This is a genomic window from Candidatus Omnitrophota bacterium (assembly GCA_041650805.1).
Classification (GTDB): domain Bacteria; phylum Omnitrophota; class Gorgyraeia; order 2-01-FULL-45-10; family 2-01-FULL-45-10; genus JBAZKM01.
The window spans coordinates 1-57671 of record JBAZKM010000003.1; the positions used below are offsets into that span (position 1 = coordinate 1).

66 protein-coding genes and 4 tRNA genes (1 of these 70 running past the window's edge) are annotated in these 57671 nt (G+C 52.3%); 66 read left to right on the forward strand and 4 right to left on the reverse strand.

Annotation, left to right across the window (positions count from 1 at the left end; all coding sequences use genetic code 11):
- Positions 1–196: 196 nt before the first annotated feature.
- From tatA to WC515_02610, 9 genes are all read left to right on the forward strand, one after another.
- On the forward strand, positions 197–373 hold the full coding sequence (tatA, locus tag WC515_02570) for a twin-arginine translocase TatA/TatE family subunit (GenBank protein MFA5146250.1): 177 nt from the start codon (positions 197–199) through the stop codon (positions 371–373).
- A gap of 8 nt (positions 374–381) precedes the next feature.
- Entirely contained in the window at positions 382–1104 is a 723-nt protein-coding gene (gene tatC, locus WC515_02575) for a twin-arginine translocase subunit TatC (protein MFA5146251.1), read from the forward strand.
- A complete protein-coding gene (locus WC515_02580; protein MFA5146252.1) occupies positions 1091–1303 on the forward strand; it encodes a hypothetical protein in 213 nt (70 codons plus the stop codon). The genes tatC and WC515_02580 overlap by 14 nt, the downstream gene beginning before the upstream one ends.
- 66 nt (positions 1304–1369) lie before the next feature.
- Entirely contained in the window at positions 1370–1645 is a 276-nt protein-coding gene (locus WC515_02585; protein ID MFA5146253.1) for a PqqD family protein, read from the forward strand.
- Entirely contained in the window at positions 1642–2862 is a 1221-nt protein-coding gene (locus WC515_02590) for a PqqD family peptide modification chaperone (GenBank protein MFA5146254.1), read from the forward strand. The genes WC515_02585 and WC515_02590 overlap by 4 nt, the downstream gene beginning before the upstream one ends.
- 13 nt (positions 2863–2875) lie before the next feature.
- Positions 2876–3010, forward strand: a complete 135-nt coding sequence (locus WC515_02595; GenBank protein MFA5146255.1) for a hypothetical protein — start codon at positions 2876–2878, stop codon at positions 3008–3010.
- Between the two features lie 19 nt (positions 3011–3029).
- Entirely contained in the window at positions 3030–4052 is a 1023-nt protein-coding gene (locus WC515_02600; protein ID MFA5146256.1) for a radical SAM protein, read from the forward strand.
- 41 nt (positions 4053–4093) lie between these two features.
- Positions 4094–4855, forward strand: coding sequence for an ABC transporter ATP-binding protein (locus WC515_02605; protein MFA5146257.1), 762 nt, complete (start codon positions 4094–4096; stop codon positions 4853–4855).
- Positions 4852–5661 (forward strand): ABC transporter permease, encoded by an 810-nt coding sequence (locus WC515_02610; GenBank protein ID MFA5146258.1) that lies wholly within the window; start codon positions 4852–4854, stop codon positions 5659–5661. Before WC515_02605 ends, WC515_02610 begins: the two co-directional genes overlap by 4 nt.
- On the opposite strand, the gene WC515_02615 is transcribed toward WC515_02610, so the two are convergent.
- Positions 5658–6860: a nucleotidyltransferase family protein gene (locus WC515_02615; protein MFA5146259.1), complete on the reverse strand. Its 1203-nt coding sequence runs from the start codon at positions 6858–6860 to the stop codon at positions 5658–5660. The two genes, WC515_02610 and WC515_02615, sit on opposite strands and share 4 nt — an antisense overlap.
- Before the next feature lie 153 nt (positions 6861–7013).
- Between WC515_02615 and WC515_02620 the strand changes: the two genes are divergently transcribed.
- Both WC515_02620 and WC515_02625 read left to right on the forward strand, forming a co-directional pair.
- Positions 7014–8078, forward strand: coding sequence for a glycosyltransferase (locus tag WC515_02620; protein MFA5146260.1), 1065 nt, complete (start codon positions 7014–7016; stop codon positions 8076–8078).
- An 18-nt stretch (positions 8079–8096) separates the two neighbouring features.
- Positions 8097–9059 carry a hypothetical protein gene (locus tag WC515_02625; protein ID MFA5146261.1) on the forward strand — a complete coding sequence of 321 codons (963 nt, stop codon included), beginning with the start codon at positions 8097–8099 and terminating at the stop codon, positions 9057–9059.
- A gap of 11 nt (positions 9060–9070) precedes the next feature.
- Here the strand turns inward: WC515_02625 and WC515_02630 are convergent, their stop codons facing one another.
- Positions 9071–9430 (reverse strand): S24/S26 family peptidase, encoded by a 360-nt coding sequence (locus tag WC515_02630; GenBank protein MFA5146262.1) that lies wholly within the window; start codon positions 9428–9430, stop codon positions 9071–9073.
- Positions 9431–9669: 239 nt separating this feature from the next.
- Here WC515_02630 and WC515_02635 point away from each other — a divergent pair.
- The 13 genes from WC515_02635 (at position 9670) to WC515_02695 (ending at position 20445) form a co-directional block, all read left to right on the forward strand.
- Positions 9670–9746: transfer RNA gene (locus WC515_02635), tRNA-Arg, on the forward strand.
- A 151-nt stretch (positions 9747–9897) separates the two neighbouring features.
- Positions 9898–9982: transfer RNA gene (locus WC515_02640), tRNA-Leu, on the forward strand.
- Positions 9983–10410: 428 nt separating this feature from the next.
- Positions 10411–10486: transfer RNA gene (locus tag WC515_02645), tRNA-Lys, on the forward strand.
- Between the two features lie 233 nt (positions 10487–10719).
- Positions 10720–10794, forward strand: a tRNA-Gly gene (locus WC515_02650).
- Positions 10795–10967: 173 nt separating this feature from the next.
- A complete protein-coding gene (locus WC515_02655) occupies positions 10968–11432 on the forward strand; it encodes a PTS sugar transporter subunit IIA (GenBank protein MFA5146263.1) in 465 nt (154 codons plus the stop codon).
- Between the two features lie 66 nt (positions 11433–11498).
- On the forward strand, positions 11499–12740 hold the full coding sequence (locus WC515_02660; protein ID MFA5146264.1) for a YvcK family protein: 1242 nt from the start codon (positions 11499–11501) through the stop codon (positions 12738–12740).
- An 8-nt stretch (positions 12741–12748) separates the two neighbouring features.
- Entirely contained in the window at positions 12749–13024 is a 276-nt protein-coding gene (locus WC515_02665) for an HPr family phosphocarrier protein (protein MFA5146265.1), read from the forward strand.
- Between the two features lie 32 nt (positions 13025–13056).
- Complete coding sequence (ptsP, locus tag WC515_02670; GenBank protein ID MFA5146266.1) at positions 13057–14811, forward strand: phosphoenolpyruvate--protein phosphotransferase; 1755 nt, start codon at positions 13057–13059, stop codon at positions 14809–14811.
- The gene (locus WC515_02675; GenBank protein ID MFA5146267.1) at positions 14812–15888 is read left to right on the forward strand and encodes a bifunctional phosphoglucose/phosphomannose isomerase; all 1077 of its coding nucleotides are present in this window, start codon (positions 14812–14814) and stop codon (positions 15886–15888) included.
- Positions 15885–16634, forward strand: a complete 750-nt coding sequence (locus tag WC515_02680; GenBank protein MFA5146268.1) for a nucleotidyltransferase family protein — start codon at positions 15885–15887, stop codon at positions 16632–16634. The genes WC515_02675 and WC515_02680 overlap by 4 nt, the downstream gene beginning before the upstream one ends.
- Positions 16635–16636: 2 nt before the next feature.
- Positions 16637–17809, forward strand: a complete 1173-nt coding sequence (gene metK, locus WC515_02685; protein ID MFA5146269.1) for a methionine adenosyltransferase — start codon at positions 16637–16639, stop codon at positions 17807–17809.
- 27 nt (positions 17810–17836) lie between these two features.
- Positions 17837–19093, forward strand: a complete 1257-nt coding sequence (ahcY, locus tag WC515_02690; GenBank protein ID MFA5146270.1) for an adenosylhomocysteinase — start codon at positions 17837–17839, stop codon at positions 19091–19093.
- A 17-nt stretch (positions 19094–19110) separates the two neighbouring features.
- Positions 19111–20445: a class II fructose-bisphosphate aldolase gene (locus WC515_02695; GenBank protein ID MFA5146271.1), complete on the forward strand. Its 1335-nt coding sequence runs from the start codon at positions 19111–19113 to the stop codon at positions 20443–20445.
- Here WC515_02695 and lptG read toward each other — a convergent pair.
- Positions 20442–21533: an LPS export ABC transporter permease LptG gene (gene lptG / locus WC515_02700; protein MFA5146272.1), complete on the reverse strand. Its 1092-nt coding sequence runs from the start codon at positions 21531–21533 to the stop codon at positions 20442–20444. The two genes, WC515_02695 and lptG, sit on opposite strands and share 4 nt — an antisense overlap.
- A gap of 45 nt (positions 21534–21578) precedes the next feature.
- Positions 21579–22313, reverse strand: coding sequence for a ComF family protein (locus tag WC515_02705; GenBank protein ID MFA5146273.1), 735 nt, complete (start codon positions 22311–22313; stop codon positions 21579–21581).
- A gap of 750 nt (positions 22314–23063) precedes the next feature.
- Here WC515_02705 and nth point away from each other — a divergent pair.
- The 42 genes from nth to cutA form a co-directional block, all read left to right on the forward strand.
- Positions 23064–23741, forward strand: a complete 678-nt coding sequence (gene nth, locus WC515_02710) for an endonuclease III (GenBank protein MFA5146274.1) — start codon at positions 23064–23066, stop codon at positions 23739–23741.
- Positions 23738–24187: an N-acetyltransferase gene (locus tag WC515_02715; GenBank protein MFA5146275.1), complete on the forward strand. Its 450-nt coding sequence runs from the start codon at positions 23738–23740 to the stop codon at positions 24185–24187. The genes nth and WC515_02715 overlap by 4 nt, the downstream gene beginning before the upstream one ends.
- A gap of 2 nt (positions 24188–24189) precedes the next feature.
- Positions 24190–25464, forward strand: a complete 1275-nt coding sequence (gene leuC, locus WC515_02720; protein ID MFA5146276.1) for a 3-isopropylmalate dehydratase large subunit — start codon at positions 24190–24192, stop codon at positions 25462–25464.
- Positions 25465–25557: 93 nt separating this feature from the next.
- Positions 25558–26052: a 3-isopropylmalate dehydratase small subunit gene (locus WC515_02725; GenBank protein ID MFA5146277.1), complete on the forward strand. Its 495-nt coding sequence runs from the start codon at positions 25558–25560 to the stop codon at positions 26050–26052.
- Positions 26045–27094 carry a 3-isopropylmalate dehydrogenase gene (locus WC515_02730; protein ID MFA5146278.1) on the forward strand — a complete coding sequence of 350 codons (1050 nt, stop codon included), beginning with the start codon at positions 26045–26047 and terminating at the stop codon, positions 27092–27094. Before WC515_02725 ends, WC515_02730 begins: the two co-directional genes overlap by 8 nt.
- A gap of 98 nt (positions 27095–27192) precedes the next feature.
- Positions 27193–28197, forward strand: a complete 1005-nt coding sequence (locus tag WC515_02735) for an aspartate-semialdehyde dehydrogenase (GenBank protein MFA5146279.1) — start codon at positions 27193–27195, stop codon at positions 28195–28197.
- Between the two features lie 18 nt (positions 28198–28215).
- Positions 28216–28743 (forward strand): Hsp20/alpha crystallin family protein, encoded by a 528-nt coding sequence (locus WC515_02740; protein MFA5146280.1) that lies wholly within the window; start codon positions 28216–28218, stop codon positions 28741–28743.
- A 27-nt stretch (positions 28744–28770) separates the two neighbouring features.
- Entirely contained in the window at positions 28771–29325 is a 555-nt protein-coding gene (efp, locus tag WC515_02745; GenBank protein ID MFA5146281.1) for an elongation factor P, read from the forward strand.
- A 24-nt stretch (positions 29326–29349) separates the two neighbouring features.
- Positions 29350–29664, forward strand: a complete 315-nt coding sequence (locus WC515_02750; protein ID MFA5146282.1) for a hypothetical protein — start codon at positions 29350–29352, stop codon at positions 29662–29664.
- Positions 29665–29677: 13 nt separating this feature from the next.
- Entirely contained in the window at positions 29678–30331 is a 654-nt protein-coding gene (locus WC515_02755; GenBank protein MFA5146283.1) for a hypothetical protein, read from the forward strand.
- Positions 30331–31077, forward strand: a complete 747-nt coding sequence (gene truA / locus WC515_02760) for a tRNA pseudouridine(38-40) synthase TruA (GenBank protein MFA5146284.1) — start codon at positions 30331–30333, stop codon at positions 31075–31077. Before WC515_02755 ends, truA begins: the two co-directional genes overlap by 1 nt.
- A gap of 1 nt (position 31078) precedes the next feature.
- Positions 31079–31687, forward strand: a complete 609-nt coding sequence (locus tag WC515_02765) for an HAD family hydrolase (protein ID MFA5146285.1) — start codon at positions 31079–31081, stop codon at positions 31685–31687.
- 87 nt (positions 31688–31774) lie between these two features.
- Positions 31775–32206, forward strand: a complete 432-nt coding sequence (gene rplM, locus WC515_02770) for a 50S ribosomal protein L13 (GenBank protein ID MFA5146286.1) — start codon at positions 31775–31777, stop codon at positions 32204–32206.
- A gap of 16 nt (positions 32207–32222) precedes the next feature.
- Complete coding sequence (gene rpsI / locus WC515_02775; protein MFA5146287.1) at positions 32223–32618, forward strand: 30S ribosomal protein S9; 396 nt, start codon at positions 32223–32225, stop codon at positions 32616–32618.
- 150 nt (positions 32619–32768) lie between these two features.
- Positions 32769–33782: an N-acetyl-gamma-glutamyl-phosphate reductase gene (argC, locus tag WC515_02780; GenBank protein ID MFA5146288.1), complete on the forward strand. Its 1014-nt coding sequence runs from the start codon at positions 32769–32771 to the stop codon at positions 33780–33782.
- A 39-nt stretch (positions 33783–33821) separates the two neighbouring features.
- On the forward strand, positions 33822–35042 hold the full coding sequence (gene argJ, locus WC515_02785) for a bifunctional glutamate N-acetyltransferase/amino-acid acetyltransferase ArgJ (protein MFA5146289.1): 1221 nt from the start codon (positions 33822–33824) through the stop codon (positions 35040–35042).
- The gene (gene argB / locus WC515_02790) at positions 35039–35893 is read left to right on the forward strand and encodes an acetylglutamate kinase (GenBank protein ID MFA5146290.1); all 855 of its coding nucleotides are present in this window, start codon (positions 35039–35041) and stop codon (positions 35891–35893) included. Before argJ ends, argB begins: the two co-directional genes overlap by 4 nt.
- Before the next feature lie 67 nt (positions 35894–35960).
- Positions 35961–37145 (forward strand): aspartate aminotransferase family protein, encoded by a 1185-nt coding sequence (locus WC515_02795; GenBank protein ID MFA5146291.1) that lies wholly within the window; start codon positions 35961–35963, stop codon positions 37143–37145.
- Between the two features lie 20 nt (positions 37146–37165).
- Complete coding sequence (gene argF, locus WC515_02800; protein ID MFA5146292.1) at positions 37166–38080, forward strand: ornithine carbamoyltransferase; 915 nt, start codon at positions 37166–37168, stop codon at positions 38078–38080.
- 22 nt (positions 38081–38102) lie between these two features.
- The gene (locus WC515_02805) at positions 38103–39293 is read left to right on the forward strand and encodes an argininosuccinate synthase (protein MFA5146293.1); all 1191 of its coding nucleotides are present in this window, start codon (positions 38103–38105) and stop codon (positions 39291–39293) included.
- A 53-nt stretch (positions 39294–39346) separates the two neighbouring features.
- Complete coding sequence (argH, locus tag WC515_02810; GenBank protein ID MFA5146294.1) at positions 39347–40654, forward strand: argininosuccinate lyase; 1308 nt, start codon at positions 39347–39349, stop codon at positions 40652–40654.
- 23 nt (positions 40655–40677) lie between these two features.
- Positions 40678–41934, forward strand: a complete 1257-nt coding sequence (lysA, locus tag WC515_02815) for a diaminopimelate decarboxylase (GenBank protein MFA5146295.1) — start codon at positions 40678–40680, stop codon at positions 41932–41934.
- Positions 41931–42356, forward strand: coding sequence for a hypothetical protein (locus WC515_02820; protein ID MFA5146296.1), 426 nt, complete (start codon positions 41931–41933; stop codon positions 42354–42356). Before lysA ends, WC515_02820 begins: the two co-directional genes overlap by 4 nt.
- Positions 42353–43162, forward strand: coding sequence for a diaminopimelate epimerase (gene dapF / locus WC515_02825; protein MFA5146297.1), 810 nt, complete (start codon positions 42353–42355; stop codon positions 43160–43162). Before WC515_02820 ends, dapF begins: the two co-directional genes overlap by 4 nt.
- Entirely contained in the window at positions 43159–44049 is an 891-nt protein-coding gene (dapA, locus tag WC515_02830) for a 4-hydroxy-tetrahydrodipicolinate synthase (GenBank protein MFA5146298.1), read from the forward strand. The genes dapF and dapA overlap by 4 nt, the downstream gene beginning before the upstream one ends.
- Before the next feature lie 14 nt (positions 44050–44063).
- Complete coding sequence (gene dapB / locus WC515_02835) at positions 44064–44738, forward strand: 4-hydroxy-tetrahydrodipicolinate reductase (protein MFA5146299.1); 675 nt, start codon at positions 44064–44066, stop codon at positions 44736–44738.
- Positions 44739–44760: 22 nt separating this feature from the next.
- Entirely contained in the window at positions 44761–45930 is a 1170-nt protein-coding gene (locus WC515_02840) for an LL-diaminopimelate aminotransferase (GenBank protein ID MFA5146300.1), read from the forward strand.
- Position 45931: 1 nt separating this feature from the next.
- Positions 45932–46339 (forward strand): 2-amino-4-hydroxy-6-hydroxymethyldihydropteridine diphosphokinase, encoded by a 408-nt coding sequence (folK, locus tag WC515_02845; protein ID MFA5146301.1) that lies wholly within the window; start codon positions 45932–45934, stop codon positions 46337–46339.
- Positions 46336–47181 carry a pantoate--beta-alanine ligase gene (panC, locus tag WC515_02850; protein ID MFA5146302.1) on the forward strand — a complete coding sequence of 282 codons (846 nt, stop codon included), beginning with the start codon at positions 46336–46338 and terminating at the stop codon, positions 47179–47181. Before folK ends, panC begins: the two co-directional genes overlap by 4 nt.
- A gap of 5 nt (positions 47182–47186) precedes the next feature.
- Positions 47187–48158, forward strand: coding sequence for a quinolinate synthase NadA (nadA, locus tag WC515_02855; GenBank protein MFA5146303.1), 972 nt, complete (start codon positions 47187–47189; stop codon positions 48156–48158).
- Complete coding sequence (locus WC515_02860) at positions 48158–49003, forward strand: aspartate dehydrogenase (protein MFA5146304.1); 846 nt, start codon at positions 48158–48160, stop codon at positions 49001–49003. The genes nadA and WC515_02860 overlap by 1 nt, the downstream gene beginning before the upstream one ends.
- Positions 49000–49752: an ATP-binding protein gene (locus tag WC515_02865; protein MFA5146305.1), complete on the forward strand. Its 753-nt coding sequence runs from the start codon at positions 49000–49002 to the stop codon at positions 49750–49752. Before WC515_02860 ends, WC515_02865 begins: the two co-directional genes overlap by 4 nt.
- A 30-nt stretch (positions 49753–49782) precedes the next feature.
- Positions 49783–50013 (forward strand): hypothetical protein, encoded by a 231-nt coding sequence (locus WC515_02870; GenBank protein ID MFA5146306.1) that lies wholly within the window; start codon positions 49783–49785, stop codon positions 50011–50013.
- A gap of 112 nt (positions 50014–50125) precedes the next feature.
- On the forward strand, positions 50126–52924 hold the full coding sequence (gene uvrA, locus WC515_02875) for an excinuclease ABC subunit UvrA (GenBank protein ID MFA5146307.1): 2799 nt from the start codon (positions 50126–50128) through the stop codon (positions 52922–52924).
- A 15-nt stretch (positions 52925–52939) separates the two neighbouring features.
- Positions 52940–55318, forward strand: coding sequence for a tetratricopeptide repeat protein (locus tag WC515_02880; protein ID MFA5146308.1), 2379 nt, complete (start codon positions 52940–52942; stop codon positions 55316–55318).
- Between the two features lie 22 nt (positions 55319–55340).
- Positions 55341–55973, forward strand: a complete 633-nt coding sequence (locus WC515_02885) for a MotA/TolQ/ExbB proton channel family protein (protein ID MFA5146309.1) — start codon at positions 55341–55343, stop codon at positions 55971–55973.
- A complete protein-coding gene (locus WC515_02890) occupies positions 55963–56355 on the forward strand; it encodes a biopolymer transporter ExbD (protein MFA5146310.1) in 393 nt (130 codons plus the stop codon). Before WC515_02885 ends, WC515_02890 begins: the two co-directional genes overlap by 11 nt.
- A 13-nt stretch (positions 56356–56368) precedes the next feature.
- Complete coding sequence (locus WC515_02895; GenBank protein MFA5146311.1) at positions 56369–56761, forward strand: hypothetical protein; 393 nt, start codon at positions 56369–56371, stop codon at positions 56759–56761.
- Between the two features lie 19 nt (positions 56762–56780).
- The gene (locus WC515_02900) at positions 56781–57020 is read left to right on the forward strand and encodes a hypothetical protein (GenBank protein ID MFA5146312.1); all 240 of its coding nucleotides are present in this window, start codon (positions 56781–56783) and stop codon (positions 57018–57020) included.
- Positions 57017–57220, forward strand: a complete 204-nt coding sequence (locus tag WC515_02905) for a winged helix-turn-helix domain-containing protein (protein MFA5146313.1) — start codon at positions 57017–57019, stop codon at positions 57218–57220. The genes WC515_02900 and WC515_02905 overlap by 4 nt, the downstream gene beginning before the upstream one ends.
- A gap of 17 nt (positions 57221–57237) precedes the next feature.
- Entirely contained in the window at positions 57238–57510 is a 273-nt protein-coding gene (locus WC515_02910) for a hypothetical protein (GenBank protein MFA5146314.1), read from the forward strand.
- A gap of 144 nt (positions 57511–57654) precedes the next feature.
- Positions 57655–57671 carry the start of a divalent-cation tolerance protein CutA gene (cutA, locus tag WC515_02915; GenBank protein ID MFA5146315.1) on the forward strand. Its footprint extends 304 nt past the window's final position, so 17 of the gene's 321 nt are visible here — the first part of the coding sequence; the start codon lies at positions 57655–57657; its stop codon lies off the right edge, out of view.

Consider the following 57671-nt stretch of genomic DNA (forward strand, 5'->3'; position numbering starts at 1 on the left):
CAAAGGGGATTTATCAAGTAACGGGTTATTGACACAAAGGCCGAGGGAATTCCTGCAAATTCGCGAGACGTAAACCGCAGTGCACGGCGAAAAAATTCAGGCCGTGAACAGGACCCTGAGTGCGGCAGGGGGACGAAAGATTTTACGCTACCTTTTCTCGTCTTGGTATGATAGAATCTTAAAAAGGAGTTTTGATATGAGGATATTCGGATTGGGTATACAGGAGCTGCTCATAATATTCCTGATCTGCCTTCTCGTATTCGGGGCCGCCAAGCTCCCGGAGATCGGCAAAGCGCTCGGCAAGACGATAAACGAGTTCAAAAAGTCGCTGAAAGATCCGGACTCCGATAACGGGCACAAAGAGCAGAAGTAGCTGATGATATGGAACGGGAACTCCCCTTTCTCGGGCACCTGGAAGAGCTCAGGAAACGTATCATCATATCTCTCGCCGCTCTCATAATCACCACGCTCATATGCCTGCCTTTTTCTGCCCATATATTCAGGATACTCAAGCTGCCCATGGCCGGGGTCGTTGATAAGCTCGCCTTCTTCGGCCCCGAAGAGGCGTTCATGATCTATATGAAGGTCGCCTTCTTTGCCGGTTTCCTGGCGGCATTGCCCGTCATCGCGTACCAGTGCTGGGCCTTCGCTGCCCCGGCGATAGAGGACCGTCTCAGGAGATATACCGCCCATTTTGTCTTACTCTGCTCGCTCGCTTTCCTGGCCGGATGCTCTTTTGCCTATTTTGCGTTACTGCCTAACGCGCTCAGGTTCCTTCTCGGTTTTGCCCTCGAGGACCTGGAGCCGGTCATATCGGCCGATAAGTATATCTCGTTCGTCATAGCCATAACGGCATGTTCCGGTATTGTATTTGAGATGCCCGTATTGAGCTTTCTCCTTACCAGGGCAGGGATAATAGATGCCGGCCTCCTGCGCAGAAAATTCGGGTGGGCGGTAATAATGATAGCCCTCGCAGCGGCGGTAATAACGCCTACGACCGATATCTTTAACATGCTCCTCATGGCCGTGCCGATGTTAGCGCTCTATGAGGTGAGTATATGGGTGTCTTTCCTTGCCTCGAAGGGTCGATATGGTAAAGATTAAAGGTCTTCTGGTGCATAAGATACTCAGGGAGGTCAAGCATCTTTGTACCGGCATGATCCGATCTTTTAATGTCCGCGTTTCTATAATAAAGACCGTGATACATGAATATCGCTGCGAGAAGTTGCTGGGCATAAGGACAGCCGAGACGTCCTGCTTTAAAGACGATATGAGTTTATGCAAGGATACGGAGAAATATTAAGCAACCCCTTGCGACCCGGATATGGAGCAGCAAGGGATGACCTGAAATATTGAGCAAAGGGACGACATGCCGCTGGCCAGGAAATACAGGATCGATAAGGACAAAGTGACCTACAGGGTAATAGATAACGAGGCGGTTATACTTAACCTGGATAGCGGATATTATTACAGTTTAAATGGAGTGGGGACGGAGATATGGAAGATGATGGCTGTCGGAAAGACCACGGACGAGATACTGGATTATTTTGAGGCCGAGTATCGATTATCAAAGTCAAGGTTGAAAGGCGACCTCCTTGAACTTATCAATGACCTGGAGAGGGAGGGGTTGATACAAGCGTTATGAAAGAGATATCCGTGATCGTGCCTGTCCGCAACAGAGAGAGGTATATAGGCCCGTGCTTGGAATCTATATTGGACCAGGCCATAGGCGAAGACCGGTTCGAGGTGATCGTCGTCGACAACGGGTCTACGGATAAAACGGCTCAGGTTATCCGGTCCTATCCGGTTAAATATCTCTATCTGGAGAGGCCTTCCATCTCCGCCTCCAGAAACCTGGGTATCAGGAATTCCTCCGGTGAGTACGTTGCATTTATCGACAGCGATTCGGTCGCGGATGAAAACTGGCTACGGGAGCTGCTCGGAGGTTTTGACCACCCGAGGGTCGGCGGCTGCGGAGGAAAGATATCGGTGCTGGATAAAGACAATAAACGGCTAAGCACTCCACTCACGCCTCACGAACGATTCATAGAATGTAACAGGTCCAATCTGCCAAGGGCATTTACCGGGAACGTGATCTTTAAAAGGAGATCATTGTCGAGAGTGGGATTTTTTGACGAAACGGCCCAATTGGAATTGAACGGAGAAGATGTAGACCTGTCATGGCGATTGCATCTGGCGGGGTATCATTTGAAGTATGTCGATTCCGCGATCGTCTACCATGATTCGAAATTGACCATAAAAGATGTATGCAGGATCGGATATCGTAAAGGGCAGACCAACGGTTTTATGAAAAAGAAGTACTATTTTATAAATAAGATGTTCTGCACGGGTATAAATATGGTGCTCTACCCGCAAATATTGTTTCTATTATACGTTGGGAAGGGGGCTACCGCGGACAACATATTTTTAACCGTCGTTAAAGGGCTTCTCTATGCCGTATCTGCATTATTCGGAGAGATAAGTTTCATCGCAGGATATAGGAGTGAAAAGTATAGGCCTGTCTTTAAAAGATTTAAAGAGGAGATGATGGATATGACGGCAGAGAGGGGTTTCAGCGCTGTCGAGGACCTGGATGGGTCCAAGATGAAGATCCCGAAAGGCGTCATATGGGGAGGCCGCCTGAATGAGACCAATGTGGCGGACATGACTTCCCGCAATGTATTTCACCTGAATAAAATAGGCTCTTTTATCTGGTGCAACATGCTTGATTCACGGCCATTGGATGAAATAACCGTTAAATTAGCGGAGAGTTACGGAATGGAATACTCCTTAATAGAGAAAGACGTAAGCGACTTTATCCTGGAGCTCAAAAAGCATAATTTTCTGGAGCCGGCAGGATAGGCGGCGGGATGATATGAGAACCGGGAAAAGGCAAAAGGACAAAGAAGATAAGAACAGGTACGAAAAACCTGTGCTGAAAAAGTATAAGAAGATCAAACAGATATTCGGTGTGATACCGCCTGGCAACGCTGCAGTAGTGAGCCTTTAGCATGAGAATGCCCGGATATATGAAGACGACCAGCCCCTCATACCTGTTTTCAAAGTTGGATAAAGGCCTTTCCTTATTTTCTGCGCAGATCGGGCTGACGAGCAGGTGTAATGAAAATTGTGTGCATTGCCTGGTCTGCAAAGAACCGAAGAGCGAGTTACACACAGGCGAAATTAAGTCCGTCATATCTGAACTCAAAAAGTTAAATTGCCTGACGTTAATATTCACCGGCGGAGAGGCAATGCTGAGAGAAGATTTTTTCGATATATTGGATTTTGCCAAAGGGAAGGGATTTGCCATAAGAATACTTTCAAACGGCACCCTGATAGACGAAACAAATGTAAAGTATTTAAAGGTGATAAATCCCCTGAATATGCAGATAAGCCTGTATGGGGCTACCGCCGGGATGCATGATTCGATCACCCGGCTTAAAGGTTCTTTTGAAAGGACGGTACGGGCTATCGACAATTTAAAAAAGAACAGGATACGTTTCAACATTGCGTGTATGGTAATGCGCAACAATTTCAGAGAGTTACCTTTGATCAGAGAGATGGCAAAGAGGCGGCGATGGAAGGTGGTCATGGATTTTCTCATAAGGCCGAATGAATCGGGCTCTAAGGTCCCCACCGGATACCGTGTCAAAGACGGGCAGATGAGAGAGGCGTATTCCCTCGGCCTCTTACCCTATATGGATAGGAATAAGCGGCTAAGGCATTACAGCAAAAAGCGTCTTTACGCGACCCGCATGGGGAGAGGGCACATCTTCATCTCTTCGGACGGGAAAGTCTATCCCGGCATAAACATGCGGGTAGAGGTGGGGGATTTAAGAAGGGACTCTCTTTCCGACATATGGGATAAGTCGGAGAAATTGAATTGGCTTCGAGGCCTGAGCTTATCGGATTTTGAATGTTCAGGTTGTAAATATCTCCTTAACTGCTGCTGGGATCCGGGGCTTGCCCTTGCGGAACATGGGGACCTCTTTAAGAGGCCGAAAGAATTTTGCAGGTTCACAAAGCTTATTGCAGGCAAGACATGGCAATGATCGGCATGCTGCCGCTACCGGCAGCACAAAGAGACACCGGTATGGACGCGATAAACGCAAAAGATCTGACAAAGCATTTTTTCCACCGCCGGGGCATCTTCGGGAGGCGGTGCTTAACAGCAGTAAATAATGTGACCTTATCTGTCCGCAAGGGGGAGGCCTTTGGTCTCCTCGGACCGAACGGCGCGGGGAAGACCACCCTTATAAAGATGCTTACGACGTTGATCACGCCGTCGAAAGGGGAGTTATTCGTTAACGGCTACGGCCTGAGAGAAGAGAAGAAGATAAAAGGATCTATAAGCCTGATCTACCCGGGAGAGAGAAGTTTTTACCATCGCCTGACCGGCAGGCAGAACCTTGAGTTTTTTGCAGCTTTGCACGGCATCCATCCCTCCCCTGCCAGAGTGAAGATAGGCGGATTGCTGAAGACGGTCGGGCTGAGTAACGATGCCGATGTGTGGTTCGAGAAATACTCTTCGGGTATGAAACAGAGATTGGCCGTTGCCCGCGGTCTGCTCAATGATCCGGAAATAATCTTCATGGATGAGCCTACAAAAGGGCTGGACCCGATAGAGGCGCGGAGATTCAGGAGATTTGTGAGGGAGTTCCTTTCTGGAGAGAAGAGAAAGACGGTCTTCCTGGCTACCCATCAGCTCGACGAGGCCGAAGATATCTGCGATCGCGTTGCTGTGATGGATTCGGGTGAGATAAAGATCTGTGGGATGATCGGGGAATTCGCCGGCTCCGGGCGTACGGGTCTCTATGACCTGTTGGTCAGAACAGTGGACGGAGGGAAGAGTTGAATTTTTTTATAAAAGCCGCCGCATTCATAAAGAAGAGTTTCATAATCCAAAAAAATTATCCTTTGCAATTCTTTATAGTCATATTTGACATTGTTTTGGGGTTAGCATTTTTTTATTTTTTAACGAAAATGTTGGGACAGGATCAGGAGCAGAGGTTCGGGTTTTATGGAGGAGGGCTCTTCACATTTTTTCTGATCGGCATGGCCTATGCCGGTTTCCTTTACACCTGGCTATACTGCTTTTCCGATATGCTTCAGAATGAATTCTATTCCGGAACGCTGGAAGTTGCGCTTGCGACACCGACCGGTATATTCCAGATACTATTCTTTTCCTCGTTATGGCCCCAGCTATATGCCTTCCTGAACGTTTTTTTATATTTTATCATAGGGATTTTGATATTCGGGGCCCGTATATCCGCGGCGAACTATCCGCTCGTTCTGACAGTGACATTGGTCTCTATGGTAGCGTTTGCCGGGTTGGGGATAACTTCGGCTGCCCTATTGATAGTTTTTAAGAAAGGCGACCTTCTGAAGAAGGCGTTATATGTCCCGTCACTGTTTTTAAGCGGGGTCTACTTTCCCGTAGAGGCTTTGCCTGGATGGCTGCAGAAGATATCGTCGATCCTCCCGGCAACATATTCGCTGCGAGCTATCCGGAATGCGCTCGGAGGCAATTCTGCCGGTTCTGTTTACGGGGATATTGGGGTATTGGCTATTTTTGCCGCGATCTTATTTCCGGCGGGCATATATATATTCAAGAGGGCTTTTCTGCACAGTAAAAAGGTCGGCAGCCTGACCAGCTATTAAGAATGCCGGCGCAGCGTTTTCGCTAACAATTTCATGAGAAGAAAAGGTGCCTGCAGAAGGCGAAGCAAATATAGGGGCCATCTCTTATATCCGGGTGATCCCAATATCCTGTAGTAGTAAAAGTCTTTATTGTATAGAACTGTCCGGGCCAGCCTTAAGATATCCATTATGCCCCTGACGGACATCAGCTCAAATATATAGGTGTTGATGAGGTGAATTATCGGTCTCTTTTCATCTATTACAGAGAAGAACCGTTCTTTATTTATGGATTGTCCTAGAACGGTCTTCTTTAGAATAGACGGGCTGAGGCCGTGCATGACACCTGCCGGGACCATCGCTTCTCCCGGCATCAATAAGTCGCCTGCCAGGCCGAGCGCATAGTACACCATGGGAGCAGCGTCATACCTTACCGAGTTTTTCACCATCTTATCCCAGTCGATGTTTCCGCCGAAGTACTTTAACGACTCCGATATATCGCAAAGGCCTCTCAGCCGGGGGGAGTACGGATGGTCGGAGAACTGTTTTATGCACAGGTAGATCAGGAGGTCTTCCGCGGCCATGGCCAGGACACAGGCATCGCCGATCTCCGTATCTTTTGCCCCCGTCAATATACCCGGCAACAAGGCCTTTCTGCTCCTGGACGGAGGGAAGAGATCGCGATGCACCTCCAATATGACGGGCATGGATGATAGGGGATCATTTTTTTCATACCTGAAATGGAACGCATTATCGCGGCGATATCTGAGTTGCTTAGCGGTTTCAGGGCTCGATACCTCTTCTGCCGGCGCATAGCCCGATCCCAGAATGTATCTCTCAACGGACGGCAGATCCTCGTTACGGACCAGGATGTCGATATCGTACATATACCGCAACGGCAAATTTTCGTATAAGGTGTTGATGAAAAATATACCCTTCAGAGGCATCACCCTGACGCCCGCCTGCTTAAGGCCCGATGCTATGCGCCTGAACTCTTCCGACAGGAAAAGGTTTCTTGTTATGATGTGATCGATCTCTGCCCCGGCGTGCAGGCCGGCGGGCATAACGGAAGGGTCTATCTTGCCGAGGTGATAATAGACAAGGGGTTTTATATGATGATAGGAAGCAATATCTGCAACCTTTTGCCAGTCAATATGTTGACCGAGAAGGTCTCTTATTTCCGATCTTATCCGGTCGTCAGTCTTGATCCTGGCACATAGCACGACGAGTCGTTCTTCGTAAGACAAATTTGCCTCTTTTTGAAAAATTTTTCTATACCCGGACGGACATCCCGGTAATTATAGCATTTTATACAACCCTGTGATATATTTAATTTCTATAAGGAGCGCGGGTATATGTGCAGGAAGGGCCGAAGGATGGCTTCGCAGATAGACATTATCATAATTACATATGATGCCAGAGATAAACTTGAGCGCTGCCTCAGGTCGATAGTAAGGAATACCGGAGGCCTAAGTTATCGGATAACTGTCGTCGACAATGGATGCACCGATGGTACATCCGGTTTTTTAAATATCTACCACCGCAAAAATAAATATGTGGATATAATCCGGTCCGATAAGAACCTTGGCTTCAGCGGAGGCGCCAATATAGCATTAAAGAATACCCGTAACGAATTGATCTGCCTCATGGATGACGATGTAGAAGTGACCGGGGGATGGTTAAGAGAACTGCGGAGAGAGATAAAGGCCAGGCCGGATGCCGGTATCGTAGGCTGTAAGATATTATCCGGTGACGGGAGGATATGGTCTGCGGATTACAGGATACGGTTATTGAATTCCATCGGGATAGGTGAGATAGACAGGGGGCAGCGGGATTACATAAAGGAGTGCGATGCCCTCGTAGGGCCATGCTGGCTGATGAGAAGGCGTATTTTAGACAAAGTGGGTTACTTCGACGAGCGGTTTTTCCCATGCCAGAACGAAGACATAGATTACTGCCTCAGGACAAGGCTTGCCGGTTATAAGATCGTTTATGACGGCAGGGCCAGGATCATCCACCATCATCTTTTCAGGGATGGTGGCACGGCGCAGAATCATAGGAACAGGCAAAGGTTCCTGAGAAAATGGGGAAAAGGGCTATTGCGATTCCCCCTTAAAGACAGCGAACCCGCAGACAGGCACATGGCGAACGGGATAGACCATCTTGAAATGGGCGACTTCAAAAAGGCACTTGATGAGTTTCGAAAGATGGGAAGGCGCGACAAGAGATTTTTAGAGCCGGCGTATATCGGGACGGCATTGGCCGGTATGCATGAATACGGGAAAGCGGTCGAGCAGTTTAAAGAAGCCATCTATTCAAATCCCTCGAATATGGGAGCGCATCACCGGCTAGCCCTGATCTACAAAAAGATGGGCCTGGTCAAAAAGGCCAGAGATGCGGCGGCAAGGACGTTCGATTTCGTGACATCGAGATCAGCGTGATCCTGTAATGCAGGCGATATGAGATATAGACGTAAATATACAAATAAGTATCTGTCTATAAGCGTCGACACTAACAGCAGCCGTGTTTATAAATTGGTCGACAATTTTCTGGATTTTAAGAAGAGCCGCGATTCCGGGCCGCGGATAAAGATGGACTTCCGCGTGGATGAGATCAGCGATAAGCGCCCGGATGTAAACGACGGCCCGATCCACAGAAGCAGGATCGGGAGGGACGGCGCTCTATTATCTTCGGGGGATAACAGGATAGCGACGGTTGTCATCGATCCCGGGCGAGGTATGGTGAGGGGAACGGTCCTGAATTTTCAGGAACCTTATAAGGAATACATCCTTGATTTTCTCCTGATGCAACCGTTGCGCCGTATACTGGCTCGCCATAGATTGTTCTTCCTGCACGTCTCCGCAGTATGTAAGGACGGTGATTGTATACTTATAAGCGGTCCGCAGAATAGCGGCAAGAGCACGCTTGCGTTGACCCTTGCCAGGAACCGGTTCGATCTTTTAACGGATGACGACTGTTTTATCAGATCGGCAAAAAGAGGTATCCGGCTGTTCCCTTTTCCCACAAAAATGGGTTTAAACGATGCAGCTGTCAAAAGGTATCCGGAACTGCATAAATATGCTTTAAAAGATTACCGTTACGGCGGGAAGCGTCGTCTCTCCCTGGGCTCCTTTTATCCCAAGGCCGATAGAACGGAAGATTACAGGTGTAAGATGGTGATATTCCCGAAATATAAGGCGCATGCGGAGACCGCCATAAAAAAGATTCCCGGGAAAGGGGCGCTGGACAGATTATTTTATAATGACCTGACAAGCTATACTAGGGCCGATATAGAGAATATGTTCTGGGCTCTATACAATATTACTCAGGATGCCGGCTATTTTGAGCTTACATACAACGATGCCGGATTGGATAAGATCCCGGGGATAGTCCATAAGGCGTTTATGAAAGTCCCAAGATAAGCCAGCGTGTCTCAGGGCGATATAAGTGTCCTTTTTATAAAACGCAATATTTTGACGGTATAGGCCTCGAGCATAGAGACTGCCCCAAGGATATGATTCGTAATCCGCCATACGATATTGTCTAAATGCATCTCTTTACCGCATCTCCTTACGGCGATCGCCTTGCCTATAAGCCGTTCTGACAGCAAAGGCATGTCTATATACGGCAGGTTATCCCCTTTGGTTATGAAGAAAGGGCCGTATCTGTATAGAAATCTATGTATATAGAGATGGCTGCTGAGCTTGCATATTACCAGATCTCCAAGAGACAGATCCTTTAGCACCAGTTTGCTGGTTACGATCTGGTCTCCGACCCGTAAGAACGGCCTCATACTATAATTGCTGGAGACCTCAAATATAAAAGTTTTATCAGACTCTATATGATCCTTAAGCAACGACAACGCTACAGCATTTATATGTTCGCTCATATGGTATATATCGGTCTTTTGGATTATACTTCTTTCCCTTCATTTGCGTCAACCATTTCTTTAGCCGAGGTTAAATATTTTTGTAATTGAACGGATAAAAGTACTAGGGTATAATTAACCCGGTAAAGACGTGCAAGTTCTGCGCGCCTGTAGCTCAAACGGATAGAGTGGCTGGCTTCGAACCAGTAGGCTGGGTGTTCGATTCACCCCAGGCGCGCCATAGAATTTGCTGTAGCTTTCCGATAGGCAAATTCATACCGAAGCCTGCTCTGAAAATTTCTTCGAAATTTTCAGAGCGTTTAGGCGAGGGATATAGAGCATCAGTAAGGTTACCGGCTATAACGCGTTGGTCGCAGCGAGGCCGAAGCGACGCGGGCGTGGTGGAATTGGCAGACACGCATGGCTTAGGACCATGTGGGGCAACCCTTGGGGGTTCAAATCCCTCCGCCCGCACCATCGCTATTTTTTATAGATCCGGTTTGAATGGCGAAGTAGAATATTGCATTTTCTTCTTCCTTTTGCTATAATTAAAGTCCTTATTTCCCCGAATTAGAGGGAAGGGGCGCAGAGCGTCCCCCAAAACATATCTATAACTTGTGAAGGGAGGGGAACAGCATCTCTGTTGTTTGACAGTATAAGCGACGGCCGCGTAGCTTCCGTCTTCGCATTCAACCAGAGATATGCATGATGCTTCGGCGGATTTCGGGCATGTATTGCGTATAGTCGGGTTTAGCCCTCAACAATTTTTGTGCTAATCGGCTCTTTGATGCGATTCAGGGGAGTTATTCAGTGGCCCGCGTAGCTTCCGCCTTCGCATTCAACGCGTAATCGGCAGAATGCTTCGGCGAGATTTCGCTTGCAGGGCTAAGGAGTTTATAGACAGCGCCCGCGTAGCTCAATTGGCAGAGCAGGACACTCTTAATGTCAAGGTTCCAAGTTCGATTCTTGGCGCGGGCACCATTAGATTTGCATGCTATTACGGGTGGCAAATCTATTCCCGCACATATTGCAAAAATATCGAAGAGATTTTTGCAATGCTTATGTGCGGGAATATAAATAAGATTTTTTTAATTTCAGGAGAAATTTACAGTACGGTTTTTCCTTAGAGCACTCTTTCAAATTATGAATTTTCAGAGAAAATTCATAATTTATTGTTTCGCTCTAAGGACGTAAATTTCAGGAGAAATTTACAGGCGGCGGTAATTCAGTGGTAGAATGCCAGCTTGCCAAGCTGGATGTCGTGGGTTCGAAACCCATCCGCCGCTCCATCCTACTTCGCTCAAAGCTTTTCAGCTTTGAGCTTCGTAGAGATTAAGGATAGGAGGCAAAATTTTCACAGGGGAATGTTTCCCCCCCCTTCTCTTAAGATCTTTACCCCTTTACATAGGTGTCGCTTTCGCGACCTTGTATCTAGACAAAACAGCAAGGAGGCGTTATTTCTATGAAGATCATGGAGTTTTTGAACAAAAAGGCCATTGCTACGAACCTCAAGGCGGCCGACAAGGAAGGCGTGATACGCGAACTTGTCGACCTCCTTTCGAAGGCCGGAGAGATCAAAAATAAAGAAGAACTCGTAAAGGCCCTCCTGGCGCGCGAATCGCTCGGTTCCACCGGCATAGGACAGGGGATAGGCATACCGCATGCCAAGTCACAGAACGTGAAGGAACTGGTAGCGGCGTTCGGGCTTTCACAGAAGGGTGTCAATTTCGATTCTCTGGACGGAGAGGCGGTATATATATTCTTCCTACTGCTGGCCCCGGAAGAATCCGCGGGACCTCACCTAAAGGCGCTCGCCAGAATATCCCGTATGCTCAAGGATAAGTATTTCAGGGAGCTTCTCAGGAAGGCGAAAGATGAAAAAGAGGTGCTCCATATCATTCAGGAAGAAGACGCGAAGAAGTACTGATTTAGCTATCAGCTATCAGTCATCAGCCGTCAGCTAACAGCGGCTGAAAGCTGAAAAGATGAAAAGATGAAAATACTTAAGGCGTTCAAGTGGTTATACCCCGGCATGTGGGTAAAACGATGGATCCTTTTGACGGTCTTCGGGATCATCATGATATCCATGGGGTTCGTCATGGTCATATTGGAGCAGAGTTCGCGGAATAAGACATTCGCCGCAACCGTCATCATATTCGGTATACTATCCGTGATCACCGGTGTAAAGAGGATCATAAAATCTTTCGTCACCATCCTGTTGCCCCAGCATATGGACACCCTCGTCGATAAGGTATACCAGAAGCGCATACTGGAGAGGGGGCCGAGGATCGTGGTGATCGGCGGGGGGACCGGGCTCTCCACTCTTCTGCACGGCCTTAAAGAGTATACGAGCAATATCACCGCCATCGTCACCGTGGCGGATGACGGCGGATCATCCGGCCGTCTCAGGGAGGATTTCGACGTGCTGCCGCCCGGCGATATAAGGAACTGCCTCGTCGCCCTGGCCGACGCGGAACCGCTCATGGGCAAACTCTTCCAGTTCAGGTTCGGCGAAGGCACGGAACTGAGCGGCCACAGCTTCGGCAATCTCTTCATAACGGCTATGTCGAAAGTGGCCGGCAACTTTGACGCGGCTATAAAGGAATCGAGCAAGGTGCTTGCCATACGGGGGAGCGTCCTCCCTTCCACGCTGGAAAAGGTGACGCTTATGGCAAAGCACGAAGACGGCTCCGAAACGGTGGGAGAGAGCCAGATCCCGAAAGCGAAGAGCCCCATCAGGAGGATATTCCTGCGTCCGGTGAACTGCAGGCCGACCGACGAAGCGGTCGAGGCCATAAAGAGGGCCGACGCCATAGTGCTGGGTCCGGGAAGCCTCTACACCAGCATAATGCCGAACCTTCTTGTCGGCAAGATCTACCAGGAGATCCTATCCTCGAAGGCGTTGAAGATGTACGTGTGCAATGTCATGACACAGAAGGGCGAGACCGATGACTACAAGGCGAGCGACCACCTGAAGGCGATCATAGAGCATACGACGCCGGGGATCGTCGAATACTGTATCATGAACACGGCAAAGATACCGCCCGAAATACTGAAAAAGTATAAAGATGAAGAGGCTTATCCTGTGGTCCCGGATTCCGAGAACCTCAAGAAGATGAAGTGCAAGGTGATCGAAGCCCATATAGTCACCATCAGGGATTATGTCAGGCACGATGCCGTTAAACTGGCAAAGATAATAGTGGACCTTGTGACGAGCATCAAGAAAGCGAGATAGGGACCGGGATGACGGTAGAGAAGACGATCGTTATAAGAAATAAACAGGGCCTGCACGCCAGGCCGGCGGCCCTCTTTGTCCAGATAGCGAACAAATTCGACAGCGATATCACGGTCACGAAAGGCAAGGATAAAGTGAACGGGAAATCGATCATGGGCATAATGATGCTTGAGGCGGGGAGGGGCTCAAAGGTGACTATCGTCGCCACGGGCGACGACGCCGAACAGGCGATCACGGAGCTTGAGAACCTGCTCTTGAGCGATATGGAGGATTCGATACTTTGAAGGAGAGCGAAAAGGTGAAGGATAAAGAACTGATCCTGAAAGGTATCCCGGCATCTCCGGGCGTTACCATAGGAAAGGTCTTTCTTTTCGGCAGGGAGCAGTATTCGATACCCAGGCGCATAATAAATGAAGAGCAGATACAGAATGAGATAAAACGTTTCAAGGATGCGCTCATCCAGACTAAGCAGGAGATACTCGAGATAAAGAAAAGGATATCGGACGATATAGGCACGGAACACGGCCAGATATTCAGCGCCCATCTTCTCGTCATAGAAGACAGCATGCTAATAGAGGAGGTCATAGCAAAGCTTAAAAAAGACAGGCACTCCATAGAATACATCTTCCAGGATGTCCTCAAGAGATATATCAAGGTATTTTCCGAGATGGATGACGAGTACCTGAAAGAACGTATAAGCGATATAAACGATGTCGGCAGGCGTATACTCAGGAACCTTATAGGCGCCAAGGAAGACGCGCTCACGAATGTCAAAGAAAAGGTCGTGGTCGTCGCGTACGACCTGTCTCCTTCCGATACCGCGACCATGCACAAGACGAACGTGATAGGGTTCGCCACCGATATCGGCGGCCGGACGTCCCACACGGCCATAATGGCCAAGTCCCTTGAAATACCGGCAGTGGTCGGGCTGGAGGTGGTCACAAAGAAGGTAGGGAACGGTAATCCGATAATCGTAGACGGGACGCACGGCGTGGTCGTCATAAATCCTTCGCCGAAGACGCTTAAAAAGTATGAGCAGGAAAGGCAGAGATATATAGCGTTCGAGCACCGCCTCCAGGAACTGAAAGACCTGCCTTGCGTCACGCTTGACGGGAAGAAGATAGACCTCGCGGCAAACATAGAGGTGCCGGAAGACGTCGTGTCGGTCCTTGCCCACGGCGCCCAGGGCATAGGACTCTACAGGACAGAATATTTCTATATGAACAGAAAGGACCTGCCGAAAGAAGATGAGCAGTTCAAGGCGTATTCGGCGGTCGCGCGTAAGATAAAACCGCAGCCCATAGTCGTCAGGACGCTTGACCTGGGAGGGGACAAATTCCTTTCGCAATTCGAAGTGCCGCATGAGATGAACCCGTTCCTGGGCTGGCGCGCCATAAGGTTCTGCCTGGCGAGACCCGATATCTTCAAGGTGCAGCTCAGGGCCATCCTGCGCGCATCCGTATACGGGAATCTGAAGGTCATGTACCCGATGATCTCCGGCCTCGATGAGCTAAGGCAGGCGAACGCGCTGCTCGAAGAAGCGAAGAGGTCCCTGAAGAAGGAGTCGATACCGTTCAATGAAGATATAGAGGTCGGCGCCATGATAGAGGTCCCTTCAGCCGCCCTGGTAAGCCACATACTGGCCAAGGAAGTCGATTTCTTCTCTATAGGCACCAACGATCTTATCCAGTATGCCCTTGCCGTAGACAGGGTTAACGAGAAGATCGCTTACCTTTATGAACCGGCGCACCCGGCCGTGTTGATGCTCATAAAGAGCATAATAGACAACGGCCATAAGGCCGGCGTCTGGGTGGGCATGTGCGGAGAGATGGCGGGATATATAAACATGACCCTTATACTCCTCGGGCTCGGCCTGGACGAATTCAGCACCTCGCCTATAAATATCCCGGAGATAAAACAGATAATACGTTCCGTGAGCATGGAGCAGGCAAAAAAAATAGCGGAAGAGGCGCTCACGCTCTCCACGGGAAAAGAGGTCGAGAAGTTCGCGAAGAGGAAGCTCAGGGAGATACTGCCGGATATGGCTATAGGTATGGAGGACGAAGAATAGATGGGGACCGTCTCTCTCGACGATATTAAGGTAATAGGACGTTACGACCGCTCGAATATGATCGGGACTATAGAGTCATTCCCCTTCCAGTGCAGGGAAGCCGTTCGGATAGGAGGGTCATTCAGCCTTCCGTCGGGTCTTGCGGACGGCATAAATAATGTTGTATGCACGGGCCTCGGCGGCTCGGCGATAGGAGCAGACCTCGCGCGGTCATATGCGGCGGACGATGCGCGTATCCCGGTGATCGTTAACAGGAATTATGCCCTTCCGGGCTTCGTAGACGGACATTCGCTTGTCATCGTCTCCAGCTATTCAGGGAACACGGAGGAGACGCTGGCCGCATATAAAGATGCCCGTAAAAGGAACGCGCGTATAGCGGTGATCTCATCCGGCGGCGAACTGGCCCGCCGGGCCAAGAGCGACGCCGTCCCCATGGTCTCCATACCGGGCGGTCTTCAGCCGCGTTGTGCCGTAGGCTATTCTTTTTTCACCACCCTCATATTGCTTTCAAAGGCCGGCATAATAAAAGATCAGGCGGAAGATATCGAAGATGCGATAGCTATCCTGGAGGATTTGAGAGAAAAAGAGCTCGGGAGTCACGTGCCGGAAAAGAAGAACATCGCAAAGATGACGGCGCGTTCTCTCGCCGGTCTATTCCCGGTAATATACGGCGGGCAGGACCATATCGATTCTGTCGTTACCAGGTGGAGGGGCCAGATAGCGGAAAATTCGAAGACGCTTTCTTCCGCGCACCTATTCCCGGAGATGAACCATAATGAGATAGTGGGGTGGGCGCACCCGGATAATATTTTAAAACATTCCGCGGTCGTACTATTGAGGGACGCGGGGGACAGTCCCAGGGTCTCGAAGAGGATCGACATAACCAGGGGCATATTGAGCGATGAAGGGGTAAAGGTCAAAGAGGTATGGTCCAGGGGCGGGGGGCTTCTTGCGCGTATGCTATCCCTCGTCTATATAGGGGATTTTGTCAGTTTTTACCTCGCCATATTGAACGAAGAGGATCCCACCCCCGTCGAAAGGATCACCCGTCTAAAGAAGGAGCTGGCGAAGAGTTGACCGTCTTAATATTAGCCGCCGGCTACGCGGTGCGGCTTAAAGAGCTGACGCAGGATAACCCGAAGCCTCTCCTGGTGGTGGCGGGGAAGACCATCATAGACAGGATACTTGAGAAGGTAAAGGGTGCCGGGCCCGCAGGCAAGGTATATTTAATAACGAACGCGAAGTTCTTCGGGAAGTTCAGGGATTGGCATAAGGCTTCGCGGTATGGCGCGAAGGTCGAGTTGATAGACGACGGGTCCGTTTCGAATGAGACGAGGCTGGGAGCGATACGCGACATATACCTTGCGATAGAGAAGAAGGCGATCGATGACGATCTCCTGGTCATTGCCGGAGACAACCTCTTCGACTTCGACCTGGCTAAATTCCGTATTTTTGCGTCATCAAAAGTTGACGGTGTCTCTGTGGCCGTTCACGATATAAAGGACAGGGATGCCGCCGCCAGGAAGTTCGGTGTCGTTATGCTTGATGATGACGGGGTAGTAGCGGACTTCGAGGAGAAGCCGGAGGATCCGAAGTCGGCACTCATATCTACGGGGATATACTATTTCCCCAGGGCGAAGCTCTCGCTTATAAGGGATTATGTAAGGACTTCGGACCGGCTGGACGCCCCGGGTTATTACATAAGCTGGATGGTAAAGAACGATAAAGTGTACGGGTTCACATTTTCCGAAGATTGGTACGATATAGGAGATATCGAATCTTACAGGAAGGCGGACAGTACGTATTCAAAAAAGGAGAATTAGATATGGCGGCAAATAAGTATCTTTTTACCTCGGAAAGCGTTACGGAGGGCCACCCGGATAAGGTCTGCGACCAGGTATCCGATGCCGTTCTGGACAGCGTCTTAAGCCAGGACCCGGCCGGCCGCGTAGCGTGCGAGACCTATGTCACCATGGGGCTTATAATAATAGGCGGTGAGATAACCACTACCGCGTACGTAGATATACACAAGATGTGCAGGGACCTTTTGAGGGATATAGGTTATACCCATCCCAAGTACGGATTCGATTATCACACATGCGCGATACTCAATGCCATCCACACGCAGTCGCCCGATATATCTATGGGCGTCGATAAGGGCGGAGCGGGTGACCAGGGCATGATGATGGGGTACGCCTGCAGGGAGACGCCGGAACTGATGCCGCTCCCTATAATGCTGTCGCACAAACTCTGCCGGAAGCTCACGGAACTGAGAAAGAAGAATATCCTGAAATATCTGGGCCCTGACGGGAAATCGCAGGTCACGGTAGAATATCACGACGGTAAGCCTGCGCGCGTGACCTCGGTGGTTCTCGCCTGCCAGCACACGGAAGAGGTGGTCGACAAGAAGACCGATATGTTCTCGGAAGAGGCCCGCAGGGAGATAATCGAAAAAGTGGCAAAGCCGGTCCTCAAAGATTATATCGACAGGGAGACGAAGTACTATGTGAACCAGACGGGAAAATTCGTCGTCGGCGGGCCGCAGTCGGATACGGGAATGACCGGCCGGAAGATCATAGTGGACACATACGGCGGGACCATCCCGCACGGCGGAGGCGCATTCTCCGGAAAAGATCCGACGAAGGTTGACCGTTCCGCCGCTTATATGGGGCGCTACATAGCGAAGAATCTCGTTGCCGCAGGGATCGCCGATAAGCTCATGATACAGCTCGCGTATGTAATAGGCCGCGCGGAACCGGTCTCCATGATGGTCAATACTTACGGGACCGGCAAGTTGAGCGACGAAAAGATAGTGAAGATCATAAGAGACCACTTTGAGCTCACCCCTCACGGGATCATAGCGGAGCTGAAGCTGCGGGAATCGCAGGATAACAGGTTCAGGCGTACTGCCGCTTACGGCCACTTCGGAAGGACAGAAGACGGGTTCACGTGGGAAGCGACGGACGAGGCGAAGAATCTCAAGAAATACGTAAAATAGCTGATAGCTGAAAACGGAGATAAATTCATGAAATATGATGTGAAGGATTTGAGTTTAGCGAAGAGGGGGAAGCTCCGCATAGAATGGGCAAATGAATACATGGATGTTCTTGGCCTGGTGCGTAAACGTTTTAAAAAAGAGAGACCGCTTAAGGGACTTAAGGTGGCGTGCTGCCTTCACGTTACGACAGAGACGGCGAACCTTATGGACACGCTAAAGGCGGGCGGTGCCCACGTAGCCCTGTGCGCCTCAAATCCGTTGAGCACACAGGATGATGTTGCCGCATCACTCGTGAAAGATTTCGGCATAAGCACATTCTCAATAAAGGGAGAGGGCTCCGGGACGTATTATAAACATCTCAACGGCGCCCTGGACATAGGACCCGATATAACTATGGACGACGGCGCCGACCTCGTCTCCACGATACATAAGACGCGCAAGGACCTTGTCGGGCAGATATTGGGCGGGACGGAGGAGACGACCACCGGTGTCATACGCCTCAGGAACCTGGAGCGGGAGGGGAGGCTGCTCTATCCTATAATAGCGGTGAACGACGCCGATACCAAGCACCTCTTCGACAACAGGTACGGCACCGGCCAGTCGACGATCGACGGCATACTGCGCGCCACGAACATGCTCCTCGCCGGCTCCAATTTTGTCGTATGCGGATACGGCTGGTGCGGCAGGGGCGTTGCCATGCGGGCCAGGGGCATGGGGGCGAACGTCTTCATAGCCGAGACGGACCCGCTTAAGGCGCTGGAAGCGGTAATGGACGGTTATAATGTGACTTCGCTCAGGGAGGCATGCAAGGTCGGCAATGTCTTTATAACCGTGACGGGCGATATGCACGTACTGCGGAAAGAACATTTTGAGCTCATGCCGGACGGCGCGATCATAGCGAATTCCGGACACTTCAATGTGGAGATAGATATACCGGCCCTGGCGAAGCTGTCGAAGAAGAGACGGACGGTGCGTGAATCAGTGGAAGAGTATACGCTGAAGGACGGAAGGCGCATCAACCTTCTTGGTGAAGGACGCCTCGTCAATCTTGCCGCCGCCGAAGGGCATCCGGCGAGCGTCATGGATATGAGTTTCGCAGATCAGGCGCTCTGCTGCGAATATATAGCGAAGAATTACAAGGACCTGAAGAAGAAGGTATATAAAGTGCCGGGGCACATCGATCGTGATGTGGCGAAGCTTAAACTTGAGTCGCTTGGCATCAGGATAGACAGCCTGACGGAAGAGCAGAAGAGATATCTGGAAAGTTGGGAATCCGGGACATAGAAAGGAGCAGCACTGCAATGGGAAGAAGACCGTTGGATATGGATAAGCTTGCGCTTGAACTGGCGCTGGCCGATGACAGATCGGTAAAGGGCGAATTGGCCAAAAAGATACTGGACCTGGGGTATAAGAACGGGATATACCCGTCCAGCATCAACGGGTTTTACATGGCCAGGGGCAGGGGCGAGACGCGCGGGGATTTTACGGTGCCGGCTATAAACCTGAGGACGATGACATACGATCTCGCAAAGGCGATATTCAGGGTCGCCGGGAAGATGAACGCCGGGGCCTTTATATTCGAGATAGCCAAATCGGAGATGGGGTACACGGGCCAGCCGCCGGCGGAATACACGGCGGTATGCGTGGCGGCAGCGCTGAAAGAGGGATGGAAAGGGCCCGTCTTCATACAGGGAGACCATTTCCAGGTGAGCGCCAAAAATTACAAACAGGACCCTGTGAAGGAACTGGACGGCCTTAAGGCGCTGATAACGCAGGCCATGGAGTCAGGGTTCTACAATATAGACATAGATTCTTCTACACTGGTAGACCTGTCAAAGAGCGATATAAAGAAACAGCAGAAGCTGAATTACGAGGTATGCGCAGAACTCACCAATTTCATACGCCGGAACCAGCCGCGCGGCATAGAGGTATCGGTAGGCGGAGAGATAGGGGAGGTGGGAAGCAAGAATTCGACCCCTGAGGACCTTAGGGCGTTCATGGGCGGTTACAGAGAGCGGCTCAGGAAGGGCAGGACAGGCATAAGCAAGATAAGCATACAGACAGGCACATCTCACGGAGGCGTGGTCCTTCCGGACGGCACCGTAGCGAAGGTGAAACTGGATTTCGACACCCTGAAGAACCTGTCGAAGATCGCCCGTGAGGAGTACGGTCTGGCCGGCGCTGTACAGCACGGCGCATCGACGCTCCCGTCGGACGCGTTCGGTAAGTTCCCCGAAGAGGGGACGGCGGAAGTGCACCTTGCCACAGAGTTCCAGAACATGGTATATGAGAGCGCCCACTTTCCCAAAGAACTTAAGGGCGCGATATACGATTGGCTGAAGAAGACCCAGGGCGCGGAGCGGAAACCCGACCAGACAGAAGAGCAGTTCCTGTACAGCGCGCGCAAGAAAGCGCTCGGCCAGTTCAAGAAAGATATACTGGGCCTTCCCGCGGGAACGAAAGACACCATAGCGCGGGAGATAGAAGCGAAGTTCGAATTTCTATTCAACAAGCTTAATGTGGCAGGGACGAAAGACGAAGTCCTGAAACATACGGTCCTGAAGAGGGTCATCTCAAGGAAGAGGGGGGAGGGACCTGCTAAGGATGTCGAGATCAGTCACGAGGGAGCCGATTAGCTTCTCTTATTGACCAGATAGACGCCGATGGCGGCGAAGAGGACGTTGCCCAGCCATGCGCCTGCGATGGGCGGGATGAACCCGGCTTTTCCGAAAGCGACCGAGACCGCTATAGCTGCATAGTATAAAAGTCCTATCATTATGCTCATGCCTATGCCTATGAGGACGCCGCCGCGCGTCGTTATGATGGCAAAGGGCGTACCCACCAGTATTATTATCAGGCTTATGAAGGGAAAGGCCACCTTATAGTGGAGGTCCACCAGGAGCCCGCGCGTAAGCCGGGTCCCTGCGCCGCTGAAGTTCTTTATGTAATGGCTCAGTTCCCGGAAGCTGACAAAATCCGCCCGCCATTCCCTGTTTGCAAAATCGTTCGGCTTCTCTTTTATAGGTATGACCCTTTCCGCGAAAAATTGCGGCTCCCCGAGTATCTTTCCGGCGTTATCTATCTTATACATTATGACCTTGTAGAACTTCCATCCCTCATCGGTCCAGACGCCGCTTGAGGCGGTGGTCTTCGATATAAGGCGCTGCGATGAGTCGTGTTCGTGGATGATCACATCGCCGAGCGTCTTCTTCTCTATGTCGTAGTTCCTCGCAAAGACGATCCTGTTGCCTGCGCCGTAGACCGCCACGTTCTCTATTATGCCCTGATCCCGGCCTTTCCGTTTATCCTTTTCAAGCTCGTCCCGCCTTATTACGTTCGATATCTTTGAGCTCATAGGGATGATGCGGTCATTTACGATGAAGACGACCACGCTTATGACGAAGCCGCATATCAGGATAGGCGCGAGGATGCGCCACAGGCTTATCCCGCTCGATTTCATAGCGGTTATCTCGTTATGCTTGTTAAGATTACTGAGCATATATATAGCCGAGAGGAGGACGGCCATGGGCGTTATCTGTATGAATATGGTGGGGCAATAGTAGACATAAAACGCCACAAGCGAAGAGAACGGTATCTTATATTTCACGATGTCATCTATGAAAGAGAAGACATCTATGATAACGGCCATTATTATGAATATGAAGAGGCACCACAGAAAAGGCCCCAGGAAACCCCTTACGATATAGCGATCTACGATCTTCATTCTTGAGCTTTCAGTTATTAGCTATCAGCTATCAGCTAGTAAGTTTTATAGGCCTCGCGCCAGCGTGAGGCAGCGGACTTTCCCGGCGCCGGCATCAAGAAGCGTCTTTGCGCACTCGTCGAGCGTAGCGCCGGTAGTCATCACGTCGTCCACGATCAGTATATTTTTGCCGGATACGGCGCTGCGGCGCGCCGCCCTGAACGCGCCGCGGAGGTTGGTGAGCCGCCCGGCCCTTGAGAGCTCATTCTGGCGCTTCGTCGACCTCGTCTTCTGAAGCATATCTGCAAGCGGTATGCCGGACTCGTCCCCTAATCTCGCGGCCAGGACCTTCGAGTGGTTGAACTCCCTCTTTCTGAGAAGCGCCTCCTGGACGGGTACATATGTGACGGTATCGATACCTCCGAGCAGGTCTTTATCTTCGCATGCGAGATCTATGAGAAAAGAGGAAAGCGTCCGTCCCAGCGATATCCTGCCCTTATATTTGAAGAGCCGGATCAGTTCCTTCAGCGCGCCTTCGTAGAGACACGCGGAGCGTGCCATTTCGAAATGGAAATGGTGCGTCCGGCATTCGGCGCATAATCCGGGGCCGTCCTGAACGGAACGGCCGCATTTCCGGCAATGCGGCCCGGGGTTCCTGCGCACCGTATGAAGGCACGCCGCGCATACGCCGGACCGGCCGAGCGGGTCGAGGTCCTTACCGCACAGGGCGCAGCGCAGGGGATAGACGAGGTTCAATATGCTCTTCGCGATGACACCGGCGCTCTTCATAGCGCATATCATATCACGCCCGTCTCATGGATGTCAATTTCCAATGCCATGGTGTAAAATTTTTACGGGTCCCCTCCTTCGCAGCTTCTGCCATTCAGAGATCTTTTGCTTCGGAGGGCAGGCTGCCGCTCCCTCGCCTTTTGTTCTATAGGGGCTGTGACTGATGAGGCGTAGTGCGATCCGATCGTGGTGTAGCACATCGCCGTAGCGCCCCTGTGCGACAAAAGGCTCGGTCGCGTCATACTAAAATTTCCTCTGTGAAATTTTAGTATTTTAATAGCCTATAGATTATCCCAAATTTCTCCTTTATAAAAATTTGGGGTCACCCGTAAAAATTTTACTGCACCCTGCCGCACGAAGGGTACTGTGAACGGCCATTAGAATTTTTTCGGCAATACCAGCTATCTCTTATTGGTGCACAAGGATTTACGTTGAGCGAATGCAGGAACTGACCGAGGCATGACACAAACGTATATGTGCACCCGTACAGGTGGCGGTATAGCACCCTGAAAGGGTGCTATACCATGAATAAAGGTATAAACACAAAGGCCGAGGGAATTCCTGCAAATTCGCGAGACGTAAACCGCAGCCTTCAAGGCTATAGGCAGGCTGTAGGCACCAATTTTGCTATGCAAAATTGGTAGTGCACGGCGAAAAAATTCAGGCCGTGAACAGGACCCTGAGTGCGGCAGGGGAGGAAAAATTTTCATCTACAAATCTTCTTGCGAGGCAGCGATATTTGTCTTATAATATGGCCTTCTTATGGGACAGAAGATCAGGAAGATCATCGCTCTTTTACACAGGGCGTACGGACGGCCGAGGCCGTGGAGGAGGACGGACCCTGTCGATGAATTGGTCAGGACCGTACTTTCGCAGAATACGAACGACAGGAACTCCCTGGCGGCATTCGCTATATTAAAGCGGGCCTTCAGGTCATGGAAGGGCGTATTGGATGTGGACACAAGAAGGCTGGCCCGTCTCATAAGGCACGCGGGCCTGGCCAATATCAAGGCAGCCCGCATAAAGGGTATCCTGGAGGAGATAAGAAGGCGGGAAGGGGAGATAACCCTTTCATCATTAAAGAGTTCGGATATCCGGCATTCTCTCGAATATCTGACATCCCTTAAGGGCGTCGGCCCCAAGACGGCCTCATGCGTCCTGCTCTTCAGTTTCGGTAAGCCCGTTATGCCGGTAGACACACATATATTCCGGGTGGCTAAGCGGCTTGGGCTTATAGAAGCGGACTCGGATATCGCCGAAGCACACCGTATATTGACAGGGGCCGTTCCAAAGAGCTTGATATATGAGTTCCATTTAGGTATAATAGAGCACGGTCGTCGCACCTGCAGGGCCAGGGATCCCAGGTGCGGCGAATGCCTTTTGTACAGGGTATGCAGGTTCGATAAAAAAGAGTTCTTCAGCAAAAGGGGTCAACGTTGATACGAAAAGCCAATCTTAATGACGTAAAGAAGATACAGAAGCTCATAAATCACTACGCCAGGCACAACCAGATGCTGCCAAGGTCGCTGAATGAGCTTTATGAAAATATCAGGGATTTCTTCGTATATGCCGAAGGCAATGCCATATACGGCTGCTGCGCCCTACATATCGACTGGGAGGACCTGGCCGAGATAAAGAGCCTGGCCGTGGCGAAGTCAAAGTCCGGCAAAGGCATAGGTAGGAGGCTCCTGATGCAGTGCCTTAAGGAGGCGAAGGGCCTGAAGGTGAAGAGGATATTTGCGCTCACCTATATACCCGGGTTCTTCGAACTCTTCGGGTTCAGCGTGGTCAGCAAGAAGGAGCTTCCGCATAAGATATGGAGCGAGTGTATAAAGTGCGTATACTTTACGGGTTGTAAAGAGATAGCGATGATGAAAGAGATCTGACGATGGGATACACGATAACAGAAAAGATACTGCTGAAGCATACGAAAGCAAAAGAGATACATCCCGGAGAATTCCTGAACGCGAGGGTCGACCTCTGTCTGGGGAATGACATCACGGCGCCGTTCGCGATCGAGGAGTTCGAAAAGCTCGGTCTGGCGAAGGTATTCGACAGGAAAAGGATCGCGCTCGTCCCGGACCATTTTGCGCCGGCCAAGGATATGAAGAGCGCGAACCAGTGCAAGAAGCTGGCGGAATTTTCCAGGAAGTACGGGATAGTCAATTATTTTGAAGTCGGCAAGATGGGTATAGAGCATGCGCTTCTCCCGGAGACGGGTCTCGTCCTGCCCGGCGACCTGGTCATAGGCGCCGATTCGCACACGTGCACGTACGGCGCGCTGGGGGCATTCTCGACGGGCATAGGATCGACCGATCTCGCGGCGGCATTCGCCACCGGAGAATGCTGGCTCAGGGTCCCCGAGTCGATGAAGTTCATATTCTTCGGCCGGTTGAACAGGTGGGTCGGCGGCAAGGACCTCATACTTCACACGATAGGGGATATAGGCGTAGACGGGGCCAGGTATCGCGCGATGGAATTTTGCGGAGAGACGATAGAAGCGCTCCCGATCGATGACCGCCTATCCATGTGCAATATGGCCATAGAAGCGGGCGGGAAGAACGGTATAATCGCCCCCGATAAGATAACGATGCGGTATATCAGGTCTATAAAGGACAAGAGACGGGCCGGGTACGGTAAGGTTTATGCAAGCGACCCGGATGCAAAATATTCCGGAGTAAGAGAGTACGACGTGCGGAAGATCGAGCCGCTCGTCGCATGCCCGAACCTGCCCAGCAACGTGAAGAAGGTAAAGGAATTGAAAAATATACGGATAGACCAGGTGGTCATAGGCTCCTGTACGAACGGCAGGATATCGGACCTGCGGTTTGCCGCTAAGATATTGCGCGGCAAAAAGATAAAAGAGGGTGTGCGCTTGATAGTGATACCCGGGACGCAGAAGATATACCGCGAGGCGGCGGAGGAGGGGCTTGCCCGTATATTCGTTGAGGCGGGGGGCATATTTTCCACGCCGACGTGCGGTCCGTGCCTGGGCGGCCACATGGGCATACTCGCCGAGGGAGAGCGGGCGGTCGCCACTACGAACAGGAACTTCGTAGGCAGGATGGGCAATCCGAAGAGCGAGGTCTATCTGTCCAATCCGGCTGTCGCGGCGGCAAGCGCGATCAAGGGATATATCGCGCATCCGGATGAGGTAGTCTAAATGTCACAACGTCACCATGTCACCACGTCACCGGTAAAAGCTTTTACGTGTGACCTGGTGACTCTGTGACTTGGTGACCACGAGGGGTTTACTTTGAATTATAAAGGACGCGTGCATAAATTCGGTGATGATGTCAATACGGATGAGATCCTGCCCGCACGTTATCTCGATACGACCGATAAGGCAGAGCTCGCCAGGCACTGCATGGAAGATGCCGATAAGGAATTTTCCAGGAAGGTAAAACCCGGCGATATCATCGTAGCCGGGAAGAATTTCGGATGCGGCTCCTCGCGCGAGCATGCCCCCATATCCATAAAGGCGAGCGGCGTATCCTGCGTCATAGCCGGTAACTTTGCCAGGATATTCTTCAGGAACAGCATAAATATAGGCCTGCCTATAATAGAGTGCGAAGAGGCCTCGGAGAGGATAAGGCCGCGGGATCTTCTCAGGGTCAATACGAAGCTCGGCATCATAAGGAACATGACAAGGAAAGAGAGTTACAGGTTCGAGAAGTATCCGCCTTTCATGCAGCGGATCATCCGCGCAGGCGGGCTGATGGAATCTATACGGAGGAAAAAACGTGTATAAGATAGCAGTAATACCCGGAGACGGGACGGGCCCGGAAGTGGTGAGGGAGGGGCTCAAGGTGATGAAGGCCGCATCCCGGAAATTCGGGTTCGGTTATAAGGAAGAGGTCTTCGATTACGGCGGCAACAGGTATCTGAAGACAGGGAAGACGATAACCGATAAGGAGCTTGCCGGCCTGAAGAAGTTCGACGCAATATATCTGGGTGCCATAGGCCACCCGGACGTAAAGCCCGGCATCCTTGAGCAGGGGATACTCCTGAAGACGCGTTTCGACCTTGACCAATACATAAACCTGCGCCCGGTAAAGTTATATAATGCAGATTTTTGTCCTCTTAAGGATAAAGGGCCGGCCGATATAGATTTTGTGGTCGTCAGAGAGAATTCCGAAGGCCTCTACAAGGGTATGGGCGAATTCCGGAATAAGGGTACGAAGAAGGAAGTGGCTATACAGATATCATACAATACCAGGAAGGGCGTGGAGCGCTGCATCAGGTACGCCTTCGAATATTGCCGGAAACGGAACAAGAGAAAGAAGCTGACGCTATGCGGGAAGACGAACGTCCTTACGTATGCATGGGACCTGTGGCAGAGGACTTTCAATGAGGTCAAGTCGGACTATCCGGATATCCAGACCGATTACGCTCACGTAGACGCTACGACCATGTGGTTCGTAAAGAACCCGGAGTGGTTCGATACGATAGTCACAGACAATATTTTCGGCGATATAATAACGGACCTAGGCGCCATGATCCAGGGCGGTATGGGAATAGCGGCAGGCGGGAACATAAACCCTGAAGGCGTCTCCATGTTCGAGCCGATAGGAGGTTCCGCGCCCAAATATACGGGCAAAGATGTCATAAATCCTCTCGCCGCCATATGCGCGGCAGGGATGCTTCTGGATAATATAGGAGAGGAGAAGGCCGGTAAGGCGGTCGAGAGCTCGGTCATAAAGGTCGCGACGACGAAGCTGAAGAGCCTGGCCGCCGGTAAGATGGGATATTCCACACAAGAGGTCGGAGATATGGTGGCGGAGAATATATAAAATGTCACCATGTCACAACGTCACCATGTCACACGTAAAAGCTTTTACCGGTGACTTGGTGACATGGTGTCTTGGTGACTTTAAAAACGTGAGAATCTATGGCTAAGAGATATAATATTGCTGTCATGGGCGCTACAGGCGCCGTAGGGAATTGTTTCCTGAAGATACTTGAAGAGCGGAAGTTCCCCGTAAAGGGCCTTACACTTCTCGCCTCCGAGCGTTCCGAGGGGAAGCGGCTTAAGTTTGGCGGCAAACCCTACCCGGTCGAAGTGCTTACGCACGATTCTTTCAAGGGCATAGACATCGTGCTGGCAAGCGCCGGGGCGTCGAGGAGCCTGGAGTTTTTGCCGAGCGCCGTAAAGGCGGGCGCGGTATGCGTTGACAATTCGAGCGCTTTCAGGATGGACGAAGAGACACCGCTCGTAGTGCCGGAGGTGAACGGGCGCCGCATCAGGGAGAACAAGGGGATCATCGCCAACCCAAACTGTTCCACCATACAGATGGTGGTAGCGCTATGGCCTATACATAAGGCCGCGAAGATAAAGAGGATAGTGGTGACGACGTTCCAGTCCGTTTCCGGGGCCGGCCAGAAGAAGGTGATAGAACTGCGCGAACAGTCGAAACTATTCCTGGCGGATAAGAAGGTCATCCCCGCGGAATTCCCCCACAGGATCGCTTTCAACCTGATCCCCCAGATAGATATCTTCCTGGATAACGGGTATACAAAGGAAGAGATGAAGATGGTGAACGAAACCAGGAAGATCATGGAGGACCCGTCTATCCGGGTGAATGCAACCTGTGTGCGCGTACCGGTATTCTATGCCCATTCGGAGAGCGTCAATATAGAGACGGAAAGGCACATCACCCCGGATGAGGTGAGGAAGCTCCTGTCGGGCGCTCCGGGCGTCGTAATGATGGACGACCCGTCGAAGGGTCTGTATCCCATGCCTATCCATGCCGAGGGAGAGGACGGGACCTTCGTGGGCCGTGTCAGGCAGGATGAGTCGGTAAAGAACGGTATATCCATGTGGGTCGTGAGCGACAATATCCGCAAGGGCGCCGCTTTGAACGCAATCCAGATCGCAGAAGAGCTCATAAAATAATCGTACAGGAGGCAGTTTATGAAAAAGATGATATGCGCGGTCATTTTGTCTCTGGTATGTGCCGGGAGCATCTACGCGGCAACCGATATAGAGGAGCCGGATTACGAAGAGCTGGATAAACTGCACACGAAGATAGTCCGTATGAAGCGGGAGATGGACCGGCTCATGAAAGATGTGATGTCGACTTATCAGGAGACGTCCGCCTCCGGCTTCGGTTCCGAAGTCAGGGTCGATGTGATAGAGAACGACAAAGAGATGATCGTAAAGGCGGACCTGCCCGGCATGGAAAAGGACAGGATAGACGTGACGCTTGAGAAGAGCAGGGTCCTGAAACTGGCGGGGATGAGAGAGGTCATGAAGAGCCAGGCGGCACCCGGCATGGTCAAGCAGGAAAGGTCGCTCGGCAAATTCGAGCGCATAATAGAATTGCCCGCGGAAGGCATGAATGAGGGCATAAAGGCGTCGTATAAGGACGGCGTGCTGGAGATAGTCATACCGAAAAAGGAACCGTCCAGAGATAAGGCCGTAAAGATAAACGTTATATAACCAAAAGAGACCAGAAGGGTATACGATATGAAGGCATCAGAGCTGAAGAAGGGGATGATAGTAAAAGACGGAGGGGAATTCTATGTGGTCATCGATATAGAACACAGGACTCCGGGAAACCTGAGGGCCATTTACCAGACTACGCTTAAGAATCTGCTGAACGGAAAGATGCTCAACAGGCGTTACAGTCCGGCCGATACGGTCGAGAAAGCGGATCTCGAATCGAAGAAGATGCAGTACCTCTTTCAGGACCATTCAGGGTTCCATTTCATGGATATGGAGACGTATGAGACGATCGTCTTCAGCGCCGATATGGTGGACCAGACGAAAGATTACCTGAAAGAGAACCAGGAAGCGGAGGTGCTTTATTATGAGCACCGCCCGATCACGATAGAACTTCCGGTAAGCGTCAAACTAAAGGTGACGGAGTCGGCGCCGGGGATACGCGGCGACACATCCGGCAAGACGGTGAAGCCGGCAAAGCTTGAGACCGGGCTCGTCGTGAACGTCCCGTTATTCATAGAGGAAGGCGAGGTAGTGATAGTCGATACAAGGACCGGCGAGTATCTGGGCAGGGCATGATCCGTCGTAACATCAGGAGGGTGTATGGATAAACGTTATCTGGTCGTTGTTGCAGCAGTTCTTTTATTCGTCTCCTTTTCAGCTACGGCCGGCGCAGAGGAACAGAAGCAGGAGGAGACGATCGCGCCGAAGAAGGTAGAGGTCGATTCCAACTATGACGGCAAGGCGGACCGCGTGGAGATGTACAGCGCATCCGGCCAGATCGAACGCGTAGAGTCGGACAATAACGGCGACGGCGCCACGGACGAGTGGATCGTATACGACGGGAAAGGAAAGCCCGTCAAGAGGGAAAGAGATACTAACGGTGACGGAAAACCGGATATATGGATGGAGTACTAGAAGAAGGTAAAATATGGGCACATTGAAGACACGGTCTCTCGAAGAGATAGAAAAAAAGATGGAAGGCATGGACGAGGATTCCATGCGTTACCGGGTGCTTAACAGCGCCAAGAATTTCAAGACGTCATGGGTCGAACTGGGGCAATCCCTGTACTCTGTCTGGAAGGACAAGCTGTACAGGCCGTGGGGGTTCCTCAAATTCGATGCCTATGCCTCCAAAGAGATCGGCATCAGGAAAGAGACGGCCCTGAAGCTTCTCAAGTCGTACTATTTCCTGGAGAAGGAAGAGCCGCGGCTCCTGGACAGGGGTTATTCCGATACCCGCGATCCGGCGTCCCTTCCCACTTACGAGGCCGTAAATGTACTGCGCCTTGCGAACGACAAAAAGGCGCTCGACGGGCCGGATTATTTCCGGCTCAAAAAAGATGTCCTGGAGAAGGGGCGCGACGCGCGCGAGATAAAGAAGGACCTCACCGCCCTCATGAGGCAGCGCGAGGAGCTTGAGCCGGAAGAGGCGAGAGAGAAGAAGAGGATCGCGACGCTGAGGAGGCTCCTTACGAACCTCAAGACGATAAAGAAAGAGATCGAGATGACCAGGATGCTCCCTTCGAGCGTCGTGAAAGAGACGGCCAGCCTGATAGCCAGGATAGAGTCGGAAATAGAGTGATGCGCAGGCGCCGGCGGAATGTCAGGCTCACCATCCAGTATGAAGGCACCGCGTACGCCGGATGGCAGTTCCAGACCAACGCCACATCGATACAGGAGATGGTGGAGAGCGCCTTAAGGTCCACCCTGGGAGAGCACGTCAAGGTGACCGCCTCCGGCAGGACAGACGCCGGCGTTCATGCCCTTGCGCAGGCGGCGAACTTCAGGACGCGCTCGCGCCTGCCTCTCGCCAATATCCAAAAAGCCCTCAACAGCAGACTGCCCAAAGATATAGTCATATCCCGCATCGAAGAGGCAGGGCCGTCATTCGACTCCCAACACGACGCGAGGTACAAGCTCTACAGGTATACCATAGTCAACAATGATTTCACAAGCCCGTTCCTGAGGCGTTTCGCGTCGAGGTGCTTCCATAAACTGGACACGGCCGTCATGAGACGGGAGGCGAAACTGCTGGTGGGAAGGCACGACTTCAGATCGTTCCAGGCGGTCGACGGCCAGGAGAGGAAAACGATAAAGACCGTCCGCTCTATAAAAATAAAAAGGTCGGGCGATGTGATAACGGTAGATATCGAAGCGGACGGTTTCCTTTACAATATGGCGAGGACCATCGTCGGAACGCTGATCGAAGTGGGGCGGGGGAAATTGGAGCCCGGCAGCGTAAAAGAGATGCTGCGGAAACGGGACAGGCGGTGCTGCGGCCCTACCGCTCCGGCAAAAGGGCTGTGCCTTATTAAGGTGACGTATTAAAATGGATAAAGAATACGGTACGATCGTCTTCGACCTGGGGAATACGCTTATAAGGTTCGACCATAATATATCGGCCGGGAAGATAGCGAACCTCTGCAGGCGGGAATCCAAAAAGATATATGACACATTTTTTGATTCCGGGATGACCAGGGCTTTTGAGAAGGGCGAGATATCTCCGAGAGAGTTCTATGAAAGGGCAAGATCGGCGCTGGGCTTCCATCTGCCGTATAAGGACTTTGTCGCCATATGGAACGACATATTCTGGGAAGATGAAGGGTGTTGTAAATTGGCGCGGAGATTGAAAGAGAACCACAGATTGTTTCTCCTATCAAATATCAACAGGCTCCACTTTGAGTATATAAATAAGAAGTTCGATATCATAAAGATATTCGATGAAGTGATACTTTCGTTCCTGGTGGGAGCGATAAAACCGGATAAGGCGATATTCGACGATGTGATCAGGCGCGCGGGGGGCGACAGGTCGTCGCTATTGTACATAGATGACCGCGAAGACCTGATAAAAGAGGCCAGGATCCTGGGTATTGACTCCATCCGTTATGAGGGGGCGGATAAGCTGTCCGCGTCATTGGCCGAAAAAGGGTTATTATAAAAAGTGTTGACAGAAATAGGCCATTGTGTTATTATTATGCGCCTCTGATTTGGGAGGTTTTTTTATTCTTAAAGAGGGTTTTCTATCATGAAGACATATATTGCGAAGGAAAAAGATATCCATAGGATATGGCACATCGTAGACGCCAAGGACAGGGTCCTGGGCCGGCTGGCAGCCAGGGTGGCCACCGTCCTTATGGGTAAAGACAAGGCGATATACTCGCCTCACCAGGATGTGGGCGACGAGGTCATCGTAATAAACGCCGCCAAGGTGAAGGTCACGGGAAATAAGCTTAAGGAAAAGACGTATAAACGGTATTCGGCCTACCCGGGCGGGTTGAACGAAGAGACGCTTGAGAAGATGATGAAGAAGAAGCCCGACTATGTGATACGCCACGCCGTGAAGGGGATGCTCCCCAAGAGCAAGCTGGGGGCCAGACTGCTTAAGAAATTACGGGTATACCCGGCCGAGACGCATCCGCACCAGGCGCAGAAACCTAAAGAGATGAAATTAGATTAAAGGGGATGACAGTAAGATGGAAAGCAAACAGCAGCACTTCGCGACAGGGAGAAGGAAGGAATCGATAGCCAGGGTCAGGATCATGCCCGGTGCCGGCAAGATAACCGTCAACGACAGGCCTTTCAACGAATATTTTGCGAGAGAGAGCCACCGTCTTATCATAATGCAGCCCATCGAGATGACGAAATTGAACGATAAGATAGATGTGATAGCCAACGTTAACGGCGGAGGCGCGAGCGGCCAGGCCGGCGCGGTCAGGCACGGCATAGCCAGGGCCATCACCGTGATGGATGCTACCCTGAGGGCAGTGCTGAAAAAGGGCGGTTTCCTCACCCGCGACTCCAGGATGCGCGAGCGCAAAAAGTACGGCAGAAAGAGGGCCAGGAGGAGATTCCAGTACACTAAGAGGTAAACTGAAGATCGAAGCAACCTTTAAAAACCTATCTGGTCAACTCCCGACGATATTTTAGTTGACACGATAGGTTTTTTAATTTAATATAAACATAGTTCCCGTCGGGATTATGGACCAACTCCGACGGGAAAAATTGAAAAGGAGAGCGTTATGCTTAAAGTCGGTATCGTCGGAGCGACGGGATACGCCGGCGAAGAGGTCGCTAAGATCCTGGTAGGGCACAAAGAGGTCAAGATAACGGAGCTATCCGCCATCATAGATAAAGAGGAGCTCTTTTCGTCATTATTCCCTGTCTTCAGGGGCCGGTTGGACCTTATCTGCAAAAAGCCGGATGCGGAGAAGATGGCCGGCAACATCGATCTCGTCTTTCTGGCCCTGCCTCACAGGGTCTCGATGGAAGTGGCCCCGGTATTCCTTAAGGCGGGAAAGACGGTTATAGACCTGAGCGCGGATTACCGGCTCGCCCCCGATGTCTATAAGGTATGGTATGGTTCGGAACACAAGGACAGGGCGAACCTGCCCGGGGCGGTGTACGGCCTGCCGGAGCTGTACTACGACAACATTAAAAGAGCGAAGCTGCTGGCGAACCCGGGATGTTACCCCACCAGCGCGATACTGGGCGTCGCGCCCATGCTGGCCGGTAAGCATATAGATACGGAACGGATAATAATCGATTCCAAGAGCGGCGTGACAGGTGCGGGCAGAAGGCCCGATCTTGCGCTGGCGTTCAGCGAGGTGAATGAAAATCTTAAGGCATATAAGGTGAACGAACATCAGCACAAACCGGAGATAAACAGGATACTCTCCGAGGTCGCAGGCGGCGGCATAGACGTGATCTTTACCCCGCATCTTGTGCCCATGAACAGGGGCATACTGTCGACCATATATATGAAGCTCAAGAAAAATATCGATACCGGGAAGGCGCTCGAGATATACAGGAGTTTCTATAAGGGTAAGCCGTTCGTGAAGATCTCTGACGAAGGAAAGCTTCCCCAGATAAGAGATGTGGTCTTGACTAACTACTGCGCCATCGGCGTCAAGGCCATGGGAGATGTCCTCATAGCGGTCTCATGCATCGACAATCTCCTGAAAGGCGCAGCCGGACAGGCGGTGCAGAACATGAACATCATGTGCGGGTTCGGCGAGACGGAAGGGTTGTTGTAGTTAGGAGTTAGGAGTTGGGAGTTAGGAGTCAAAGAAAAAATGAAACAGATAAAAGGCGGGGTGACGACGGCGAAGGGATTCCTGGCGAGCGGGGTGAAGGCCGGGATAAAGAGGTCCGGCAAACCCGACCTGGCGCTACTTTATTCGGAGGTGCCGGCGGTCGCGGCGGCGGCATTCACCACCAATAGATTCAAGGCATCGCCGGTGAAGGTGAGCATGGCCCACATGAGGAGCAAGACCCACCAGGCGGTCATCGTGAACAGCGGGAACGCCAACTGCGCGAACGGGAAGACGGGCGACAGGGACGCCATCATGATGGCATCGTTTGCGGCGACGGCCCTTGCCCTGAGGAAAGAGGAAGTCCTCGTGGCATCTACCGGGATCATCGGAAGACCGCTTCCGGTCATCAATATAAAGGAGCATACGCCAGATCTCATAGGAGGGCTTTCGGCGGCAGGCGGCTCGGATTTCGCAAAAGCGATAATGACGACGGATACCGTCAAGAAAGAGGCGGCGGTAAGGGTGCGGATAGGAGGCTCAACGGTAACCATAGGAGGCGCCTCCAAAGGTGTCGGGATGATATATCCGGGCCTTTCGACGAAGAACCACGCGACGATGTTATGCTTTGTAACCACGGACGCCGCTATAACAAAGCCGATGCTCTATGCGGCGCTTGATGAAGCGGCGGCGGGATCGTTCAATATGATATCCGTTGACGGAGATATGAGCACGAACGATACCTGTTTTATCATGGCTAACGGGATGGCCGGGAACGGCAGGGTATCTTCCCGGGGCAAAGATTACAGGAAATTTTCGGAGGCGCTCGGTCTTTTGACAGGAGAGCTGGCCAGGAAGATGGTACGGGACGGGGAAGGCGCGACGAAGCTGGTGGAGATAGAGGTATCGGGCGCAGGGAGCGTCGAAGATGCCAGGGTCGTGGCCCGGAAGATATCGACCTCCAATCTCCTCAAGTGCTGCATCTACGGGGAAGACCCGAACTGGGGCAGGGTCGCCTCAGCCGCCGGAGCGAGCGGTGTATGGTTCGACCCGGATAAGGTGAGCATATATCTGGGAGGCGTAAAGGCCCTGTCGAAGGGGGCCATCGCCAGAGGTTACGATAAGGAAAGGGCGCGGAGACATTTTAAAGAGGACGATATCCATATACGGGTGGAACTGGGCAGCGGAAGATGCGGCGCTAAGGCATGGACCTGCGATTTCTCGGAGGAATATGTGAAGATAAACGCGGAGTACTCCACGTGAAAGAGGCGATAAAGAAGAGCGAGGTGTTGATAGAAGCGCTTCCGTATATAAAGAAGTTCTTCGAAAAGGTCATAGTCATAAAATACGGCGGAGCGGCGGTAGACGAGAAGGGGATAGAACGGAGCGTCCTGGAGGATATCGTCTTCATGAATTACGCCGGGATGAGGCCGATACTTGTCCACGGCGGCGGCCCCCTCATATCCAGGATGATGAAGAAGTCCGGCGTCGAACCGAAGTTCGTAGGCGGCAGGAGGGTGACCGATAGCGCCACAATAAATATCATAGACAGGGCGCTCCATCTCATAAACAGGAACATAGTAAAGACATTGCGCGAGATAGGCACCAAGGCGTTCGGGTTGAGCGGGAAAGAGAATAACCTCATACGCGTGAAGAAGATGAAGGGCCCGCATGACCTCGGTTTCGTCGGTGAAGTGACGTCGGTCGATACGACGGTCATAAAGCAGCTTATCGAGGACGATATAATACCGGTCGTCTATCCGCTCGGCACAGGCAGGGACAGAAAGGTGTACAACGTGAACGCGGATGATGTAGCGAGCGAGATCGCCATCGCCCTTAATGCGGAGAAGTTCGTCCTCCTTACTAACGTCAGGGGGATCATGAAGGATAAGGATGACCCCGGGACGCTGTATCATACGCTTAAGGTGGCCGGGGTGAAGTCGCTTATAAGGAAGGGTGTGATAGCCGCCGGGATGATACCGAAGGCGCAATCATGCATGAGCGCTATCGCCGGAGGCGTCAAGAAGGCGCACATACTGGATGCGGCCCTGCCGCATGCGCTGCTTCTCGAAATATTCACCGATCGCGGGATCGGGACTGAGATAGTCAAATAAGGAGGAATTATGTGCTCCACATGCGGATGCGGGAAGAAGAAACCTAAGAAATAGTAAAGGATAAAAGATGAATAAGACGGCGAAGGTCGTTCATGTGTACGACAAGTACATCATGGACACATACAAGAGGGTGCCTTTGTGTCTCGAGAAGGCAAAGGGCGCCAGGGTCTGGGATATCGACGGGAGAGAGTACCTCGACTTCTTCCCGGGTTGGGCAGTATCGGGCACAGGCCATTGCCATCCGAAAGTCGTCAAGGCGATAGAGGGCCAGGCGAAGAAGATCCTGCACGTCTCCAATAACTATTATAGCGGGATGCAGGCGAAGCTTGCCGAGGCGATAATAAAGAATTCGTTCCCCGGGAAGGTCTTCTTCGCGAATTCCGGGGCGGAGGCCAACGAGGCCGCGGTGAAGCTCGCGAGGAAGTACGGCCACGATAAGGGCAGGTTCGAGGTAATAACGATGACGAAGTCCTTCCACGGAAGGACGCTGGCCATGATAACCGCGACCGGGCAGGACAAGGTGAAGCACGGGTTTGAGCCGCTTCCGCAGGGCTTTATCCATATCCCGTTCAACGACCTTGAAGCGGTAGAACAGGCGATCACCGATAAGACGATAGCGATAATGCTTGAGCCGATACAGTGCGAAGGAGGCATCAACATCGCCGGGAAAGAGTATATCAGGGGTCTGAGAAAGATATGCGACGAAAGGGATATCATACTGATATTCGACGAAGTCCAGACAGGCATGGGGCGCACCGGTAAGATGTTCGCATACCAGAATTATGGTATCACGCCCGATGTGATGACGCTCGCGAAGGCCCTGGGAGGCGGCCTGCCCATAGGCGTATGCGTGGCCCGGAAGAAGTTCCAGGATGTATTGACTCCCGGGACGCATGCCTCTACGTTCGGCGGCTCGCCGATCGTCGCGGCAGCGGCGCTCGCGGTATTCGATGCCATAAAGAAAGAGCGACTGATACAGAACGCCAACGCCATGGGCGCTTATCTTAAGAAGCGGCTCCTGGCGTTGAAGTCCAAATACAGGGTAATAAAAGAAGTGAGGAACATGGCGCTGGTGGTAGGAGTAGAACTTCACGCAAAAGGCGACGATGTATACAAGGCCTGTCTTAAGGAAGGCCTCCTGATAAACAGCACGCAGGAGACCGTCTTGAGGATCATGCCGCCTATCACGGTGAAGAAGACGGAGATCGACAGGGCCATAGGCATACTGGACAGGGTATTCTCCCGGCTTTAAATGATGAAAGAAGGTGCGGTGTGAAGAAAGACCTGCTATCGATAAGCGATCTGACGGCAGAAGATATGCTGGGCATCCTGGAGTTGACGGCAAAGGTAAAGGCCGACAGGGCATCATATTCAGACGCCCTTAAAGGAAAGTGCATAGGCCTGATATTCCAGAAACCATCAAACAGGACAAGGGTCTCGTTCGAGATAGGCATGGTCCAACTGGGCGGTTACGCGATCTACCTTGGACCCAGCGAGATAGATATGGGGAAGCGGGAGGCGGTCAAGGATGTCGCATGCGTCCTCTCGCGGTATCTGGACGGGATGGTGGCCAGGACGTACAGACACCAGGACGTCCTGGACCTCGCAAGGCACGCAAGGGTGCCTGTGATCAACGGGTTGAGCGATATAGCGCACCCGTGCCAGGCCATAAGCGACATATTTACGGTAAAGGAGAAGTTCGGCACTTTCAAAGGGGTGCGGCTCGCTTACATAGGAGACGGGAACAACGTGCTCAATTCGCTTATGTGCGCCGCAGCCAAGGCCGGCCTGGAGATCGCGATAGCTACGCCGAAGGGATATGAACCGCCAAAACCGCTGGTGGATCGTGCCAGGAGGATGGCAAAAGAGTCCGGTTCATCGCTGGAATTGCACAACGATCCCGCCTCGGCGGTCAAAGGGGCCGACGTCGTCTACACGGACGTATGGGTGAGCATGGGGCAGGAGAAGGAGACGGCAAAACGGGCAAAGGCCTTTAAGGGTTTCCAGGTCAACGGCTCCCTTATAAAGAAGGCGAAGAAGGGGTGTCTCGTGATGCACTGCCTTCCCGCTCACAGGGGGGTCGAGATAACGGATGATGTGATCGATTCGAAGGGTTCGGTCGTATACGATCAGGCCGAGAACAGGATGCATGCGGAGAAGGCGATATTACTGAGCTTATTGGCATAGTAAGGGTCAAAAGGAGCTATTCATGGGTAAGAAAGTAGTATTAGCATATTCAGGCGGACTCGATACGTCGGTGATAATAAAGTGGCTTGCAAAGAAGGGCTACGAAGTCATCGCATATATGGCGGACGTGGGCCAGGAGTCGGACTTCGAGACGTATAAGAAGAGGGCCATTGCTACGGGGGCCGCGAAGGCGGTGGTGGAGGACCTGAAGAAAGAGTTCGTAGAGGACTTTGTCTTCAAGTCGCTGAAGGCCGATGCGGTATATGAGGGAGGGTATCTCCTGGCCACCGCGCTTTCCAGGCCGATCATAGCCAGGGGCCTGGTGAAGACGGCCGAAAGGGAGAAGGCCGGTTTTGTAGCGCACGGTTGTACGGGGAAGGGGAATGACCAGGTGCGATTTGAAGTATCCATAGGCGCGCTCAACCCGAAATTGAGCATCATGGCGCCGGTAAGGGAATGGGAATTGAAGACGAGGGAAGAAGAGATAGAGTATGCAAAGAAGAATAATATCCCCATTGACGCAACAAAGAAAAAGCCATACTCGCTTGATGTTAATCTTTGGGGAATATCGATTGAAAGTGGGAAGTTGGAAGATCCTTATTACGAGCCTGACGAAGATATATATCAACTTACGAAAGGAATAGATAAGGCGCCGGCGGAGCCTGCCTATGTGGAGGTGGATTTCAGGGGCGGCGTGCCGGTGAAGCTCGACGGTAAGACGATGGACGGGACCTCCCTGATACTGAAGCTCTCGAAGATGGCCGGTGAAAACGGCATCGGCAGGAGCGATATGATGGAGAACCGGCTCGTAGGCATAAAGTCGCGGGAGATATACGAAGCGCCGGCTGCATGGGCGCTCCTTACCGCCCACAGGGCCCTGGAAGGCCTGGTCCTCGACAGGGAGCTGCTGCATTTCAAGGACCAGGTGGCGCTAAAATACGCGGAGCTGGTATATTACGGGCTCTGGTATACGCCCTTAAAAGAGGCGCTCGATAAATTCATCGAGGATACTCAAAAGCATGTCAACGGCACGGTGCGGTTGAAACTCCATAAGGGGAATTGCGTCGTCGCCGGAAGAAAGTCACCGGACTCGCTGTATAAGAAAGAGCTGGCGACATACGAGAAGGGCGATAAGTTCGATCAGTCCCTGGCGAAAGGGTTCATCGAGTTATGGGGACTGCCGTATAAAGGATTATACGGAAAGAGGACATAGGTTGGGAGTTTGGAGTTAGGAGTTTGGGGTCAACGTAAGATAACGAGGTGCGTATGTCTAAGAAACTATGGGGTGGAAGATTTGCGAAGAAGACCGATCCTCTCGTAGAGAAGTTCTCGAGATCCATACAGTACGATCATAAGCTTGCCAGGTACGACGTCCTGGGTTCCATAGAACATGTGCGGATACTGAAGAGCTGCGGCATGATCACGCCGGCCGAGGCGTATAAGATGACCGGCGCCCTGAGCTCTATCCTGGAGGATATCGAGAACGGGGTCTTTAAGTTTGACCGCACGAATGAGGATGTGCATACGAACATACAGAACGCGCTCGGGAAGAAGGTAGGCGACCTGGCCCTTAAGCTTCATACGGCCAGATCGAGGAACGACCAGGTGGTCTTTGCCGCAAAGATGTATACCAAGGAAGCGCTCTCAAAGATAGGGATAGAGATAGCGGCCCTGGGCGTATCGCTTTGCTCTCTGGGCGACAAGTACAGGGGGCTCATAATACCCGGCTTCACGCATATGCAGCATGCCCAGCCGGTTTACCTTAAGAATTACCTGATGGCCTATATCAACATGACGAAGAGAGACGATAAAAGGCTGGAGCATATCTGCGATAATATAAAACCGACGATGGGCGCCGGCGCCATGGCGGGGACACCGATAAAGGCATCCTGCTACGGAAAGTTCGCCACCGCCAATTCGATAGATGCCGTAAGCGACAGGGATTTCGTCATAGAGACATTGAGCGCCCTTGCCATACTGGGGATGCATCTTTCGCGGCTTGCCGAAGATCTGATAATATGGGCTACGAAAGAGTTCGATTTCATAGAGATAGACGAGGCGTTCTGCACCGGCAGCTCGCTCATGCCGCAGAAGAAAAATCCTGACGCGCTCGAACTGATAAGAGGATCGGCGGGGAGGCTTTACGGGAACCTCGTCAGCGTCCTCGTTACCATGAAGGGGCTTCCCCTGTCCTACAACCGGGATATGCAGCTCGATAAGGAGCCGCTATTCGACTCCCTTGAGATAGTCTCCTCCGAATTGAAGATCGCCTCGCGTATCGTCAGGACGCTCAGGTTCAACGAAGAGAAGGTCGCCGGGCATCTCAGGGACGAATCCCTGTATGCTACGGATATCGTCTATTATCTTGTGGACCTCGGGGTCCCTTTTGCCAAAGCCCATACGCTGGTAGGTGAGCTTATAAAATATTCCATTTCGAGCGGGATCGATGTAAAGAAGATGCCTGAAGACCTGCTCAGGAAGAAGCTCTCTCCGAAAGTATCGAAGAGAGAGATCGTCAAAAGGTTTGACCCGGAATTTTCGGTCAGATCGAAGAGATCGATAAGGAGAAGCTGAAGAGGCGAAGCTTAAAACTGCCGATGCACGATTTTACTTTTAAAGATAACGAGCTCTATTGCGAAGGGGTGAAGGTCCGCGATATCTCCGAGAAGGTGTCGACGCCTTTCTGGCTGTACAGCCGGAAGACGCTCATAGACCATTACAGGAAGCTTAAGAACGCCTTCAGGCCCATAGGGCCCCTCATATGTTTCTCGGTCAAGTCAAATTCCAATATAGCCATACTGCGGGCACTGGTGAAGGCAGGCGCAGGCCTGGACATAGTGTCCGGCGGTGAGCTTTACAGGGCGCGCCTTGCGGGCGCCGACCCGCGTAAGATCGTGTACGCGGGCGTCGGAAAGAGGCCGGATGAGATAGAGGATGCGGTGCGGCTTGGCATACTCTTCTTCAATGTGGAGTCGGAAGAGGAGCTGGATGAGATACAGCGCGTCGCGCGCTCCCTGAATAAAAAGGTGAACGTGGCGATCAGGATAAATCCCGACGTGGTGCCAAAGACACATGTCTATATAACCACAGGCAAGGGTGAAACGAAATTCGGCCTCGATTTTGAGACGGTCCACAAGATATTCAATTCGCGGTGGCGATATCCCAACCTGAACATAAAGGGCGTCCATATACATATAGGTTCTCAAGTGCTGGATGCGCTCCCGTTCCAGAACGCGATAAAAAAGGTGCTCGAGTTCTTGGCCCGCTGCAAAATTTCCGTTGAATATATGAATATAGGAGGGGGGCTCGGCATAGTATATTCGCTGGAGCATCCCCAGACCGCAAAGAGTTTTGCCGAGAAGGTCCTGCCCATGCTTAAGAAGTCGGGGCTCAGGATAATCCTGGAGCCGGGAAGGTTCATCTCGGGGAATAGCGGTATACTGGTCACGAAAGTCCTGTACACAAAGCGTACGCCCAGGAAAAAGTTCATAATAGTCGACAGCGGCATGAGCGACCTCATCCGGCCCAGCCTCTACGAGGCCTACCACAAGATCGTCCCTGTGAGCGTCAACGAATACAGCTCAGGGGAAGCCGAGAAGGTGGACGTCGTCGGCCCGATATGCGAGAGCGGTGATTTCCTGGGGAAAGAGCGGCATCTTCCGCTTATCAGGAGGGGAGACCTCCTCGCGGTCATGGGCGCCGGCGCCTACGGGTTCACGATGTCCAGCAACTACAATTCGAGGCCCAGGGCAGTCGAAGTGCTGGTCACGGGGAAAAGGTTCCATGTCATAAGGCGGCGCGAAGAGTATAAGGATCTCGTCCGCGGGGAACATATACCGAAGGAGTTGAAATGATAAGGGCCGTTCTTCTTCCGGTTGTAGCCATAGCGGCCGTCTTTTCGGTCACTTGTGCCGCAGAGGATATCCCCTTATCGGCCGAGGAAGGGAGACCGTCCCCTGGCAGGTCGGAGTTCGCGTCTCTTTCTACTGAAGAGCTCGAGAAGAGGCTGGACGCCGCTAAGTCAGAGATGGTCGACCTCAAGGCGGAGAACGATTATCTTAAGACAGAACCGCCTGATGTAATGATCAACGTAGGGATGATAGAGGAGACCGGGTTCGCAATAGACGGCCGTGTCAGGTCGGACCTGCTGAACCCTCAAGCTGATGCGCGGATAAAAGGGAGGATGAAGGAACTGCGCCATATGGAGAGGGAGATAACGGCGGAGCTTGACAGGCGGTATATGGCCCCCACGGCCCCCGTAAAGGATGCTCAATGAAGACGATCGGGTTCACTAAGGCCGTTGCTACGGGCAATGACTTTATAATAATAGATAATAGGGTATCGGGTATAGGGCATAGGGTATCGGACCTGGCGAAGAAGTTGTGCGACAGGAGGTGGTCCGTCGGCGCAGATGGTCTGCTCCTGGTGGAGCGCTCTAAAAAGGCCGATTTTAAGATGCGCATATTCAACCCGGACGGATCCGAGGCCGAGATGTGCGGCAACGGTTCGCGGTGCATAGCGCTTTATGCCGCTACGAAGAAGATAGCGGGGACGGAGATGGGCATAGAGACGCTGGCAGGGGTATTAAAGGCGTATGTAAAGAAGGATACGGTCAAGGTAAGGTTGTCGGACCCTAAAGATATAAAATGGAATCTGTGCCTGACGATACACGAATGCCCCTACCAGGTCAATTTCGTGAATACGGGGGTTCCTCATGCCGTGCATTTTGTCAAAGATGCGGACGGGGTCGATGTAAAGAGCCTTGGTTCCGATATGAGATATCATAAAGAGTTCTCTCCCTACGGATCGAATGTCGATTTCGTCGAGATAGTCCGCGGGAACAGGATAAAGGTGAGGACATACGAGAGGGGCGTAGAGGATGAAACGCTTGCCTGCGGTACGGGGGCGGTGGCAAGCGCGATCATATCGGCGGAGGCCGAGAAGATATCCTCGCCTGTCATCGTCGAGACGAAGAGCGGAGAGAGATTGAACGTCTATTTTGAGATAGTGGAAAGGGTTTTCACGAACGTCTACCTGGAAGGCAGGGCTCAGCTGGTATATGAAGGGAAGATAAAGATATGAAAAACAACAGAAACGTCTTCAGGGGTTCCATGGTGGCGCTCGTTACGCCTTTCCGGGGCGGAAAGATAGACGAAAAGGCGCTGGGAAAGCTGGTCGAATTCCATATAAAGAACGGTACCACGGCGCTCGTCCCGTGCGGCACGACCGGGGAGTCGGCCACGCTTTCGTATGACGAACATGACAGGGTCATAGAGCTTACGATAAAATTCGCCCGCGGCAGGATCCCCGTCATAGCCGGCACGGGTTCCAACTCTACCGAGGAAGCGATCATGCTTACAAGACACGCCGAGAAGGCCGGCGCCGACGCCTCCCTTCAGGTGAGCCCGTATTACAACAGGCCTACCCAGAAGGGGCTCTACCTCCATTTCAAGGCGGTAGCGGAGGCGGTCAATATCCCGATAATACTTTATAACATCGCTTCGCGCACCGGGGTGAACATCGAACCGGAGACGATGGCGCGCCTTGCCGAGGTCAAAAATATAGCGGGGGTGAAGGAAGCGAGCGGGAGCCTTGAGCAGATGTCCAGGATAAGGAAGCTTTGTCCCGGGGAGTTCCTGCTGATATCCGGAGATGATGCTCTCACGCTCCCCGTAATGTCGATAGGCGGAGTGGGGATAATATCCGTCGTATCGAATATAATCCCGCGTGATGTGGCACAGATGTGCGGCGCGTACGAAAAGGGCGACACCGGAGAGGCCGAGGCCCTCCATTATAAGATGCTGCCGCTTGTAAAGGCGATGTTCATCGAGACGAACCCCATACCCGTCAAGACGGCGATGGGGCTGATGAAGATGATAGATCCCGAGATGCGCCTTCCGCTATGCGAGATGCTCCCGGAGAACAGGGAGAAACTGGTCAGGGAGTTGAAAGCGTACAGGCTGATATAGAAGAGGAGCTTAACGTGATAAAGATATGCGTGAGCGGCGCGAAGGGAAAGATGGGTTCGAGGATCGTAGAACTTGCCAGGGACGATGATGCTTTCGAGGTCGCCGGAGAATTCGACATCGGGGACGAGCCGGAGCCGATGATAGAACTGTGTGATTGTCTGGTAGAGTTCACCGCCCCGGACGCTACGATAGAGCACCTGGAATTATGTAAAAAACATAAGAAGGCTATCGTCATTGGGACTACCGGGCTTTCCGAAGAGCAAAAGGCAAAGATAGAAGAGGCAGCCGCAAAGATACCGGTCGTCTTTTCGCCGAATATGTCCATAGGCGTCAATCTCCTCTTCAAGATGGTGCGCGATGCCTCAAGGATACTGGGCCCGGATTACAGCGTAGAGATAATAGAAGCCCATCATGCCCAGAAGAAGGATGCGCCCAGCGGGACTGCGAAGGAGATGGCGAAGATCGTAAAAGAGGAGAAGGGCGATGTCAAAGTGCCGATAGAATCGGTACGCGAGGGCGATATCGTAGGAGAGCACACGATCACATTCGACAGCCCCTTCGATGTGATAGAGATCACCCATAGCGCCAAGACGCGCGATATACTCGTGAAAGGGGCGCTGGCAGCGGTTAAGTTCGTCGTCACGAAAGGTCACGGGTTGTTCACTATGAAGGAAGTGCTGGGGCTTTGAAAATTTTCATTGAAAGGCGGATATGATCCGAATTGAGAAATCAGAGCGGTTGAAGAAGCTGCCGCCGTATCTATTCGTCGAGATAGATAAGGCGAAGAAGAAGGCGCGGGATGAGGGGCGTGACGTTATCGACCTCGGCATCGGCGACCCGGACATCCCGACGCCCAGGTTCATCATAGACGCGCTCCAAAAGGCGGCGCGCGACCCAAGGACGCACCGCTATGCCCTGGACCAGGGTATGCCGGAGTTCCGGCAGGCGGTCGCAAATTGGTACAGGAAGCGGTTCGGCGTATCTATGGACATAGAACGCGAGATACATCCGTTGATAGGCTCTAAAGAGGGCATAGCGCATATACCGCTTGCCTTCGTAAACCCCGGCGACACGGTCCTCGTGCCCGATCCCTGTTACCCCCCGTACCGGTCGGGGACGATATTCGCAGGCGGCGATGTCGTTCCGATGCCGCTCGAAGAGAAGAACGATTTCCTCCCGGACCTGAAGGCCGTCAACCATCACATCCTCAACAGGGTCAGGATGCTATTCATAAATTATCCCAATAACCCGACGGCAGCCGTGTGCGATAAGGCCTTCCTGAAAGAGGTCGTCGGTTTCGCGTTGAAGCATAATATAATCGTCTGCCACGACGCCGCGTACTCGGAGATCGCCTTCGACGGTTTCCGTCCTCCGAGCATATTTGAGATCGACGGCGCCAGGGAAGTGGCCGTAGAATTCCATTCGCTCTCGAAAACGTTCAATATGACCGGCTGGCGGATAGGTTTCGCGTGCGGCAATCCGCAGCTTATCGAGGGACTGGCGAAGGTAAAGGCGAACATAGATTCCGGCGTATTCTCCGCGATACAGATGGCAGGTATCGCGGCCCTGAATAATTACGACAGGCATATCAATTCCGTCATAAAGATATACGAAGAGAGACGGGATATACTCGTTGACGGGCTCAACGGCATAGGCTGGAATGTCAGGAAGCCGAAGGCCACTTTCTACGTATGGGCCAAGGTCCTGCCGCGCTACACATCGGCTACCCTTGCGCAGGCGCTTCTGGAGAAGGCCGATATCGTCGCCACTCCGGGCAACGGTTTCGGCGCACACGGCGAAGGGTATATCAGGATGGTCGTCACCGTAGACAAGAGGCGCATAAAAGAGGCGGTCGAACGGATCAAAAAGAGGCTTCTCTAGAATGGTACTCTGCTACATAGGCATCGGCTCGAACCTGGGTGACAGGCGCAGGCATATCGATACCGCTATAGAGGAATTGCGGAAAGACCGCGAGATAAAGGTGAAGCGCGTATCGTCAATATACGAGACGGACCCTATAAGCGATATCCCGCAGGGGAGATTCCTGAACGGTGTCCTCGAGATAGAGACGGACCTCGCGCCCATGGAGCTGCTCGGGAGGCTTAACGCTATCGAAAAGGGACTTGGCCGCACAAGGAGCGTCAGGAACGGCCCCAGGACGATCGACCTGGACATACTGTATTACGGAGACGAGAAGGTATATATGCGCAGTCTGATAATACCCCACCCGAAGATCCGGGAGAGGGATTTTGTGCTTAAGGGGCTGCGGGAGCTGGGTAAGACAAGATGAAGACAGTCAACAGCGTCTCAAGGATGATGACCCTTTCCAAGATGATGAGGAAGGAAGGCAAGTCCGTCGGATTTGTACCGACGATGGGGTATCTGCATGAAGGGCACCTCAGCCTGGCAAAGACCGCCCGCAAGCACACCGATATAGTGGTGATGAGCATATTCGTAAATCCGGCGCAATTCGGCCCGGGCGAAGATTTTGACAGATACCCGCGCGATCTCAAGCGCGACGAAGAGCTTGCGGGGAGCGCCGGCGTGGATATCCTGTTTTACCCGTCGGTGAAGGAGATGTACCCCGCAGGATACGCGACTTATGTCACCGTAGAGAGGTTGAGCGAAAAACTTTGCGGCGGTTTACGGCCGGGCCACTTCAAGGGAGTGGCCACGGTCGTTACAAAATTATTCGGCATAATAAAGCCGGATATCGCATACTTCGGCCAAAAAGACGCCCAGCAGGCCATGATCATCAAAAAGATGGCAGATGACCTGAATATGGGCGTCGAAGTGAAGGTCCTGCCCACTATAAGGGAGAAAGACGGTCTTGCGATGAGCTCCAGGAACGTCTACCTTTCGGAGGGCGAGCGGAAGGACGCGGGCGTATTGTACGAATCGCTCCGGAAGGCGGAAGGTCTTATAAAGGAAGGCGAAAGGGACGCGAAGAAGATATCCGGGACGATACGGGACATGATAATGGCAAGACCGGGAGTGAAGATAGATTACGTGGCTATTGTGGACGCGAAAGAGTTTAACGAGGTCAGGACGATATCGGGTGAAACGCTTATTGCCCTCGCCGTCTTCGTCGGAACAACGCGGCTTATCGACAACATCATCATAAAAGGGTGAAGAGCATGGTATATACTAAAAATGACGATCTGAAATACAACGAAACGCTGAAGAAGAAGATAGCGCAGCTCAAGAAGAAACGGAACGCCGTCATCATAGCCCATAATTACCAGCGCGACGAGATACAGGAGATCGCCGATATAAGCGGCGACAGCCTCGCCTTGTCGCAGGCAGCGGTGCGTACGGACGCGGACGTCATCGTCTTCTGCGGGGTCCGGTTCATGGCAGAGAGCGCATCCATCCTGAACCCGGATAAGAAGGTCCTCCTGCCGGTCCAGGAGGCCGGATGTCCCCTGGCCGATATGATAACGCCGGAGAAACTGCGCGCCAAGAAGAGGGAGCACCCGTCTGCCGCCGTCGTCTGTTACGTGAATTCAAGCGCTGAGGTTAAGGCGGAGAGCGACATAGCATGTACTTCGAGCAACGCCATCGAAGTGGTGAGGTCGCTGACGGAACGGCAGGTCATATTCGTGCCGGATAAGAACCTGGGGAGGTATGTCCAGACGCAGGTCCCGGAAAAAGAGATAATACTCTGGGACGGGTTCTGCCCGACCCATATACGTGTCCAGGAAGAGGATATCGTAAATACCAAGAAGCGTTACCCCAAAGCGGAGGTTATAGCGCATCCGGAATGCAACCCGGAGGTCCTCGCGCTCTCGGACCATATATGTTCTACCGGAGGGATGTTCAAATACGTTAAGGCATCGAAGACGGAAGAGTTCGTCATAGCCACTGAATCCGGGATGTTGTACAAACTGCAGAAGGACAACCCCGGGAAGAGATTTTACCTGCCTACGCAGAACCTCGTCTGCGCCAACATGAAACTCATTACGCTCGGTTGGGTGGCCCACAGCCTCGAGATGCTCGTCTATGAAGTGAGGGTATCCGACGAGGTAAGGGATAAGGCAAAGAAGGCGCTCGATCGTATGCTCAAGGTGACGGGGGAGAAGAAGGAAGCGGCGTTGGCGGGGTATTGATGAAAAGTCCACAGTCCACAGTCCATGGTCCACGGTCCAAGCCCAAAATCGGAATCATCGGGTGCGGGACGATAGGAAGCGAGATAGCGAAGGCCTGCCTGTTGAGATTGAATGGTGCCATTGAGCTTACCGCCATATGCGATATAGACCGGGAGAAGGCGAGCGCCCTGCAAAAAACCCTGGGCGGAAAGGTGGCCATCTTGGGGATAGACGGGCTCATTGAAAAGGTCGATGTGGTCGTAGAGGCCGCCAGCGCCAAAATTTCAGGGGAGATCCTCGAAAAGGCTGTCCGCTCGGAGAAGGACCTCCTGGTAATGAGCGTGGGCGGACTTATAGGGAGAGAGCCGTTGCTGAAAGAAGCCGCAAAGAAAGGGGTCCGCCTCTACATACCCTCGGGTGCCATATGCGGTATAGACGGCCTGAAGTCCGCCTCCGTCGGAAAGATAGATTCGGTACGCCTCACTACGAGGAAACCGCTTAAAGGCCTGGCCGGGGCGCCTTACCTGAAAGAGAAAGGCATAGAGATCGATTCCATAAAGGAAGAGACGGTCATCTTTGAAGGGAATGCAAAAGATGCTATAAGGTGGTTCCCGCAGAATGTCAACGTATCGGCCGTATTGAGCCTCGCCGGACTAGGCGCGGAAAAGACCGAAGTCAGGATAGTGACGTCTCCGGATTACACGAAGAACATACACGAGGTAGAGATAAGAGGGTCCTGCGGGGTCATCAGGACGGTGACCGAGAATGTGCCTTCGGCGGCAAACCCGAAGACGAGCGCGCTCGCTATCCTGTCGGCCATAGCGACACTCGAAGGCATAACGAAGAACATCAGGATAGGGACATGAGGCCGCTCACGCGGACCGGTAATTACATATCGACCAGGATAGGGAGGGCGATAGCCGACTATAAGCTGGTGGAGGATAAGGACAGGATCCTCGTGGCCGTATCGGGAGGGAAAGACAGCCTTTCCCTGTTGAAATTGCTTAACGAGAGAAAGAAGTGGGCGCCGGTAAGCTACGAACTCATAGCTATGCACGTAGAGACGGATCACCGGTGCAAGGGGTGCGCCCATACGGGGCGGTTGAAGAAGTTCTTTAAAGATATGGGTGTACAGTACCATTTCGAAAAGATAAAGATACTGGATAAAGATACTAAGACGACATCATGTTTCTGGTGCTCCTGGAACAGGAGGAAGGCACTCTTCATGGCGGCTGACAGGTTAGGCTGCAATAAGGTGGCGCTGGGCCACCATGCGGATGACATAATAGAAACGCTCTTTCTCAATATATTCTACCATGGTGAATTCTCGGCGATGAACCCCAGGCAGGAGCTCTTCGGGGGGCGTCTTACCATAATACGCCCTTTATGCTACGTGGAGGAGAACGCCATGCGCAAATTTGCCAGGGAGAGCGATTTCCCGCCGCAGACGTGCGCCTGCCCGAATTCGCAGGTCTCGAAGCGCCGCGCTGTCAAAAAGATGATAAGCGAGATCGAGAAGGACTGCGAATATGTAAAGAAGAACATATTCAGGAGCATCACGCGTATAAATAAAGAGTATACACAGATCAAAGGGTCTGTGGATGATTATGATTAAAAATCAAATGACGGAAGGGGGTGAATCATAATGGCGGAGAAAGTCGCAAAGGTAGGTATAAAGCGCAAAAAGGGATATCTCTATTACGTCGATAAGAAGGGCAACGTAGTTGAGACGAAGATGGCGAGAGGTAAATCCAAGGGCGGCGGCGGTAAGGTCATCGCGCGTCCGGGCGTGAAGAAGGTAAAAGGTTACCTCTACTTCATCGACAAAAAGGGAGATGTCGGCAGGGCGAAGATGAGAAGGGGCGGGAGGAAGTAACCGCTTCCTGGTATAACAGTAGCAAGAGGACAGGGTAAGCGTTTTGCGCTTATTCTGTCCTCTTGTGTTATTTTTACATATATGCTAATATTACCCTAATACCATAATATATATGAACGAACGGGATGTTATATTCATAAAAGGCGCGCGGGAACATAACCTGAAGGGTCTCGACCTGGAGATACCCCGCAGGAAACTCGTAGTCGTCACGGGCCTCTCCGGCTCCGGGAAGTCGTCGCTTGCATTCGACACCATCTACGCCGAAGGGCAGCGCAGGTATGTGGAGAGCCTCTCCAGTTATGCCAGGCAGTTCCTCGAACAGCTGCAGAAACCAGACGTCGAATATATCGAAGGGTTGTCGCCGGCTATAAGTATAGAGCAGAGGACGGCCGGCTCGAACCCCCGTTCTACGGTGGGGACGCAGACCGAGATCTATGATTACCTGCGGCTCCTCTTCGCGCGGATAGGCATGCCCCATTGCCCGGTTTGCGGCAAGCCGATAACCAGGCAGACGTCGCAGGAGATCGTCGAACAGATCACCGCCCTGCCGCCGGGGACCAAGGTCCTGATACTAGCGCCGCTCGTGCGCGGTAAGAAGGGGGAGTACAGAGACATCTTCCAGAAGGTGAGAAAAGACGGGTTTGTCAGAGTGCGCGTTGACGGCAAGATAACGGAACTGGAAAAGAAGATAGCTCTGGATAAGAACAAAAAACACACTATAGAGATAGTGGTTGACCGTCTCGTCCTGAAAGATGACGCAAAGAAGCGCCTCACCGATTCGGTCGAGACGGCCCTCGAGGCCGGCGGGCGTCTCGTGATCGTTTCGACGGAAGATAGCGGCGGATACAGAGACCGTCTCTTCAACGAACAGTATGCCTGCGCGGACTGCGGGGTGAGCATAGAAGAGATAGAGCCGAGGATATTCTCCTTCAACTCCCCGTACGGCGCCTGCCAGGTATGCGGCGGGCTCGGCAACAAGATGGAGATAGACCCGGAACTTGTGATACCGGATAAGTCAAAGGCGGTCCTGGACGCGGTAGATGCCTGGCGGCGCGGAGGCAAAGGGCTTTATATATATTACAGGCGCCTCCTGCGTTCCCTCGCGCACAGGCATAACTTCGACGTCGAAACGCCTTTCAGGGACCTCCCCAAAGATATCAAAAAGATAGTCCTTTACGGCGAAGGGAACGACGGCGGGTGGGGCTCTTTCGAGGGCGTTGTGCCGAACCTCGAGAGGCGTTTCCGGGAGACGGAGAGCGAATTTATAAAGACCGAGATAAATAAGTACATGTCTGTCCTGCCTTGTCCCGCATGTAAAGGCACGAGGTTAAAGGCGGAGAGCCTCTCCGTCACCATCGCGAAGAAGAACATAGCCGGGGTCTGCGCCCTCTCCATAAAAGACCTGAAGACGTTCTTTGCGCGTCTCTCTTTGAGCGGGACGCAGTCGGAGATCGCGCACCAGGTGCTGAAAGAGATACGTTCACGCCTCCAGTTCATGGTGAACGTGGGGCTCGATTACCTGACGCTCGACAGAAGGAGCGGCACTCTCTCCGGAGGAGAGGCGCAGCGGATACGGCTTGCGACCCAGATCGGCTCCGGCCTCGTCGGGGTTATATATATCCTGGACGAACCGAGCATAGGGTTGCATCAGAAGGATAATTCGAAACTGCTCGATACGCTGATCGCTCTCAGGGACCTGGGGAACACCCTTATAGTAGTGGAACATGACGAGGCAACGATACGGAAGGCGGATTACATCATAGACCTGGGGCCGGGCGCAGGTGAGCACGGCGGCCGGATAATCGCCAGAGGGTCGCTAAAAGATATACTCGATTCCAAAGATTCGCTGACAGGCAAGTATCTGAGGGGGGAATCGAGTATCCCCGTCCCGCGCGCAAGACGGCTCCGTGATGACAGGAGAGTGCTCACGATAACGGGCGCCGGAGAGCATAATCTCAAGAATATAGACGTTCATATACCTCTCGGCCTTTTTGTCTGCGTGACGGGTGTCTCCGGCTCCGGCAAGAGCACGCTCGTCGACGAGATCCTCTACAGGGCCCTTGCAAAGCGATTGTACAGGTCCAAAGAGAAGCCGGGCGCCCATAAGAAGATAACGGGTATAGAGCATATCGATAAGGTCATCGTGATAGACCAGTCGCCGATAGGCAGGACGCCGCGCTCGAACCCGGCTACATATACGGGCGCTTTCGCCCCGATACGCGACCTCTTTTCCAGGCTCCCGGAAGCGAAGGTGCGCGGCTACAGGTCCGGCAGGTTCAGTTTCAACGTAAAGGGCGGCAGGTGTGAAGCGTGCATGGGGGACGGGATAAAACAGATCGAGATGCATTTCCTGCCCGATGTCCATATACAATGCGAAGTGTGCAAGGGTAAACGGTTTAACGAACAGACGCTCAATATCAGGTATAAAGGATATTCGATCGCCGATGTCCTTGAGATGTCGGTCGAGGACGCGCTCGGTATATTCGAGAACGTGCCGTCCGTAAGGAATAAGCTGAAGACGCTCTATGAGGTGGGCCTCGGCTACATAAGGTTGGGGCAGTCGGCGACCACCCTTTCCGGAGGAGAGGCACAGAGGATAAAACTTGCCACAGAGCTCTCCAGGACGTCGACGGGGAGGACATTCTATATACTTGATGAACCGACGACCGGGCTTCACTTTGCGGACATAGAGAAGCTCCTGGGTGTATTGCATGCGCTCGTGGAACAGGGCAATACGGTCCTGGTGATAGAACATAACCTCGATGTGATAAAGACGGCGGATCATATAATCGACCTCGGGCCGGAGGGCGGGGACGACGGCGGAGAGGTGGTCGCTGAGGGTCCTCCCGAAGAGATAGCGAAGACGAAGGCGTCGTATACGGGGAAGTATCTAGCCGAGGTATTAAAATAACGTAGGGTATAGGGTATGGGGTATAGGGTATCGGGTATAGGGTATAGGGTGAAGGTATGGGCGGGAGCGATCGCGGTCCTTTCAGCCATCTTATGCTCATCCTCCGCCGTATTTGCGGAGGAGGGGCAGGAAGAGAACGATATCATATTTGTGAAGAAGGCTTTCAGTGACGGATTCTACGACCTGGCGCAGGAGCGCATAGAGAGTTTTCTCGCTTCATATCCCCGCACATCCCATCTCTATGAGATGCACCTGCTCTTGGGCAGGTGCTTCTATTATCAGAACAATCCCGCAAAGGCCCTCTATGAATTTGACATAGTCCTCGCTGCCCCCGCGGGGGCAGCGCTGCAGGACGAGGCGTTATACTGGGAAGGCGAGGTCTATTTCAGGAGCGGCGATTTCAGGAAGTCACTGGAGCTTTATCAGAAGGTGATCGATAATTTTCATTCGTCAAAGTACGGCGGGTATGCCCTTCACGGCAAGGCGTGGGCGTATTACCGGCTCGGTTTCTTTGAAGAGGCGATAAAGTCGTTCCGCGAGGTGGTCGCCAGATATCCTTTCGAAAAGATAGCCGTGGAGTCGCAGTTCAAGATAGGAGAATGCAGCCACCTCCTGGGGAAGTACGACGAGGCGATACGGGAACTGAAGGAATTTATAGATAAATTCCCGGTTTCCGAGAGGGTCGCGGAGGCCCATTATATGATCGGCGAGTCCGATTTCTATCTAAGCAACTATCGCGAGGCCGTAGTCTCCTTCAGGAAGGCAACGGCCATCTCGCCCAAGGCGAAGTGGGCCCCTTTCGCTCTTTACAGGATAGGCCGCTGCCTATTTCATCTGGGCGATTACGCCCAAAGCGCGGTGGAATTAAAGAATTGTCTTACAAATCCCGAGAACGACCTGCTCGCCAGCCTTTCGTACCTGGGCCTGTCCCAGGACTATGAGGCCATGGGCCTTTACGATAACGCCATAGAGGCCTGCGACGATATCATACAGAAATACGGTAATAGCGACGCAGCGCCGGAGGCATACTATAGAAAGGCGAAGCTATTATACGACCGGAAGAAATACAAGGATGCGGAGATCGCGTGCCTGGAGGCCATCGAAAAGTTCCCGAAATCGGAATATATCGACGAATTCCACTACGTGCTGGGACTGGCGTATGGGATGCTGGGTGAGGACGAAGAGGCGATCGCGGAGCTGGGATGGGCGGGGGCGCACTCGAGCGATGTGAACCTTGCTTCGTCGGCCCTGTGCAAGATAGGCGATATATACATAGACAGGAAGGATCTTAAGGAAGCGGCAAAGAATTTCGAGATAGTCCTGAGAGAGCACCCCGACAGCCAATGGGCCGATTACGCGCAGTACCAGCTGGCCAGCATATTCCTTTGGACCGACAGCTTCGACCAGGCGATCCTGGCTTACCAGAGCGTGATCACAAATTTTCCCGATACGACACTCAGGGAAAAGGCGGTCTTCCAGCTGGGCATGGCGTATTTCAAGCGCAGGGATTTTGAGCACGCCTCAGCCGAATACGGGAGATCGATCGAAGAATTCCCGGACGGCGAGATGAAGGACCGGGCAAGATTTTATCTTGCCAATTCACTGTACAATCTAAATAGGTTCGAGGAGGCGCTCGAGGCATTCAAAAAGGTGGCAAAGGAAACGCCTTCCGAAGAGCTGAGGATGACCTCGCGCTACCAGATCGGATGGTGTTATTACAACCTGCACAAAGAGACCGAGGCCGCAGACGAGTTCGGCCGTTTCCTGAAAGAGTACCCCGGTTCAGATATGGCCTCCGATGTCTATTTCTGGTTCGGCGAATACTACAGGGCGAAGGCGCGGTACGACAAGGCGAAAGAATATTTTGAGGCCGTGATGAAAGACCGCGCGTCGGGCGATATCGCAGACCAGGCGTTATACCAGCTGGCGCAGACCCTCGCCGTTGAGGGGAAAGGGGATGAGGCCATAGCGCGTTTCAAGGAACTGGCCGTACGGTCTCCCGGGGGCCCGCTCGAGAATACCGCATATCGCAAGATCGCCGCCATGGAAAAAGAGAGAGGCAACTTCGATTCCGCCATATCTTATTTCAGGAAAGCCATAACCGCGGAGAACAGTGAGCTCAACGCGCAGATCGAGTATGAGATCGCCGAATCGCTCGAAGGGAAAGGTGCGTATGCCGAAGCCGCCGAGGAATATCTGAAAGTCCCCTACCTGTATTCCAAGTGGTCATTCTGGTCCGTGCGCTCGCAGCTTAAATGCGCTCAAATTTTTGAGCGGCTTGAGAGATGGAACGACGCAAAGAAGATGTATGAAAAACTCGCGGGCATGGATGTCGAGGAGTCGAAATTCGCGAAAGACCGTCTCGAATGGCTGAGGTGGAGAGGGGAGAAGTAAGGAACTTTACGAGGAGGATGTTATGTGGGATATGATACAAAAGGGCGGGCCGATGATGTACCTGATAATGGTATCGTCGGTGCTGGCATTTGCCGTATTCATCGAGCGGTTGTACCACCTGAACAGGGCCCGCATAGATGCCGATAAGTTCATGGACGACGTCACGAATATTTTAAAGAGGAACAGGATAATAGAAGCTATAGAGATGTGTAATTCTACACCAGGCCCGATCGCCCATATAGTCAAGGCGGGCATCCTGAAGCACGACAGGTCAAAACCGGAGATAAGAGAGGCCGTCGAGGAAGCCGGGCAGCTTGAGATACCGCGGCTGGAACGCCACCTCCCTGTGCTGGCCACCATCGCGCATATAGCCCCCCTCCTGGGGCTCCTCGGCACGGTCACAGGGATGATACGGTCTTTCCAGGTGATACAACAGAAGACGCTTTCCATGGTGCCGGTAAATCCGGGAGACCTGGCCGGGGGCATATGGGAATCTCTCCTGGCGACGCTCGCGGGCCTCTCCGTAGCCATACCGACATACGTTGCCTATAACTATCTGGTGAGCCAGGTAGGCGGCCTCGTATACGATATGGAGAGGAGCGCCACGGATCTCGTGAACCTGCTCTCCTCGCGAAGGGACACGTATGAGGTTTAAGACCCGTCTGAAGATAGAGAAGGGCCTTCTGGACATGACGCCGTTACTCAACGTCTTCTTCCTTCTTCTTATCTTCTTTCTCTTCACATCAAGTTTCATATTCCAGCCCGGCATAAGGGTGAACCTCCCCAAGGCAGTGACGAGCGAGGTGATACCGCAGGAGAATGTCGTGATCGTCATCACCAGGGACGATAAGGTCCATTTCAATGACCGCGAGATGTCGCACGACGAACTAGTTTCAAACTTAAGGATAATAGCGAAAGAGAAGGCGTCCCTTCTCATAAAGGCGGACAGCAGGGCCTCCCTGGGTCGTATCGTAGAGATATGGGATATGTGCAGGTCAGAAGGCGTCTCCCAGATAAACATAGCAACGCACCAGTGAAGATATGGTCAGGATGATAAAAGACAGGATCTTTATAACCGCGTTCGCAGCGTCGCTGGTGTTGCACGTATTCTGGCTATCTATGGTAACGGTGGTATCGCCCCCGGTAGACGCGAAGAAGACAAGGTTCTCTAAGGTGGCTTTCCTGGGTCCCATACTTGAGAGGGGTGTCTTTAAGGTCGGCATCGGACCGCGGGAGCGCACGTTCCTGGAAGAACGCTATTTCAAGAATATCAATAGCATCGAAACGTCTTTTTCGGATAAAGTCAAGACGGCCCCGGCAGCGGTTTTTCGCCCGACGCCCGCTAAAGGGGATGAAAATAGAGCGGACAGGGAGAGGTTACTGGACCTTGTGGAAGGCGCGGTAACCGGTCATAAAGCGGAACCGTCTTCTTTAATAGAATAGTTGTTATTCTCTTATAATTATGATAAAATTAGATATATCGGCATTGATCTTTTTCTATATGCTCTCATCGGCCGTCATCATCCTGATCGTATGGGCGGTATCCGGCGAGAGGAAGAGGGGACGCAGCGCGGGTAAAGAAGCGGGTTATATCTGGAAGTGCTCGGTCTGTTTTCATAATTACATCGATTCAAAACATGAGGATATATCTCTCTGCCCGGTATGCGGCAGTTACAACAAAAAAGAGGGGGTGGACGTATGATCACCGAGATCGGTATTACCGCCGGAGACATTTGGCACTATCTTGACACTCACGGGAAGAGTTCTCTGGACCAGATCGTTATGGGCATCGCTACCGAGAGGGACCGGGTTCTCATGAGCATAGGCTGGCTTTCCCGGGAAGGCCATATTATAGTGGAAGGGAAGAGCCCTAATTACCAGGTATATCTGCGGGGAAGATAATACGAGAAGGGGGATGTATGGAAGAGAAGAGGAGCCTCAGGGATGAGGAGAAAGTACCGATAGTAGCCCCTCTGAAAGTATTGGGTCAGAAGACCATCAATAAGCGTTTCGGATGGTGGTCCGCGGTCGTCCTGCTTGAAAGTTATGGAAGAAAGCAGGTATGCTTCTACCTGTGGCAAAAGAAAGAAGACGGCGGGTGGAAGAGGAAGCAGAAGTTCGCGATCCATAACCAGGAGGACTGGGAGCTGATCCAGGATGCCGTTAACGGCATGATAGGGGAGCTGACGTAAGGCGGACGCTCACTGAACGATTTCCCGAAGATGTATCACGATGCCGCGCAAGAGGATTGCTCTATATCCCGATGGTAACGCCTCCGGCATCGGTACCCGCGTATTTCCGACCTCAAATAACCGATAATTTTCCTAGAGACGCATATGGGCAAAGGGCATAT

Bases quoted from the DNA above. Each gene is read 5' to 3' on its own strand.
- tatA (MFA5146250.1), top strand. From the start codon at position 197: ATGAGGATATTCGGATTGGGTATACAGGAGCTGCTCATAATATTCCTG.
- tatC (MFA5146251.1), top strand. From the start codon at position 382: ATGGAACGGGAACTCCCCTTTCTCGGGCACCTGGAAGAGCTCAGGAAA.
- WC515_02580 (MFA5146252.1), top strand. From the start codon at position 1,091: ATGGTAAAGATTAAAGGTCTTCTGGTGCATAAGATACTCAGGGAGGTC.
- WC515_02585 (MFA5146253.1), top strand. From the start codon at position 1,370: ATGCCGCTGGCCAGGAAATACAGGATCGATAAGGACAAAGTGACCTAC.
- WC515_02590 (MFA5146254.1), top strand. From the start codon at position 1,642: ATGAAAGAGATATCCGTGATCGTGCCTGTCCGCAACAGAGAGAGGTAT.
- WC515_02595 (MFA5146255.1), top strand. From the start codon at position 2,876: ATGAGAACCGGGAAAAGGCAAAAGGACAAAGAAGATAAGAACAGGTAC.
- WC515_02600 (MFA5146256.1), top strand. From the start codon at position 3,030: ATGAAGACGACCAGCCCCTCATACCTGTTTTCAAAGTTGGATAAAGGC.
- WC515_02605 (MFA5146257.1), top strand. From the start codon at position 4,094: ATGGACGCGATAAACGCAAAAGATCTGACAAAGCATTTTTTCCACCGC.
- WC515_02620 (MFA5146260.1), top strand. From the start codon at position 7,014: ATGGCTTCGCAGATAGACATTATCATAATTACATATGATGCCAGAGAT.
- WC515_02625 (MFA5146261.1), top strand. From the start codon at position 8,097: ATGAGATATAGACGTAAATATACAAATAAGTATCTGTCTATAAGCGTC.
- WC515_02630 (MFA5146262.1), bottom strand. From the start codon at position 9,430: ATGAGGCCGTTCTTACGGGTCGGAGACCAGATCGTAACCAGCAAACTG.
- WC515_02655 (MFA5146263.1), top strand. From the start codon at position 10,968: ATGAAGATCATGGAGTTTTTGAACAAAAAGGCCATTGCTACGAACCTC.
- WC515_02660 (MFA5146264.1), top strand. From the start codon at position 11,499: ATGAAAATACTTAAGGCGTTCAAGTGGTTATACCCCGGCATGTGGGTA.
- WC515_02665 (MFA5146265.1), top strand. From the start codon at position 12,749: ATGACGGTAGAGAAGACGATCGTTATAAGAAATAAACAGGGCCTGCAC.
- WC515_02675 (MFA5146267.1), top strand. From the start codon at position 14,812: ATGGGGACCGTCTCTCTCGACGATATTAAGGTAATAGGACGTTACGAC.
- metK (MFA5146269.1), top strand. From the start codon at position 16,637: ATGGCGGCAAATAAGTATCTTTTTACCTCGGAAAGCGTTACGGAGGGC.
- ahcY (MFA5146270.1), top strand. From the start codon at position 17,837: ATGAAATATGATGTGAAGGATTTGAGTTTAGCGAAGAGGGGGAAGCTC.
- WC515_02695 (MFA5146271.1), top strand. From the start codon at position 19,111: ATGGGAAGAAGACCGTTGGATATGGATAAGCTTGCGCTTGAACTGGCG.
- lptG (MFA5146272.1), bottom strand. From the start codon at position 21,533: ATGAAGATCGTAGATCGCTATATCGTAAGGGGTTTCCTGGGGCCTTTT.
- WC515_02705 (MFA5146273.1), bottom strand. From the start codon at position 22,313: ATGATATGCGCTATGAAGAGCGCCGGTGTCATCGCGAAGAGCATATTG.
- nth (MFA5146274.1), top strand. From the start codon at position 23,064: ATGGGACAGAAGATCAGGAAGATCATCGCTCTTTTACACAGGGCGTAC.
- leuC (MFA5146276.1), top strand. From the start codon at position 24,190: ATGGGATACACGATAACAGAAAAGATACTGCTGAAGCATACGAAAGCA.
- WC515_02735 (MFA5146279.1), top strand. From the start codon at position 27,193: ATGGCTAAGAGATATAATATTGCTGTCATGGGCGCTACAGGCGCCGTA.
- WC515_02740 (MFA5146280.1), top strand. From the start codon at position 28,216: ATGAAAAAGATGATATGCGCGGTCATTTTGTCTCTGGTATGTGCCGGG.
- efp (MFA5146281.1), top strand. From the start codon at position 28,771: ATGAAGGCATCAGAGCTGAAGAAGGGGATGATAGTAAAAGACGGAGGG.
- WC515_02750 (MFA5146282.1), top strand. From the start codon at position 29,350: ATGGATAAACGTTATCTGGTCGTTGTTGCAGCAGTTCTTTTATTCGTC.
- WC515_02755 (MFA5146283.1), top strand. From the start codon at position 29,678: ATGGGCACATTGAAGACACGGTCTCTCGAAGAGATAGAAAAAAAGATG.
- truA (MFA5146284.1), top strand. From the start codon at position 30,331: ATGCGCAGGCGCCGGCGGAATGTCAGGCTCACCATCCAGTATGAAGGC.
- WC515_02765 (MFA5146285.1), top strand. From the start codon at position 31,079: ATGGATAAAGAATACGGTACGATCGTCTTCGACCTGGGGAATACGCTT.
- rplM (MFA5146286.1), top strand. From the start codon at position 31,775: ATGAAGACATATATTGCGAAGGAAAAAGATATCCATAGGATATGGCAC.
- rpsI (MFA5146287.1), top strand. From the start codon at position 32,223: ATGGAAAGCAAACAGCAGCACTTCGCGACAGGGAGAAGGAAGGAATCG.
- argC (MFA5146288.1), top strand. From the start codon at position 32,769: ATGCTTAAAGTCGGTATCGTCGGAGCGACGGGATACGCCGGCGAAGAG.
- argJ (MFA5146289.1), top strand. From the start codon at position 33,822: ATGAAACAGATAAAAGGCGGGGTGACGACGGCGAAGGGATTCCTGGCG.
- WC515_02795 (MFA5146291.1), top strand. From the start codon at position 35,961: ATGAATAAGACGGCGAAGGTCGTTCATGTGTACGACAAGTACATCATG.
- WC515_02805 (MFA5146293.1), top strand. From the start codon at position 38,103: ATGGGTAAGAAAGTAGTATTAGCATATTCAGGCGGACTCGATACGTCG.
- argH (MFA5146294.1), top strand. From the start codon at position 39,347: ATGTCTAAGAAACTATGGGGTGGAAGATTTGCGAAGAAGACCGATCCT.
- lysA (MFA5146295.1), top strand. From the start codon at position 40,678: ATGCACGATTTTACTTTTAAAGATAACGAGCTCTATTGCGAAGGGGTG.
- WC515_02820 (MFA5146296.1), top strand. From the start codon at position 41,931: ATGATAAGGGCCGTTCTTCTTCCGGTTGTAGCCATAGCGGCCGTCTTT.
- dapF (MFA5146297.1), top strand. From the start codon at position 42,353: ATGAAGACGATCGGGTTCACTAAGGCCGTTGCTACGGGCAATGACTTT.
- dapA (MFA5146298.1), top strand. From the start codon at position 43,159: ATGAAAAACAACAGAAACGTCTTCAGGGGTTCCATGGTGGCGCTCGTT.
- WC515_02840 (MFA5146300.1), top strand. From the start codon at position 44,761: ATGATCCGAATTGAGAAATCAGAGCGGTTGAAGAAGCTGCCGCCGTAT.
- folK (MFA5146301.1), top strand. From the start codon at position 45,932: ATGGTACTCTGCTACATAGGCATCGGCTCGAACCTGGGTGACAGGCGC.
- panC (MFA5146302.1), top strand. From the start codon at position 46,336: ATGAAGACAGTCAACAGCGTCTCAAGGATGATGACCCTTTCCAAGATG.
- nadA (MFA5146303.1), top strand. From the start codon at position 47,187: ATGGTATATACTAAAAATGACGATCTGAAATACAACGAAACGCTGAAG.
- WC515_02860 (MFA5146304.1), top strand. From the start codon at position 48,158: ATGAAAAGTCCACAGTCCACAGTCCATGGTCCACGGTCCAAGCCCAAA.
- WC515_02865 (MFA5146305.1), top strand. From the start codon at position 49,000: ATGAGGCCGCTCACGCGGACCGGTAATTACATATCGACCAGGATAGGG.
- WC515_02870 (MFA5146306.1), top strand. From the start codon at position 49,783: ATGGCGGAGAAAGTCGCAAAGGTAGGTATAAAGCGCAAAAAGGGATAT.
- uvrA (MFA5146307.1), top strand. From the start codon at position 50,126: ATGAACGAACGGGATGTTATATTCATAAAAGGCGCGCGGGAACATAAC.
- WC515_02880 (MFA5146308.1), top strand. From the start codon at position 52,940: ATGGGGTATAGGGTATCGGGTATAGGGTATAGGGTGAAGGTATGGGCG.
- WC515_02885 (MFA5146309.1), top strand. From the start codon at position 55,341: ATGTGGGATATGATACAAAAGGGCGGGCCGATGATGTACCTGATAATG.
- WC515_02890 (MFA5146310.1), top strand. From the start codon at position 55,963: ATGAGGTTTAAGACCCGTCTGAAGATAGAGAAGGGCCTTCTGGACATG.
- WC515_02895 (MFA5146311.1), top strand. From the start codon at position 56,369: ATGATAAAAGACAGGATCTTTATAACCGCGTTCGCAGCGTCGCTGGTG.
- WC515_02900 (MFA5146312.1), top strand. From the start codon at position 56,781: ATGATAAAATTAGATATATCGGCATTGATCTTTTTCTATATGCTCTCA.
- WC515_02905 (MFA5146313.1), top strand. From the start codon at position 57,017: ATGATCACCGAGATCGGTATTACCGCCGGAGACATTTGGCACTATCTT.
- WC515_02910 (MFA5146314.1), top strand. From the start codon at position 57,238: ATGGAAGAGAAGAGGAGCCTCAGGGATGAGGAGAAAGTACCGATAGTA.